Source organism: Massilia sp. KIM (genome assembly GCF_002007115.1).
Classification (GTDB): Bacteria; Pseudomonadota; Gammaproteobacteria; order Burkholderiales; family Burkholderiaceae_D; genus Telluria.
Genome location: NZ_MVAD01000002.1, coordinates 738404 through 796074, shown reverse-complemented (window position 1 = coordinate 796074; position 57671 = coordinate 738404). Strand labels below are relative to the sequence as shown.

44 protein-coding genes and 1 other RNA gene (2 of these 45 running past the window's edge) are annotated in these 57671 nt (G+C 67.0%); 12 read left to right on the top strand and 33 right to left on the bottom strand.

Annotated features, from left to right (window positions below; genetic code table 11):
* The 6 genes from B0920_RS18210 to B0920_RS18185 form a co-directional block, all read right to left on the bottom strand.
* Positions 1-836: the 5' portion of a hypothetical protein gene (locus B0920_RS18210; RefSeq protein ID WP_143745830.1), read on the bottom strand. Its footprint begins 328 nt before the window's first position; only the first 836 of its 1164 coding nucleotides appear in the window; the start codon lies at positions 834-836; its stop codon lies beyond the left edge, outside the window.
* Positions 837-919: 83 nt separating this feature from the next.
* Positions 920-1723: a sulfite exporter TauE/SafE family protein gene (locus B0920_RS18205; protein WP_078034061.1), complete on the bottom strand. Its 804-nt coding sequence runs from the start codon at positions 1721-1723 to the stop codon at positions 920-922.
* Positions 1724-2194 carry an EVE domain-containing protein gene (locus B0920_RS18200; protein WP_078034060.1) on the bottom strand — a complete coding sequence of 157 codons (471 nt, stop codon included), beginning with the start codon at positions 2192-2194 and terminating at the stop codon, positions 1724-1726.
* Between the two features lie 264 nt (positions 2195-2458).
* Positions 2459-2640, bottom strand: a non-coding RNA gene (gene ssrS / locus B0920_RS18195) — 6S RNA.
* 45 nt (positions 2641-2685) lie between these two features.
* Positions 2686-2997, bottom strand: a complete 312-nt coding sequence (locus B0920_RS18190; protein ID WP_078034059.1) for a cell division protein ZapA — start codon at positions 2995-2997, stop codon at positions 2686-2688.
* Positions 2994-3227, bottom strand: coding sequence for a hypothetical protein (locus B0920_RS18185; RefSeq protein WP_078034058.1), 234 nt, complete (start codon positions 3225-3227; stop codon positions 2994-2996). Before B0920_RS18185 ends, B0920_RS18190 begins: the two co-directional genes overlap by 4 nt.
* 344 nt (positions 3228-3571) lie before the next feature.
* Between B0920_RS18185 and groES the strand changes: the two genes are divergently transcribed.
* A complete protein-coding gene (gene groES, locus B0920_RS18180; protein ID WP_078034057.1) occupies positions 3572-3862 on the top strand; it encodes a co-chaperone GroES in 291 nt (96 codons plus the stop codon).
* A gap of 48 nt (positions 3863-3910) precedes the next feature.
* Complete coding sequence (groL, locus tag B0920_RS18175; RefSeq protein WP_078034056.1) at positions 3911-5557, top strand: chaperonin GroEL; 1647 nt, start codon at positions 3911-3913, stop codon at positions 5555-5557.
* Positions 5558-5657: 100 nt separating this feature from the next.
* Here groL and B0920_RS18170 read toward each other — a convergent pair whose 3' ends face one another.
* Positions 5658-6323 (bottom strand): glutathione S-transferase family protein, encoded by a 666-nt coding sequence (locus tag B0920_RS18170; RefSeq protein ID WP_078034468.1) that lies wholly within the window; start codon positions 6321-6323, stop codon positions 5658-5660.
* Positions 6324-6458: 135 nt separating this feature from the next.
* Between B0920_RS18170 and B0920_RS18165 the strand changes: the two genes are divergently transcribed.
* The 3 genes from B0920_RS18165 to B0920_RS18155 all read left to right on the top strand — a co-directional run bounded on the left by B0920_RS18165 (position 6459) and on the right by B0920_RS18155 (position 8352).
* Positions 6459-7355: a LysR family transcriptional regulator gene (locus B0920_RS18165; RefSeq protein ID WP_078034055.1), complete on the top strand. Its 897-nt coding sequence runs from the start codon at positions 6459-6461 to the stop codon at positions 7353-7355.
* Between the two features lie 96 nt (positions 7356-7451).
* Entirely contained in the window at positions 7452-7811 is a 360-nt protein-coding gene (locus B0920_RS18160) for a hypothetical protein (protein ID WP_078034054.1), read from the top strand.
* Between the two features lie 73 nt (positions 7812-7884).
* On the top strand, positions 7885-8352 hold the full coding sequence (locus tag B0920_RS18155; RefSeq protein WP_078034053.1) for a hypothetical protein: 468 nt from the start codon (positions 7885-7887) through the stop codon (positions 8350-8352).
* A 92-nt stretch (positions 8353-8444) separates the two neighbouring features.
* On the opposite strand, the gene B0920_RS18150 is transcribed toward B0920_RS18155, so the two are convergent.
* Positions 8445-10301, bottom strand: a complete 1857-nt coding sequence (locus tag B0920_RS18150) for a glucokinase (protein ID WP_078034467.1) — start codon at positions 10299-10301, stop codon at positions 8445-8447.
* Positions 10301-11938 (bottom strand): alpha-glucosidase family protein, encoded by a 1638-nt coding sequence (locus tag B0920_RS18145; RefSeq protein ID WP_078034052.1) that lies wholly within the window; start codon positions 11936-11938, stop codon positions 10301-10303. Before B0920_RS18145 ends, B0920_RS18150 begins: the two co-directional genes overlap by 1 nt.
* Positions 11939-12198: 260 nt before the next feature.
* On the opposite strand from B0920_RS18145, the gene B0920_RS18140 reads away from it, so the two are divergent.
* Together B0920_RS18140 and pulA are read left to right on the top strand one after the other, a co-directional pair.
* On the top strand, positions 12199-13782 hold the full coding sequence (locus B0920_RS18140; RefSeq protein ID WP_078034051.1) for an oligopeptide:H+ symporter: 1584 nt from the start codon (positions 12199-12201) through the stop codon (positions 13780-13782).
* Position 13783: 1 nt separating this feature from the next.
* A complete protein-coding gene (gene pulA, locus B0920_RS18135) occupies positions 13784-16513 on the top strand; it encodes a pullulanase-type alpha-1,6-glucosidase (protein WP_078034050.1) in 2730 nt (909 codons plus the stop codon).
* Positions 16514-16575: 62 nt separating this feature from the next.
* Here pulA and B0920_RS18130 read toward each other — a convergent pair whose 3' ends face one another.
* The 5 genes from B0920_RS18130 to B0920_RS18110 all read right to left on the bottom strand — a co-directional run bounded on the left by B0920_RS18130 (position 16576) and on the right by B0920_RS18110 (position 21533).
* Entirely contained in the window at positions 16576-16932 is a 357-nt protein-coding gene (locus B0920_RS18130) for a hypothetical protein (RefSeq protein ID WP_078034049.1), read from the bottom strand.
* 97 nt (positions 16933-17029) lie between these two features.
* Entirely contained in the window at positions 17030-18334 is a 1305-nt protein-coding gene (locus tag B0920_RS18125; protein ID WP_218669390.1) for a HAMP domain-containing sensor histidine kinase, read from the bottom strand.
* A 35-nt stretch (positions 18335-18369) separates the two neighbouring features.
* On the bottom strand, positions 18370-19044 hold the full coding sequence (locus tag B0920_RS18120) for a response regulator transcription factor (RefSeq protein WP_078034047.1): 675 nt from the start codon (positions 19042-19044) through the stop codon (positions 18370-18372).
* A 118-nt stretch (positions 19045-19162) separates the two neighbouring features.
* Positions 19163-19720 (bottom strand): antibiotic biosynthesis monooxygenase, encoded by a 558-nt coding sequence (locus B0920_RS18115; protein WP_078034046.1) that lies wholly within the window; start codon positions 19718-19720, stop codon positions 19163-19165.
* A gap of 100 nt (positions 19721-19820) precedes the next feature.
* Positions 19821-21533: a sigma-54-dependent Fis family transcriptional regulator gene (locus B0920_RS18110; RefSeq protein WP_078034045.1), complete on the bottom strand. Its 1713-nt coding sequence runs from the start codon at positions 21531-21533 to the stop codon at positions 19821-19823.
* Positions 21534-21850: 317 nt separating this feature from the next.
* Between B0920_RS18110 and B0920_RS18105 the strand changes: the two genes are divergently transcribed.
* Together B0920_RS18105 and B0920_RS18100 are read left to right on the top strand one after the other, a co-directional pair.
* Positions 21851-23314: an aldehyde dehydrogenase family protein gene (locus B0920_RS18105; protein ID WP_078034044.1), complete on the top strand. Its 1464-nt coding sequence runs from the start codon at positions 21851-21853 to the stop codon at positions 23312-23314.
* Positions 23315-23365: 51 nt separating this feature from the next.
* Complete coding sequence (locus B0920_RS18100; RefSeq protein ID WP_078034043.1) at positions 23366-23983, top strand: nuclear transport factor 2 family protein; 618 nt, start codon at positions 23366-23368, stop codon at positions 23981-23983.
* Positions 23984-24111: 128 nt separating this feature from the next.
* Here the strand turns inward: B0920_RS18100 and B0920_RS18095 are convergent, their stop codons facing one another.
* The 13 genes from B0920_RS18095 to B0920_RS18035 all read right to left on the bottom strand — a co-directional run bounded on the left by B0920_RS18095 (position 24112) and on the right by B0920_RS18035 (position 41367).
* Positions 24112-25908, bottom strand: a complete 1797-nt coding sequence (locus B0920_RS18095) for an amidohydrolase (RefSeq protein WP_229455738.1) — start codon at positions 25906-25908, stop codon at positions 24112-24114.
* An 87-nt stretch (positions 25909-25995) separates the two neighbouring features.
* The gene (locus tag B0920_RS18090; protein WP_078034042.1) at positions 25996-26898 is read right to left on the bottom strand and encodes a pirin family protein; all 903 of its coding nucleotides are present in this window, start codon (positions 26896-26898) and stop codon (positions 25996-25998) included.
* Positions 26899-26940: 42 nt separating this feature from the next.
* On the bottom strand, positions 26941-27423 hold the full coding sequence (locus B0920_RS18085) for a nuclear transport factor 2 family protein (protein WP_078034041.1): 483 nt from the start codon (positions 27421-27423) through the stop codon (positions 26941-26943).
* A 369-nt stretch (positions 27424-27792) separates the two neighbouring features.
* Positions 27793-28680: an AraC family transcriptional regulator gene (locus tag B0920_RS18080; RefSeq protein WP_078034465.1), complete on the bottom strand. Its 888-nt coding sequence runs from the start codon at positions 28678-28680 to the stop codon at positions 27793-27795.
* Between the two features lie 168 nt (positions 28681-28848).
* Positions 28849-30675 carry a GGDEF domain-containing phosphodiesterase gene (locus B0920_RS18075; RefSeq protein ID WP_143745829.1) on the bottom strand — a complete coding sequence of 609 codons (1827 nt, stop codon included), beginning with the start codon at positions 30673-30675 and terminating at the stop codon, positions 28849-28851.
* A 159-nt stretch (positions 30676-30834) separates the two neighbouring features.
* Complete coding sequence (locus tag B0920_RS18070; RefSeq protein ID WP_179119220.1) at positions 30835-31752, bottom strand: lipid-binding SYLF domain-containing protein; 918 nt, start codon at positions 31750-31752, stop codon at positions 30835-30837.
* Between the two features lie 76 nt (positions 31753-31828).
* Positions 31829-32131: a hypothetical protein gene (locus B0920_RS18065; RefSeq protein ID WP_078034038.1), complete on the bottom strand. Its 303-nt coding sequence runs from the start codon at positions 32129-32131 to the stop codon at positions 31829-31831.
* Between the two features lie 161 nt (positions 32132-32292).
* Positions 32293-33429, bottom strand: a complete 1137-nt coding sequence (locus tag B0920_RS18060; protein ID WP_179119219.1) for a glycerophosphodiester phosphodiesterase — start codon at positions 33427-33429, stop codon at positions 32293-32295.
* Between the two features lie 106 nt (positions 33430-33535).
* Positions 33536-35392 (bottom strand): glucokinase, encoded by a 1857-nt coding sequence (locus B0920_RS18055; protein WP_078034037.1) that lies wholly within the window; start codon positions 35390-35392, stop codon positions 33536-33538.
* A 77-nt stretch (positions 35393-35469) separates the two neighbouring features.
* Complete coding sequence (locus B0920_RS18050; RefSeq protein ID WP_078034036.1) at positions 35470-36495, bottom strand: alpha/beta fold hydrolase; 1026 nt, start codon at positions 36493-36495, stop codon at positions 35470-35472.
* An 83-nt stretch (positions 36496-36578) separates the two neighbouring features.
* Positions 36579-38267, bottom strand: coding sequence for an alpha-amylase family glycosyl hydrolase (locus B0920_RS18045; protein WP_078034035.1), 1689 nt, complete (start codon positions 38265-38267; stop codon positions 36579-36581).
* A 41-nt stretch (positions 38268-38308) separates the two neighbouring features.
* Complete coding sequence (locus tag B0920_RS18040; protein WP_078034034.1) at positions 38309-39940, bottom strand: alpha-D-glucose phosphate-specific phosphoglucomutase; 1632 nt, start codon at positions 39938-39940, stop codon at positions 38309-38311.
* Between the two features lie 89 nt (positions 39941-40029).
* Entirely contained in the window at positions 40030-41367 is a 1338-nt protein-coding gene (locus B0920_RS18035; protein ID WP_078034033.1) for an MFS transporter, read from the bottom strand.
* A gap of 275 nt (positions 41368-41642) precedes the next feature.
* Between B0920_RS18035 and B0920_RS18030 the strand changes: the two genes are divergently transcribed.
* Complete coding sequence (locus tag B0920_RS18030) at positions 41643-42497, top strand: alpha/beta hydrolase (protein ID WP_229455733.1); 855 nt, start codon at positions 41643-41645, stop codon at positions 42495-42497.
* 266 nt (positions 42498-42763) lie between these two features.
* Here the strand turns inward: B0920_RS18030 and B0920_RS18025 are convergent, their stop codons facing one another.
* The 4 genes from B0920_RS18025 to B0920_RS18010 all read right to left on the bottom strand — a co-directional run bounded on the left by B0920_RS18025 (position 42764) and on the right by B0920_RS18010 (position 50857).
* The gene (locus B0920_RS18025) at positions 42764-44563 is read right to left on the bottom strand and encodes a DEAD/DEAH box helicase (protein ID WP_078034031.1); all 1800 of its coding nucleotides are present in this window, start codon (positions 44561-44563) and stop codon (positions 42764-42766) included.
* 135 nt (positions 44564-44698) lie between these two features.
* Positions 44699-46303 (bottom strand): murein L,D-transpeptidase, encoded by a 1605-nt coding sequence (locus tag B0920_RS18020; RefSeq protein WP_143745828.1) that lies wholly within the window; start codon positions 46301-46303, stop codon positions 44699-44701.
* 203 nt (positions 46304-46506) lie between these two features.
* Positions 46507-48018, bottom strand: coding sequence for a tryptophan halogenase family protein (locus tag B0920_RS18015; protein ID WP_078034029.1), 1512 nt, complete (start codon positions 48016-48018; stop codon positions 46507-46509).
* Between the two features lie 88 nt (positions 48019-48106).
* Positions 48107-50857, bottom strand: coding sequence for a TonB-dependent receptor (locus B0920_RS18010; RefSeq protein ID WP_229455727.1), 2751 nt, complete (start codon positions 50855-50857; stop codon positions 48107-48109).
* A 604-nt stretch (positions 50858-51461) separates the two neighbouring features.
* On the opposite strand from B0920_RS18010, the gene B0920_RS18005 reads away from it, so the two are divergent.
* A complete protein-coding gene (locus B0920_RS18005; protein ID WP_078034463.1) occupies positions 51462-53303 on the top strand; it encodes a glycoside hydrolase family 13 protein in 1842 nt (613 codons plus the stop codon).
* Entirely contained in the window at positions 53300-56197 is a 2898-nt protein-coding gene (locus tag B0920_RS18000; RefSeq protein ID WP_078034027.1) for an esterase, read from the top strand. The genes B0920_RS18005 and B0920_RS18000 overlap by 4 nt, the downstream gene beginning before the upstream one ends.
* Positions 56198-56234: 37 nt before the next feature.
* Here the strand turns inward: B0920_RS18000 and B0920_RS17995 are convergent, their stop codons facing one another.
* Together B0920_RS17995 and B0920_RS17990 are read right to left on the bottom strand one after the other, a co-directional pair.
* Positions 56235-57227: a diacylglycerol kinase family protein gene (locus tag B0920_RS17995; protein WP_078034026.1), complete on the bottom strand. Its 993-nt coding sequence runs from the start codon at positions 57225-57227 to the stop codon at positions 56235-56237.
* Positions 57228-57311: 84 nt separating this feature from the next.
* Positions 57312-57671: the 3' portion of a GNAT family N-acetyltransferase gene (locus tag B0920_RS17990; protein WP_179119218.1), read on the bottom strand. The gene runs 153 nt beyond the window's last position; the window shows 360 of its 513 coding nt (coding positions 154-513); its start codon lies beyond the right edge, outside the window; the stop codon is at positions 57312-57314.

Below are 57671 nucleotides of genomic sequence, written 5' to 3'. Positions count from 1 at the left end.
TAGGCGCCGCCGAGCAGGTAGGCGCGCAGGTTGTCCCACAGGTGGAACTCGGCCGCGCCGCCCGGCGCGTCGATGAAGGCGGCCTTGAGCGCCACGTTCATCAGTCCCGCCAGCACCACCAGGGCGCCCACCGCCAGCCAGGCGCTGCGCCGGCTGTGATAGTGGCGCAGCAGCGGGTAGAGCGCCGGCAGCAGGAAGAAGAAGGTCTCCTTGTTGAGCGTGGCCACGAAGGCCAGCGCCGCCAGCGCCACCAGGCGTCCGCGCAGCGCCAGCAGGAAGGCAAGCGAAGCGCACAGCAGTTCGGTGGTGTCGTAGAAGTAGCCGCCCACCGTCTGCAGATAGGGAAAGGCGAGCGCGAAGGCGGTCGGCGCCAGCACCGCCGCCAGCGGCGAGACCTTCAGGTCGAGCAGGATCCGGCGCAGCGCGAACAGCATGCCCAGGAGGGACAGGAAGCTGAAGTAGTACACGACCGCGTAGCGCAGGCGCTCGCTGCCGGTCTCGCCCGGCGCGCTCTTGGCGAACACCTCGTCGGGCTTGAAGCGCTTGGCCAGCTTGTCCTTGAAGCGCTCGGGGGCCAGGTCGTCGAGGCGGCGCGCCAGCTCGGGCACCAGCTGGCGGTACACGAAGGGCTTGTGGGCGCTCATGTCGAGCATGGAGGCGACGCCGAAGCGCGGATCGCCGTCGCGCATGCCCCATTTGCCGGCGAAGCCGGAGAACGCGGCCGCGGCCACCATCCAGAAGAAGGCGAACAGCAGGAAGCTGGAGGCCAGGCGCGACATCGGAGCCTGGCGGGACGGCGTGCTGAGGGAAACGACGCGGGCGGGATCGGCTGGCATGGAAAGAGGCTCTGAAAACGGGCGGATTGTACCGCCCCCTTCCACGTTCGTCACCTGTACGGGGCGCCTGTTGCGACTGCGCCTCAGTTGACCGACTTCCAGAACATGTAGGCGGCCAGGCAGTACAGGATCACCGCGAACACCTTCTGCAGCTGGCGCACCGGCATCTTGTGCGCGGTGCGCGCGCCCAGCGGCGCCATGGTCACGCTGGCCAGCACGATGATCGCCAGCGCCGGCAGGTAGATGAAACCGAGCGCGTACTCCGGCAGGCCCGGCTCGCCCCAGCCGTAGTAGATGTTCGAGAGCGTGCCGGCGAGCGCGATCGGGAAGCCCAGCGCGGCGCTGGTGGCGACCGCGTTGTGGATCTTGACGTTACACCAGGTCATGAAGGGCACCGAGATGAAGCCGCCGCCCGCGCCCACCAGGCCTGACAGCACGCCGATGCCGGTGCCGGCGGCGAACATGCCGGGGGCGTTCGGCAGCTCGCGGCTGCCGGCCGGCTTTTTACCGATCAGCATCTGGGTGGCCGAGAAGGCCACGAACACGCCGAAGAAGAAGGCCAGCACGGCGGAATCCATCTGCTTGCCGATCCAGGGACCGATCCAGGAGCCGACCAGGATGCCGGGCGCCAGCAGCTTCACCACGGGCCACAGCACCGCGCCGTGCTTGTGATGGGCGCGCACCGAGGACAGGGAAGTGAAGAAGATGGTGGCAAGCGAGGTGGCGATCGCCATGTGCACCACCAGCCCGGGCGCGAAGCCCTGGGCCGTGAAGATCATGGTGATGAAGGGGACCAGCACCATGCCGCCGCCGATGCCCAGCAGTCCGGCCGCAAAGCCGCCGAAGGTGCCCATCGCGAGCAGGGCGAGTATCAGCCAGGGATCCATTCACGCCCCCTTGCCGCGCACCAGGGCGACGATGGCCTTCCATTCGGCGGCGCTCACCGGCGAGACCGACAGCCGGCTGCCCTTCTGCAGCAGGACCATGTTCTCGAGGGCCGGCACGCTGCGCAGTTCGGACAGCGGCACATAGCGTCCCTGCTCGGTGGCGCGCACGTCGACCGAGATCCAGCGCGGCTGTTCGCGGGTGGCCTTGGGGTCGTGGTAGTGGGAGGCGGGATCGAACTGGCTTTCGTCGGGATAGGGGCTGCTCGCCACCTCGGCCAGGCCGGCCACGCCGGGCACGGCGCAGCTCGAGTGGTAGAACAGGACGCCGTCGCCGACCGACATGGCGTCGCGCATGAAGTTGCGCGCCTGGTAGTTGCGCACGCCGAACCAGGCGACCGTTTTCCCGGGAGCGGCCAGCACGTCCTCAAAACTGACCTCGTCGGGTTCGGATTTCATCAACCAATAGCGCATCGCGCCTCCAACAAAAGCGCGCCCGGAATGCAAATGCTCTGCGTTGGCCGTGATCCGTCGTTCCGGCGCAGGCCTGGTCGGCCACGCCGGAACCCAAGTTTGCACGCGCTGCTGCGGGCCGTAAAAGGGCAGCGCGACATTGTAAACTTGGGTCCCCGCCTGCGCGGGGGCGACGGTTTTACGGCCGACCAGTGAGCCTGAAGCCCCCACCCGGCGCGCGCATAAAAAAAAGCGGCTGCGACCAATGCGCAACCGCCCCATGTATATAGCCCCGCCTGTGCCGTTTTTGCCGGCATCCTGAACCAAATAGGTTCAAGGCGGTCGCGGTCAGATCAATTTCGGGTTCGTCGGACTAGCGACGATCACGCCCATCGAACGTGTTCCACAACCTATGCGTGAGAATGGTTCAAGGAATATATGGCAAATCTCGAACACCGCAGGGTAGTGCGCAGTTTACTCTCTTACTCCGTCATGTCAAACGGTTTTGACTCTCAGGACAGATTTTCCTGAGGGGACAAAGCCTTGTCGAGCACCGTGTGCATGGCCTCGAGTTTCTGCTTGACTTCGAGGATAGACATGTCCGACAGCGGCCCCTGCGGGGACTTCACCGACAGGAACTCGGCCGCGACCGACAGCGCCGCCATGACCGCGATGCGGTCCGTGCCCTTCACCTTACCGGAGTCGCGCAGCGCGCACATCTTGCCGTCGAGGTAGCCGACGGCCTCGCGCAAGGTGCGTTCCTCGCCTTCGCGGCAAGCCAGGCGGTAGGGCTGGCCCATGATGGTGACGTCGAGCTGGATCATTGGGTGGCCTCGCTTTCGTCCGCCTCTTCCTCATTCGGTGGCGGCGGCAGTTGTTCGAGCAGGGCCTCGACGCGGCGCTGGGCTTCGATGAGTCTTTCCTTGAACGCGATGTTCTCCGCACTCAGCAGGGAATTGGCCTGGCGCAGCAGGTAGTTCTCGGCGCGCAGCGACTGGGTCAGCTGGGCGAGCCGGTCGATCTTGTCTGAGAGGTCTTGGAATTCGGAAATCATTCGACACTATAGGACTGAGATGGTTTTTCCGTCAACCGAATCGCACGCCCCCGGGGAGCGGCCATTCGTGCGGCATGGATGCAGGAGGGAGTGTACCCTGTCCGGCTTGTTTTGCTGACAAGACAGCATTTGAGGGGTACAGCCCTCCATTACATTGGACCAGATCAAAAAGTTCAGTTAATCATCCAACACACTGTCTTGAAATGGTAAATTATCGTCCCTATAATTAGCACTCGTTAGCGGAGAGTGCTAACAACTCTTTGCAGCCGACGCAGACCATCACACAAAAACGGATGCGGCGGCGCCCTTAGCTAGTCAAACCATTGAAATATAAGGAGTTTTGCATGAACCTTCGTCCTCTGCACGATCGCGTTATCGTGAAGCGTCTCGACCAGGAAACCAAAACTGCGTCCGGCCTGATCATCCCCGATGCAGCCGCCGAGAAGCCGGACCAGGGTGAGGTGCTCGCCGTCGGCAACGGCAAGGTGCAGGAGAATGGTCAAGTTCGCCCGCTGGAAGTGAAGGTCGGCGACCGCGTGCTGTTCGGCAAGTACTCCGGCCAGGCCGTCAAGGTCAACGGCGAAGAACTGCTGGTGATGCGCGAAGAAGACATCATGGCCGTCGTGGCGCAGTAATCCTCCCCCTCATAGTTACATTCACGAATTCATTCGGAGATACAGAACATGGCAGCTAAAGAAGTAGTGTTCGGCGACGTCGCACGCGCCAAGATGGTCGAAGGCGTCAACATCCTGGCCAACGCCGTCAAAGTCACCCTGGGCCCGAAAGGCCGCAACGTCGTGCTGGAGCGCTCGTTCGGCGCCCCGACCGTCACCAAGGACGGCGTCTCGGTCGCCAAAGAGATCGAGCTGAAAGACAAGCTCATGAACATGGGCGCGCAGATGGTCAAGGAAGTCGCTTCCAAGACCAGCGACAACGCCGGCGACGGCACCACCACCGCGACCGTGCTGGCCCAAGCCATCGTGCGCGAAGGCATGAAGTTCGTTGCCGCCGGCATGAACCCGATGGACCTGAAGCGCGGCATCGACAAGGCCGTCGCAGCCACCGTCGAAGAACTGAAGAAGATCGCCAAGCCGACCACCACCTCCAAGGAAATCGCCCAGGTTGGCGCGATCTCGGCCAACTCGGAAACCTCGATCGGCGAGCGCATCGCCGAAGCGATGGAAAAAGTCGGCAAGGAAGGCGTCATCACCGTCGAAGACGGCAAGTCGCTGAACGACGAACTGGACATCGTGGAAGGCATGCAGTTCGACCGCGGCTACCTGTCGCCCTACTTCATCAACAACCCGGACAAGCAGGTCGCCGTTCACGAGAACCCGTTCATCCTGCTGTGCGACAAGAAGATCTCCAACATCCGTGACCTGCTGCCGGTGCTGGAGCAAGTGGCTAAGGCCGGCCGTCCGCTGGTGATCGTCGCCGAAGACATCGAAGGCGAAGCCCTGGCGACCCTGGTGGTCAACAACATCCGTGGCATCCTGAAGACCGTCGCCGTCAAGGCTCCGGGCTTCGGCGACCGCCGCAAGGCCATGCTGGAAGACATCGCCATCCTGACCGGCGGCCAGGTGATCGCCGAAGAAGTCGGCCTGACCCTGGAAAAAGTCACCCTGGCCGAACTGGGCCAGGCCAAGCGCGTCGAAGTGGGCAAGGAAAACACCATCATCATCGACGGCGCAGGCCAGGCTGAAGCGATCGAAGGCCGCGTCAAGCAGATCCGCCTCCAGATCGAAGAAGCGACTTCGGACTACGACCGCGAGAAGCTGCAGGAGCGCGTTGCCAAGCTGGCAGGCGGTGTCGCCGTGATCCGCGTCGGCGCTGCGACCGAAGTCGAGATGAAAGAGAAGAAGGCACGCGTGGAAGACGCGCTGCACGCCACCCGCGCTGCCGTGGAAGAAGGCATCGTCCCGGGCGGCGGCGTGGCCCTGCTGCGCGCTCGCGCTTCGCTCAACGTCAAGGGCGACAACCCGGACCAGGAAGCAGGCATCAAGATCGTCCTGCGCGCCATGGAAGAGCCGCTGCGCATGATCGTCGCCAACGCCGGCGATGAGCCGTCGGTCGTGGTGGCTGCCGTGCTGGCAGGCTCGGGCAACTACGGCTACAACGCCGCCAACGGCACCTACGGCGACATGGTCGAGATGGGCGTGCTGGATCCGGCCAAGGTCACCCGCTCGGCGCTGCAGAACGCAGCCTCGATCGCCGGCCTGATGCTGACCACCGACTGCATGGTCTCGGAAGTCGTCGAAGACAAGCCGGCCGGCGGCATGGGCGGCATGGGCGGCATGGGTGGCATGGGCGGCATGGACGGCATGATGTAATTGCCGTCCGGCGCCGGCGGCGCGCCCCAGGCGCGCCGCATGCACCAGACAAGAAAGCCCGCAGGGTTCGCGCCCTGCGGGCTTTTTGTTTGTCCGCGCCTCAAGCGGGCAGACGCAGGCGCGCCGCCAGCACGCCCTGGCGCCGCTCGACGAAGTCGCGCAGGGCGGCCGGATAGTCGGGCCGCACCGCCTTGCGCACCGAGGGCCGCGCCGCCAGCGCGCGGCGCCAGGCCTGCAGCTTCGCCAGGCCCGCGAGCATGGAGGGCATGTCGGCCTGGTCGAACAGGTCGAGGTAGCGGAACACCGGGGCGAAGGCGGCGTCCACCAGCGAGAAGCCGGCGCCCGCGAAATAGGGGCCCTCGCCGAGCGCCTGCTCCAGCGACTCGAAGCGGGCGCGCAGTTGCAGGCGCGCGCTCTCGAACGCCCCCTCCTCCACCGCCGAGTACAGGGCGGCGATGCCGTTCAGGACGGCGGACGCGAACTCGACCCAGCCGCGGTGCCGGGCGCGGGCCAGCGGGTCGGCCGGGTGCAGCGCGGGCAGCACCGTATCCTCCAGGTACTCGCAGATGACGGCCGATTCGAACACCGGCTCGCCCTCGGCCAGCAGCAGCGGCGTCTTGCCGAGCGGCGAAAGCGCCAGGAACCAGGCCGGCTTGTTGGCCAGGTCGATGTCGGTGCGCTCGTAGGGGACCTGTTTTTCCTCGAGCGCGATCACGGCGCGCTGCACGTAGGGGCAAAGCGGGTGGCTGATCAGTTGCAGCCGCATGGCGTCTTGCTTCGGCGCGCGGCCGGGATGCGCGGCGTGGGGAACGTGGCCTTGGTCGGTCATGGGACACCCTGGTGACGTGAGTTGAGATGCGCCCACTCTACCTATGCAAGAATGCACGTAAAATAGGCAAGCATGAAAGCTCCCTATGCAAAACTGCAATCGAAGCTCGGTCTCCCGGACCTCGAGATCATCCTGGCCCTGCACCGCGGCCGCAACCTGGCCGGGGCGGCCGAGCGGCTCAAGGTCGACGCCTCGACCGTGTTCCGCTCGATCAAGCGCATCGAGAAGGACATCGGCGAGGTCCTGTTCGATCGCGGCCGCCACGGCTACGTGGCGACCGAACTGGGGCGCGAACTGGCCGGCCACGCCGAACGCATCGAAGCCCAGCTCGAGGAAGCGCGCGAACTCGCGTTCAACCAGGCCGCCGAGCCCTCGGGCACCCTGCGCCTGACCACCACCGACACCCTGCTGCACAGCGTGCTGATGCCGGTCCTGGCGCGCTTCGCGAGCGCCTATCCGAAGATCGACCTGGAGCTGGTCACCACCAACGCGGTCGCCAACCTGAGCCAACGCGACGCCGACATCGCGATCCGCGCCACCCGCCACCCGCCCGAGCACCTGGTCGGCATCCGCCTGGGCGCCCTGCGCGCCGCGGTCTACGCCGGCAAGGACTACCTGGCCGCGCAGCCGCCGGGCCGGCACTACAGCGAGATGGACTGGATCGCGCTCGACGACAGCCTGCCCGACCACCCCTCGCAGCGCTGGCGCCGCGAGCATTATCCGAAGCTTGCGCCGCGTTACAAGGTCAACAGCGTGCTGTCGCTGGCGGGCGCCATCGTGAACGGCTTCGGCGTGGGCGTGGCGCCGCTCGCCGTGCTGGCCGCGCATCCCCAGGCCGTGATCGTCGACGGCCCGCTGGCGGAGCTCGACACCGAGCTGTGGGTGCTGGCCCATCCCGACACGCGCTACCTGGGGCGCATGAAAGCCATGTTCGATTTCCTGCGCGCCGAGGTCCGGCTCCCCGCCTGAGGAAACATTTGCTTACATCTGTTTCGCGCTGTTGACTGCACAGCTCGCGGTTAAGGCCTACATTGGCGAAAAGACATTCCGTTGTTGGGGACGACCATGAAACGCATTGCACTGACTCTCTTGCCCGCCCTGCTGCTCGCCATCCAGGCGCCGGCCAGCGCCCACGGGCGCCATGGCCACGGCCACCACGGCCACCACGGTCACGGTTACAAGGAGACCTACTGGGACGGCCACTGCAAGGTCGAGCGCAAATACAAGCACGGCGGCTATAAGGAAAAGCGCAAGTGCCGCGCGCCCAGCTACGCCTATTACGACGACGGCTACCGCTATCGCGAACCGGTCTACTACGTCGAGCCGCGTCCGGTCTATGTCGAGCCGCGTCCCGTCTACGTGCAGCCGCGCCCCGTGTATGTCGAACCGGGCGTGTCGATCCACGGCACTTTCCACTTCCGCTGATCGTCCCCAGCTCATCTGTTGCTGCGCGAACAGGCATGGTTTAGTATGACCGCCTCACCCCACGAGGCTCACCATGTCGATTCGCGCTCTCCCTTCTTCCCCGCTGCGCCTGCTCACTGTGTCGCTGGTGTTCGCCTGCGCCCTGGCCGGCTGCAAGCGCGCCGAGCGCGAAGCGCCACCCCCGGCGGCCGCCGAGAAGCCGGCCGCGCAGGCGCCGCGCACCAAGGAGCAGGCCATGGAAAGCCTGCTCGCGCTGCCGGAACTGCGCAACTGGTCGCAGCAGATCGAAAAGCGTTCGGGCGGCGAAGCGCGCGGCGCGGTGATCGAGGACGATCCGGCGCCGCGCGAGATCAATGGCAAGCGCTATTACCAGCTGAGTTTCGTCGAGAACCGGGCCGAGGACGTGCGCCGGCGCGAAAGCTTCCTGGTGGCCCAGGACGGGAACGAGATCCTGGTCGAGGATCCGGTGAACAACGAGCTGCTCAGCCTCCAGGAATGGCGTCGGCGCATCAAGCGCGTCGAGCTGAAAAGCGCGGACTGATTCATCGCGCTGCGTCATCACTTGGATCCCCGCCTTCGCGGGGATGACGAGCCGAGGCGGCTGAACCGTTCTTCAGCGCTCGCAGTGCGGAATCAACTGTCGAGGTGAGAGATCAGGAGGCGGTGCGCCTCGTCCCCCTGCGCGTGCTGTCCATCCACCGAAATCCCCACCGCCATGATGTCGATGAGGAGCAGTTGCAGGATGCGCGAGATCATCGACAGGAAGCTGGTGCTGTCCTCGGCGTGATCCACCGCGAGACAGACGTTCGCCTTGCGCGCCAGCGGCGACTGGCTGTTGCTGATGGCGATCACGTCCGCCCCCGCCGCGCGCGCCGCGTCCACCGCGTCCAGCAGCTCGGTGAGGCTGCCCGAATTCGACACCGCGATCACCACGTCCCCCGGCCCCAGCAGCTCGGCGGCCAGCTTGAACAGGTGGGCGTCGCCATACAGGGCGGTCGGGATCCGGAAGCGGAAGAACTTGTGCTGCCCGTCCAGCGCCACCGCGCGTGAATTGCCCATCGCGTAGAACTCGACCCGCCGGGCCTTGCTCACCAGTTCGATCGCGCGATCCAGCGCGCGCACATCGAGCTGGTCGCGGAAGCGCAGGATGGCGGACACCGTGTTGTCGATCACCTTGGCCGACAGGTCGTGGGTGCTGTCGCTGATGCGCACCTGGCTGTGCCGCACTGGAATCGCGCCGGTCAGGCTGCTGGCGAACTTGAGCTTGAACTCGGCCAGGCCCTGGAAGCCCAGCGAGCGGCAAAAACGGATCACGGTCGGCTGGCTGACGTCGGCCAGGCGCGCGATGCCGGCGATCGGCTCGTTGAGCACCAGGCGCGGCTGCTCCAGCACCAGGGCCGCCACCCGCCCTTCGGCCGGCGACAGTTCGTGGCGCAGCTGCTGCACCCGCTCCATCAGGGTGTTGGCGCCGCTGCGCCCGCGCAGGTGCTCGGCCAGGATGGTCGCCACGCCGTGGAAGGCGGGATTCGGCGTGGTGATCACATAGGTCGGGATGTCCGCCAGGTAGGTCGAGAAGCGCCCCTTGGCCTCGAAGCGGGCGCGGAAGGGCGAGCGCAGGAACCATTCGCCCATGCGCGGCACGATGCCGCCGCCGATGAAGATGCCCCCGAAGGCCCCCAGGGTCACCGCCAGGTTGGCCGCCGCCCCGCCCAGCATGCCGCAGAAGCATTCCAGCACCTCCAGGCACAGCGGGTCGTCGGCTTCCAGCGCGCCGGCGATGATGGCGGCCGGGTCGCGCGGCGGCGCTTCCACGCCGTTGCGCCGGGCCAGGGCGCGGTAGATGATTTCCATGCCCGGCCCCGAGATCAGGCGCTCGTTCGAGACGTGCTGCCACTCGCGCCAGGCGTATTGCAGGATCGCGAACTCGCGCTCGTCGGCCGGCGCGAAATTCACGTGGCCACCCTCCGAGCCGAGGGTGACGAAACCGTCGGCGGTCGGAATCACGCCCGAGACGCCCAGGCCGGTGCCCGGACCGAGCACCCCGATCACCGCGTTCGGCGCCGGCTTGCCCTTCCCCACCTGCATCAGGTCGGCCTCGGCGAAGCCGGGAATCGCCATCGCCAGCGCGGTGAAGTCGTTGACGATCAGGAGGGTCTGCAAGCCCAGCTCGCGGCGCACAGCGTCGGTCGAGAACTCCCAGGCGCGGTTGGTCATGCGCACGTAGTCGCCGCTGATCGGGTTGGCGACCGCGAAGGCGGCGTGGTGCAGCTTCTGGTCGGCGTGGTCCTGCAGGTAGTGCCGCAAGAGCGGCACGATGCCCGCGAAGTCGTCGCAGCGCAGCACCCGCACGGCGCGGAACTGGCCGGGCGCGGTCTGGAGCGCGAAGCGCGCATGGGTCGCGCCGATGTCCGCCAGCAGGCGCGGTCCGTCGGCGAAGGCCGCCCGCGCGAACTTGTCCGTGGTGGCGTCCTGCGCCTGCTGGCTGTCCATCATGCCCCCGCCAGCGCGCCGAACCAGGCGCCGTAAGGCGGCAGCGTGAGCTTGCCGTTGGCCGCGTCGCCCGGCAGCCCGTGCGCGTCGAGCGGCGTCGCGCCGGCGCTCGCTGGCCAGTCGAAGCTGACCGGCGCGTTCGACAGGTTGAAGGCGGCCAGCACGCTGTCATGGCCTTCGAGGTCGCGGCGCAGGGCCAGCACCGGCTCGGGCGCGTCGAAGAAGGCGATCTCGCCGCGGGTCAGCTGGGGCATGCTGCGGCGCCAGGCGATGAAGCGGCGCTGGAAGTTCAGCATCGAGTCCGGATCGAGGTCCTGCTGCTGGACGCTTGCGGCCAGGTGGGGCTCGGCCACCGGCAGCCAGGGCGTGCCGGTGGTGAAGCCGGCGTTGGGCGCCTGGCTGGTCCAGGGCATCGGCGTGCGGCAGCCGTCGCGGCCCTTGAACTCGGGCCAGAAGGTGATGCCGTACGGGTCCTGCAGCAGTTCATAGGGGACGTCGGCCTCCGTCAGCGCCAGCTCGTCGCCCTGGTAGAGGCAGGGCGTGCCCTTGAGCGAGAGCTGCATCGCCAGCACCAGCTTGGCCAGCGCCGGCGTCGCATCAAGGCCGCCCCAGCGGGTCATGACGCGCACCGCGTCGTGGTTGCCGACCGACCAGGAAGCCCAGCCGTCCTTGACGCGCTCGTTGAAGTCCTCGACCTGCTTGCGGATGTGGGCCGCCGTGAACTGCGGAGTCAGGAGGTTGAAGCTGTAGGCCATGTGCAGCTTGTCGCCGCCCTCGGTGTATTCGGCCATCTGGGCCAGCGCGTCGTCCGAGCTGACTTCGCCGATCGAGACCGCGCCGAATTCGTTGAGCTGGGCGCGCACGCGCTGCAGGAAGGCGATGTTCTCCGGCTGGGTCTTGTCGTAGATGTGGGCCTGCATGCCGTAGGGGTTCACGTCGGTCACGGTCGAGGTGTCGCGCACCAGGGCCGGCGGATTGCTGCGCAGCTGGCGGTCGTGGAAGTGGAACACGCAGGCGTCCATGCGCACGCCGTCCACGCCGCGCTCGAGCCAGAAGCGCTGGGCGTCGAGGTGGGCCTGCTGGACTTCGGGGTTATGGAAGTTCAGCTGCGGCTGGCTCACCAGGAAGTTGTGCATGTAGTACTGCTTGCGGCGGGTGTCCCACTGCCAGGCCGAGCCGCCGAACACCGACAGCCAGTTGTTGGGCGGGTTGCCGTCCGGGAGCGGATCGGCCCACACGTACCAGTCGGCCTTGGGGTTGTCGCGGCTCGAGCGGCTCTCCACGAACCAGGGATGGGTGTCGGCGGTGTGCGACATCACCTGGTCGATCATGATCTTCAGGCCCAGGCTGTGGGCGCGCGCGACCAGGCGGTCGAAGTCGGCCAGGGTGCCGAACATCGGGTCGACGTCGCAGTAGTCGGCGATGTCGTAGCCGAAGTCCTTCATTGGCGACTTGAAGAAGGGGGACAGCCAGACGATGTCGACGCCCAGGCTGGCGATGTAGTCGAGTTTGTCGGTAATGCCGGGCAGGTCGCCCACGCCGTCGCCGTTCGTATCGAGGTAGCTGCGCGGGTAGACCTGATAGATGATGGCTTCGCGCCACCAGTTCGGATTGTCGGTCGTCGAGATCTGGGTCATGGCTGAGGTCCGATGGAAAATTCTAGCCAATATACAGGATGCAAGATAAGTTGACAATTCAAGCTGTTGAGCAGCGAATCGCATTTATTCGTTGTTTTTCAATGACTTGCAAATTTTATTTGCACGCACACAACAGCAACGTCGTAACTAAACTACGTGAATTTGTAATCGTTTAAGTATCGGCAAGATTTTTCTGTTGCAAAGTCAGCCAGCCTCGGCATAGGATCGCGTCTGTTTCGAATTATGGAAGACGCGAAGCCATGACTTCACCAGCCACCACCAGCGCCGGGCGCATGCCGCGGCAGATCCCCTACATCATCGCCAACGAGGGCTGCGAGCGCTTCAGCTTCTACGGGATGCGCAACATCCTGACGCCCTTCCTGATCTCCACCCTGCTGCTGTTCGTGGCCGAGGCCGAGCGTCCCAGCGAAGCCAAGCACGTCTTCCACACCTTCATGATGGGCGTGTACTTCTTCCCGCTGCTGGGCGGCTGGCTGGCCGACCGCTACTTCGGCAAGTACAACACTATCTTCTGGTTCAGCCTGATCTACTGCGCCGGCCACGCCTGCCTCGCCATCTTCGAGCACAGCGTCACCGGCTTCTACTTCGGCCTGTTCCTGATCGCCTTCGGCTCGGGCGGCATCAAGCCGCTGGTGGCCTCCTTCGTGGGCGACCAGTTCGACAAGACCAACAAGGACAAGGCCAAGGTGGTGTTCGACGCCTTCTACTGGATCATCAACTTCGGCTCCTTCTTCGCCTCGCTCCTGATGCCGCTGTTCCTGCGCGACTACGGTCCCTCGGTCGCCTTCGGCATCCCGGGCATCCTGATGTTCATCGCCACCATGGTGCTGTGGAGCGGCAAGAAGAAATACGTGCACGTGCCGCCGGCGCCGCCCAATCCGCATTCCTTCATGCGCGTGGTGCGCACCGCCCTGCTGACCCAGGCGCCCGGCCAGGGCCGCCCGGGCCTCACCGTCGCCCTGATCGGCGTGCTGGCCGCGATCGTCTCGCTGGGCATGTCGGTGAAGTGGGGCTTCGTGATCGGCGCCTGCACGGGCCTCGTCATCCTGCTGGCTTTCGGCGGCATCGGCGCCTCGATGCAGCTGGACCGCGCGCGCGGCGCGCATCCGGATGAAGCGGTCGACGGCGTGCGCGCCGTGATGCGCATCCTGATCGTGTTCGGCCTGGTGACGCCCTTCTGGTCGCTGTTCGACCAGAAGGCCTCGACCTGGATCGTGCAGGCCAACGCCATGAGCAATCAAGTGGAATTCCTGGGGACCACCTTCAACGTGATCCCGGCCCAGATGCAGGCGCTCAATCCGCTGCTGGTGATGATCCTCATCCCCTTCAACAACTTCGCCCTGTTCCCGCTGCTGCGCGCGATCGGCCTGGAGCCGACCCCGCTGCGCCGCATGACGGCCGGCATCGCCCTCTCGGCCGCGGCCTGGGTCGTGGTCGGCAACCTGCAGGTGCAGCTCGACGCCGGCGACCCGGTCTCGATCGCCTGGCAGATCCTGCCCTACGCCCTGCTGACCCTGGGCGAGGTGCTGGTCTCGGCCACCGGCCTGGAATTCGCCTACAGCCAGGCCCCGGCCTCGATGAAGGGCGTGATCATGGCCCTGTGGTACCTGGCGGTCACGGTCGGCAACCTGTGGGTGCTGATCGTGAACGCGGGCGTCAAGAACGAGGCCGTGATCGCCTACATCGAGAACTCGGGCGTGGGCGTGATGGCCTTCCAGATGTATTTCTTCGCCGCGTTCGCGCTGCTGGCCGCCGTGGTGTTCGGCTGGTATGCGACGCGCTACCGCATGGTCGACCACTACCGCGCCACCGCCGCCGCCTGACATGAACCAGCTCCGCCACTCGCTTTTCGCATCCCTTCTCGCCGCCCTCGTTCCGGCCGCGGCCCATGCCGCGGTGCCGCTCGAGGCCTGCGACGACCCTGGCTTCCAGCAGGTCCTGCACGCCTCCGCCGCCAGCCTGGACACACGCGCCGTCTGGCTGAACCGCCAGCTGATCCGCTGGCCCGGCGCGGCCGGCGAAGGCAGCTTCAAGCTCTATCACTCGCCGAGCGCCGCCATCGTCGCCAGGCCCGGCGCCAAGGTCGAGGGAGCCGCGGGCGCGCTCCAGCTCGAGGTGTCGAACACGCCGGTGCCGCAGGCGGCCGCCACCCGCTTCAAGTGGGTGGCCAGCGGCCCGGTGCTGTCGGTGCGCGCCGCCGACCTCGCGAAACTGGCGCAGCTGCACCGTGAGCAGCTGGTGCTGGTGCAGGAAGCCCCTGACGGCAGCGTGCGCGCCGCCACCCGCATCCAGGCCGCCGGCGCCCTCGACGACCTGTACGCGGCGGCCGACAGGATCGCCGACCTGGGCGCCACCCCGAGCGGCGAGAAGACCGGCTTCAGGCTGTGGGCGCCGACCGCGCGGCAAGTCGCGGTCTGCACCTACGACAGCGCCACCGGCAAGGCGAGCGCCGTGCACGACATGAAGCTGGATTCCGCCACCGGCGCCTGGAGCGCCGCCGTGGCGCGCGACCTCTCCGGCGGCTACTACCGCTACGCGGTCGACGTCGTGGTCGACGGCATGGGCGTGGTGCGCAACCTCGTCACCGATCCCTATTCGGTCAGCCTGAGCACGGACTCGAAGCGCAGCTACATCGCCGACCTCGACGCCCCCGCCCTCAAGCCCAGGGGCTGGGACCGTACCCGCGCGCCCAACACCGTGAAGGCCCAGACCGACATGGTGATCTACGAACTGCACGTGCGCGACTTCTCGATCAACGACCCGAGCGTGCCGGCCGCCAAGCGCGGCAAGTACACCGCCTTCGGCGAAACCGGCTCGAACGGGATGAAGCACCTGGCCGCGCTGGCCAAGGCCGGCCTGACCGACATCCACCTGCTGCCGGTCTACGACCTGGGCAGCGTGCCGGAGCAGAACTGCGCCCTGCCCCAGCCCTCCGGCGCGCCCGACGGCGAGAGCCAGCAGGCCCTGGTAGGCAAGACGAAGGAAAGCGACTGCTTCAACTGGGGCTACGACCCCTATCACTACAACGCGCCGGAAGGCAGCTATTCCAGCGATCCGTCGGACGGCGCGCGCCGCGTGCTCGAGTTCCGCCAGATGGTGATGGACCTGCACCGCGCCGGCCTGCGGGTGGGCACGGACGTGGTCTACAACCACACCTTCATCGCCGGCCAGAACGAGAAGTCGGTGCTGGACCGCGTGGTGCCCGGCTACTACCACCGCCTCAACCCCAGCGGCGGTATCGAGCGCTCCACCTGCTGCGACAACACGGCCACCGAAAACATGATGATGGCCAAGCTGATGATCGATTCGGCGGTCCTCTGGACCCGCCACTACAAGATCGATTCCTTCCGCTTCGACCTGATGGGCCACCAGCCGCGCGCCGCCATGGAAGTCCTGCAGCGGCGCGTGAACAAGGCCGCCGGCCGCCACGTGCAGCTGATCGGCGAAGGCTGGAACTTCGGCGAGGTCGCGGACGGCGCGCGCTTCGTGCAGGCCTCCCAGCTCTCGCTGAACGGCTCCGGCATCGGCACCTTCAGCGACCGTGCGCGCGACGCCGTGCGCGGCGGCTCGGCGGGCGACTCGGGCGAGGCGCTGATCCGCCAGCAGGGCTACATCAACGGCCTGTTCTACGACCCGAACGCGCTGGGCGGCAAGCACCAGAAGGCCGACCTGCTGCGCGCGGCCGACCTGATCCGCGTCGGCCTGGCGGGTTCGGTCCGCCCCTACCCGCTGCGCAGCTTCGACGACCGCGTGCGTCCGCTGGCGGAGATCGCGTATGGCGGCCAACCGGCGGGCTACGCCAGCCAGCCCGGTGAGGTGGTGAACTACGTCGAGAACCACGACAACCAGACCCTGTTCGACATCAACGTGCTCAAGCTCCCGGTCGACACCCCGGCTGCCGAGCGCGCGCGCGTGCAGGTGCTGGGCATGGCGATCAACGCCTTCAGCCAGGGCGTGGCCTATTACCACGCCGGCATCGACACCCTGCGCTCGAAGTCCCTGGACCGCAACAGCTTCAATTCGGGCGACTGGTTCAACCGCATCGACTGGAGCTACCAGGACAACTACTTCGGCACCGGCCTGCCGCCGCACGAGGACAATGGCAAGGACTGGCCACTGCTCAAGCCTTATCTCGCCAACGCGGCGATCAAGCCCGCCCCGGCCGACATCGCCTTCGCGCGCGACGCCTTCCGCGACCTGCTGGCGATCCGCGCCAGCTCGACCCTGCTGCGCCTGCGCAGCACGGAGGACATCGTGCAGCGCCTACGCTTCTTCAACACCGGCGCGCAGCAGGAGCCGACCGTGCTGGCGGCCTGGGTCGACGGCAAGGGCTATCCAGGCGCGCGCTTTGGCGCCCTGGTTTATCTGGTGAACGTGGACAAGGTGACGCACACGGTGAGCGAGGCCGCGCTGCGCGGCAAGCGCCTGCGCCTCCATCCGGTGCACACCAAGGCGGGCGCCGCCGACGCGCGCGCCAGGGAGGCGCGCTTCGACGGCGCCACGGGCGGCTTCAGGGTGCCGCCGCGTACCGCCGTGGTGTTCGTGGCGGACTAAGTGGGTAGCGCAGGATCGTCAGCCCGGCGGCCAGCCGGTGCGGGCGATCATGCGCGCACCCTTCAATCGCAGCGGCGCGGACGCAGGCCCGCCTCGCGGTCCTTCTTCGCATCGCGGTCGCACTGCACCTTGCGGCTCATTTCCTGGCTGTCGCGCGCGATCTGCGTGGTGAGGGCGGTCTGCTCGAGCGAATTGCGCTGCTTGTTGTCGCGCCGGGTCTGCTGCGTCAGCATGCACTCGGTGTAAGCCGCCGTGCCGGGGCGGGCGCCGAAGTCGGCGCAGGTCGCGCCGTCCTGATAGAGGTTCGCCTGTCGCCTCTGTTCGGGCGAGGCGCAGGCGCCGAGGACGGCGCCGAACGCGGCGACCAATCCGAGCGCCATGGCGGGACGCCGGAATCCGTTGAGGTAAGCACGACTCATTGTAGTTTCTCCTGTTGACTGTTGACTGTTTCCGACCTCTCGGTCGCGGGCGAAGACATCGCCCTGGATGACAGTAGAACAGCCCAGGATTGCAGCATCATGGGGTGCGCGGGGTTGCGGGCCGGATCCCGGGAAACTCCACCCGCGCGATGGTGCCGCCGTCGGGCGCGCCAAGCATCGAGACGTGGCCGCCGTGCCGCTCGACCACCTGCTGCACCAGGTGCAGCCCCAGGCCGCTGCCCGTCGAGCGCGGCCGCAGGCGATGGAAGGCTTCGAACACCCGTTCCCGTTCATCCGGCGGAATGCCCGGACCATCGTCCTCGACCTCGAAACAGCTGCCCTGGACCCGGATGACCACGTGACGGCCACCGTGCTCGATCGCGTTCTGCACCAGGTTCGTCACCACCCGCTCGATCGCCCCGGGGTCGCCTCGGATCGGCCGCGCATGCTCCACCACCACCTCGATCGAGCGATCTGCGGCGATCACGAGCGGCGCGAGGTCGCCGGCGGTGCGCCTGACCAGGGCGGCGAGGTCGATCTCCTGGTCGCAGGACGCCGTGTCGAGACGCTGCAGGTCGAGCATCTGCTCGGTCAGGTTGGCAAGACGCTCGATGTCGGCGCCGAGCTTGCGCGTCGAGGCTTCCTGGGCCGCATCGACCTTCACACGCAGGATCGCGATGGGGGTGCGCAGTTCGTGGGCGGCCGATGCGATGAAGCGGCGCTGCCTTTCGTAGCTTTCGTCGAGACGGCCCAGGCCATCGTTGACCGCCCGTACCAGCGGCACGATCTCCACCGGAACCTCGTCTTCGCTCAGGCGCGTGCCGCGGCTTCCTGCCCCGATGCGCTGCGCTTCGTTCGCGATGCGCGCCACCCCGGCCAGCGAGCGCCTGACGATCCAGGGCGTGGCCAGCAGGGACACCAGTCCCATCAGCAGAAAGATGGGGACGGCGGCCAGGCTCGACGCCAGGAGCACGGTGAAGCTCAGCCTGGTCAGCTTGCCGTGGGCCAGGATGGTCAGCGGGCCTGCCGGCGATGCTTCACGGCACAGGACCGCGGTCAGGGAGTAAGGCGCGATCCGGTCGCGCACATGGCCGTAGGAGAGGTTCGACATGGCGCTCGCGAAGCCTGCGTATTGCGCAGGAACCGGACCGACACTGATGCGCCGGCCGGCATCGTCCTGGGCCATGAACCACAAACTGGGGGTCTCGGCGCGCAATGCGGCCAGTTCCGGTGTCTCCCGCAGCACGAGGCTGCCGCCGGCACCGCGCGCGATGGCGCGGGCGATGACCGGGGTGATGCCTTCATCCGTGTACGGCCCGCCGCTGTCGATGCGGGTCACCAGCGCGAGCACGCTGAGAAAACAGATGAACAGGATGGCGAACTGCAGCAGCAGGGGCTGCACGGTCAGCGGCCACTTCAGCGAGGGCGGCCTGCGGCTCACGGCTGCGCCCGCAACAAATAGCCCACCCCCTTGATGGCGTGGATCTCGACGCCCGCCTCGACGGCCGCGAGCTTGCGGCGCAAACGCGAGATATGGGAGTCGAGGGTGTTCGACTGGATCGCATCGTCGAAACCGTAGACGCCCTGCTCCAGCGTCTCGCGCAGGACCGTGCGCCCGCGCCGCCGGATCAGGGTCGCCAGGACCCGAAGCTCGCGCCGGGAAAGCGTCAGCGGCACTCCGTTCACGCTCGCTTCGTCGTTGTCGAGATCGAAGACCAGGCTGCCGACCTGGATATGGTCGAGGCCCAGTTGCGCGGGACGACGCCGCACCGCGCGGATGCGCGCGAACAGCTCCTCGAGGGCGAAAGGCTTGCTCAGGTAGTCGTCCGCGCCCTCGTCCAGGCCGGCCACGCGGTCGGCCACGTCGCCGCGCGCGCTCAGCACGATGATATGAACGCCGGGAAGCGCGGCGCGCATGGCCGGCACCAGGGACAAGCCATCGCCATCGGGCAAGCTGCGGTCGAGCAGCGCCAGGTCATAGCTGTTGCCGCGCAGCGCCTCCCGCGCCAGCGCAAGCCGGTCGGCGCAATCCACGACATATTTCTCGCGCTCGAGCGCGCCGCGCACGGCGGCCGCGAACTCGGCCTCATCTTCGACAAGCAGAATCTTCATCTGTGTTCTTCTCTCTCTTCGCGCCTGCGGGCACGGGAGGCAAGTCTACGCGCTCCGGATTGCGGCAAGATGGCGGTCCCCGGGCAGGCAGGCCACCTTACCCGGCGCCGCCGGCCGTCTAACGCAAGAGCCAGGGGCCGGCCACGCGGGTCAGGAAAGGCATCAGCAGATAGACCATCAGGCCCGAGATCGTCAGTGCCGACACGCCGGAGGCGAGCAGCTCGTGCGCCGACGGCGCGAGATGGTGCACCAGTTCGCGTATCTGTCCCGGGACGATCACGGTCAAGGGAAACACCGCGACGACGGACAGGACCCACTGCTTCCAGCGTGGCGGCGCCCGGCGCCCCATGGCGGGCATGAACCAGAATTCGGCCTCGCGATGGATCTGGAAGCGGTCCGCTTTCGCGAGCCAGGGCTGGGCGATCCTGAGCAGCTCCTGGCGCACGGGCGAATGCAGCCAGGCAAGCGCATGGTCCTCGTCGATGAAACGCAGGATCACCACATACCTGGAGCCGGATTCCACCGGTCGGATGACATCGGTGCCCAGATGCCCGGCGAACTGGCGATGCGCCGCCGTGGCCTGGAGCATCCAGTCTTCGTAATCGGTCCGGTGCTCGGGGCGCACATCGTGCACGATGACGCTTACGGCGATCTCGTTCTGCTGCGCTTCAATCATGGCTGTCCCCACAATGCGGTGCCGAGGGAGACCGGTCCACTCGGCTCAAGGATGACAAAGCCCGATGCGAGCCTGTCATCGATCGACGCGCCGGGCAAGACTAGCCCCGCGCATCGTCCCCTACGGCGTCCTCGCCCGCGTCCGCAGCCTCGATCTCGCAGCGCTTCAGGCGGTAACTGAGCTGGGGCCGGGTAATCCCCAGCATGCGCGCGGCAGCGGACAGGTTACCCTTGCAGCGCGCGACCGCCTCGCGCAAGACCAGGTTTTCCAGGTCGCCCAGGCGCATTCCGCTGGCAAGGATCTGCTCGCACAGCGCGCCCTCGCCTTCCTGCCCGTGCTCGGCGAGGGCGCCCGTCCTGTCGATGGCGACCCGCTCCAGCTCGGGAACGGCGAAATTCGGGAACAGGTCGCGCGATCCGATCCAGTCCCCCGACGCCGCCAGGATCACGCCGCGTTCGATCATGTTCCCCAGCTCGCGCACGTTGCCGGGCCAGTCATAGGCGAGCAAGGCCTGCATCGCCTGGTCGGTGACCCCGGCGACGCGCTTCTCGTGCAGGGCGCAGAACTTCTCGATCATCGCCGAGACCAGGGATGGGATATCACCGCGGCGCTCGCGCAGCGGAGGGATCAGGATCGGATAGACGCTGATGCGATAGTACAGGTCCGGGCGGAAGCGTCCTTCCTTCACGGCCTCCGGCAGGTCGACGTTGGTGGCGGCGATGATGCGCACGTCGACCTTGCGCGCGCGGTCGTCGCCCAGCCTTTCGATCTCGCCTTCCTGCAGCGCGCGCAGCAGCTTGGCCTGGGAGGCCAGCGGCAACTCTCCGAGCTCGTCGAGGAACAGGGTGCCGCCGTCGGCGCGTTCGAACTTGCCGGCGCGCGAACTCGCCGCCCCGGTATAGGCGCCCTTCTCGACGCCGAACAGTTCCGCCTCGATCAGGTCGTGCGGAAGCGCGGCGCAGTTGATCGTCACGAAGGGCTTGTCCGCGCGCCGGCTCTGGCGGTGGATCGCGCGCGCGAAGCGTTCCTTGCCGACGCCGGTCTCGCCGCACAGCAGCACGCTGACGCTGGTTTCGGCGGCCTTTTCGACCAGCCGATAGGCCTGCCTGAAACTGGGCGACTCCCCGACCATGCCCTCCAGTCCACGGTCGGTCTTCAGGCTGCTGCGCAAGACTTCGACCTGGGACGACAATTCGAGCAACTGGGACACGATCGACTCGGGTTCGAAGTAGGACAGATGGTCCTCGGCGTCCGGCCATTCCTCCGCCGGCCTGCCGACGATCCTGCACTCGTCGTCGGAACAGCCGACGCATTTCGTTTCCTTGAACAGGATGAAGCGGCCCATGAAGGCCGATGTATAGCCGGAGGCATAGCCGATCAGGCTCCAGCACACGGCATCCTCCTGCGGGCCGAAGGCGTTGACATGGGCTTCGGCTTCCCACGAATTACGCCAGATAAATTCCCCTTGGAACTCGCCCTTGGCGATGTCCATGTGACCGTGTACCGGTATCACCTGCACGCCGCCTTCCAGCATGTGCATTTGCGGGCCGGTGGCGAAGGCTTCCTCGACCGACAGATTGCCCCGGATCTTGCGGGCCAGCTCGGCGTCGCGCTTGCCCGAGGCAAAACCCATGCGCGTGAACACGCGGCGGGTGAATTCCCTGCCCACCGAATTGATCATCTCCTCGCGCAAACCGCCCAGCGAGGCCGCATGCAGCAGGAGCATGCGGCTTTCCGAAAGCCAGATGGAGCCGTCGTCCGGCGAAAAACGGATGAGCCTTCGTAAATCCAGGTCTTCAGGGAATTTGATCATATGGTCTCCTCATGCAGTGTAGCTGATGGGGATCTGGCCGCGGACAGCAATTTTTTCTCCACTTTCAATGTAAGCATTTCATCAAATCGCCGCTTGGACGGAACGATCGCCTCGCCATTTGGTGAAGCGGTGGCGAGCGCCGCTTGTTTGTTGCAGCGCACCAGTTTCCTCGCTGTTCTCCCTATCTTCGCAGGAGAACATTGCCGCTGCATTGCAAGAGTCTCGACCTCATCCGTGCACTGGCACGGCGCTTGCAAATACATGCTTGAAGCCTCCGCACAACCGGCGGCAAGCCAGCGAACCTTTATGGAGACATCATGAGAGACCCTGCACATGAACTGCCCTTCGCGCGCCACTGGATCGACGGCGCCTGGCGCGACTCGAGCGAGCACGCCGACAGCGTCGACCCCGCGACCGGGGAAAAGATCGGGCGTTACGCCTTCGGCGCCGAATACGAGGCGCGCGATGCGGTGGCCGCCGCGACGCGCGCTTTCCAGTCCGGCCAGTGGCGCCAGGACCGGGCCTTGCGGGTGCGCGTCCTGCAAGCCATGGCCGACCAGTTCGAGGCCCATGCCGGCGAACTGGCGGCGCTGCTGAGCCTGGAGAACGGCAAGATCGCGGCCGAGGCGGCGTTCGAAGTGTCGCTCGCCGCACCCGGCTTGCGCTACTGCGCCGCCCTGGTCGCGACCGAGCATGGACGGGCCTCCGAATGGGCCCCGGGGCGCCTGTCGATGGTGCTGCGCGAGCCCATGGGCGTGGCCGGCATCAGCGTGCCCTGGAATTCGCCGGTCGCCCTGATGGTGCGCTCGCTCGCGCCGGCCCTGGCCGCCGGTTGCACGACGGTCGTCCAGATGCCGGGCCAGACGGCCCAGGTCAATGCCCTGGTCAGCAAGATCATCAGCAACACGCCGGGGCTCCCCCTGGGCGTGGTCAATATCGTTACCGGCAGCAAGGAAGTCATCGCCTACCTGGTGGCCTCGCCCGAGGTGCCGACGATCAGCTTCACGGGCAGCACGGCGACCGGACGCGCCATCTCCCAGGCTGGCGCCGCGCGGCTCAAGCGTTTCGGCCTGGAGCTGGGCGGCAAGACGCCCTTCCTGGTCTTCGACGATGCCGACCTCGACGCCGCCTTGCCGCGCATCGAGAAGGCCTTGACGACCTTCGCGGGGCAGTTCTGCATGACCGGCAGCCGCCTGCTGGTCCAGCGCGGCGCCGCCGATGCGCTGCGGGAAAGACTGAAACGACGGCTGCCCGAAGTCAAGGTCGGACCGGCGTCCGACCCGGCCAGCGAAATGGGCCCGCTGATCGACAAGGCAAACGTCGCGCGCGTCGACCGGATCGTGGAAGACGCGCTCGCCGCCGGCGCCATCAGCGTGGTGCGCGGCGGCCCGGTGCGCGAAGGCGCGCTCGCACGGGGCGCTTTCTACCGTCCCACCCTGCTCGAAGTGAGCGACTCCAGGATGGCCATCGTGCAGGAAGAAACCTTCGGCCCGGTGCTCACCATGCAGGTGTTCGATACGGAGGCGGAAGCGATCGCGTTGGCCAACGACAGCGAATACGGCCTGGCCGCCAGCATCTGGTCGCGTGACGTCGACCGGCCGCTGCGCGTCGCGCGCGCCATCGAAGCGGGAACGATCTGGATCAACGACTGGGCCGTCATGCGCGACGAGTTCGAGGAAGGCGGCTACAAGCAGAGCGGACAGGGTCGCCTGCGCGGATTCGCGCAACTCGAGGATTTCTTGGAACACAAGCACATCGTCATGCAGCCCGGCACGGCCTGATGCCGATGCCGATGCCACCCGACTATTCACCCACCACCGAAAGGAAAAAACATGAAAACCATCACTACCTTCGCCAGCGCGCGTCGCGCAGGCGCGGCGTCCCTGGTGTCGCTGGCAGGCGCCCTCGTCGGCGCAGGCACCCTGCTCATCCACGTGCCGGCTGCGGCGCAGCAGCCATCCAGCGCCGCCTCCCGGGAGCCGATCAGCATCGTCAAGGAGTTCCTCGAGAACACTTCTCCGGAAAAGGTCGGCCCGGCGGCCAAGCGCCTGGTCGCGCCCGACGCCACCTATGTGTCGCTCAACTTCAGTAATCCCGAATTGAAGAAGATCGAACCGTGGGCCGGCACCTCGAAAGGACCAGAAGGATTCAGCAGCACCTTCGCGCGTGTCGCCACCTACTGGAAGATCGAGGATTTCACGGTGTCGGAGATGTTCGGCAGCGGCGAGAACGTCGCCGTGTTCGGCAAGTTCACCTACCGCTCGGTGGCGGTCGGCACCTCCTTCACCTCGCCCTTCTCCATCCTCGCCAAGGTCAAGGACGGCAAGATCGTGTATTTCCAGTTCCTGGAGGACACCTACGCATCGGCCGCATCGTTCCGGCAAAGCGGCAGCTGGACGGTGAAGACCGATCCGAAGGCGCCGGCCTTCAAGGTCGGCAAGACCGACTAGACCGTCGGACGGCGTCGGCAGGACTGGAGGCCATGTGCTCCCGATCCTGCCGGGCCGCGCCCTCATCGCCTCGGCCGGCTTCGATGCCGGCGGGCGATGGCGCCCGCCCTCCTTCGCTGCCTGCGGATTCAAGGCTGAGCGTGGTAGCCACCGAAGTACCTGATCGGCGACCAGGCGGGCAGCACCTCGGGCAAGGCCGGCGACAAGCTGCGGTACTCCTTCGCACCGAACACCACCCTGCCATCCATGACCGTCAGGTCCGAGGCGACGGCCTTGATCTGGTCCTCGGGGATCGCAAAGTAATCCCTGTCCAGCAAGACGAAGTCCGCCAGATAGCCAGGTGCGATCATGCCCAGTTCGTTTTCCGCATTCGTGAACCATGCGGCGCTGCGCGTGAACATCTGCAGCGCTTCCGCCCGCGTTAATCGATTTTCCCTGGCCAGCACCTCGGTGCCGGCGGCCGATTTCCCGGACACCATCCAGCTGATGCCGACCCAGGGATTGAAGGTCGCGGCGCGGAAGGCATCCGTGCTCATGGCCACGTTGACGCCGCTGTCGACGAGCTGGCGCAAGCGCGGTGTCATCAATGCCTTCTCCCGTCCATGGGTCTTGATGAAACCATCGCCGTGCAAGGCCATCTTGGGGTCCAGGGCGATGCCGCCACCGAGCGCCTTCACCCTCGCGATATTTGCCGGACTGATGGTTTCGGCGTGTTCTATGCTCCAGCGCAGACCGTTCAGCGGTGTCGTCCGGTTCAGTTCCTCCAATGCGTCGAGGAAGGGAGAGATGTTCTCGTCGTAGCTGATATGCAGGCGGAAAGGAATCCGGCGCTCGACCAGCTTGCGCACATCGCGCTCGACCAGCGTGCGCATCTTGTCGGGCTCTATGATGACGGCGGGACGGTCGAAGTTCTCGTGATCGTGCACCTCCAGCTGCAGGACTTCGCCAGTGCCGCGATAAACATGGCCATGCGCCAATGCCGGGTGCAGGTTCTCGCCAGGGCTGATCGGCGCGGTCCTGGTGATGGTGTTGATCTGCGCATCGACCATGTTCATCGGCGTGCCGTCGCCAAACTGCATGTCGACGAAGGGCATGCGCAAGTTCAGCCGATTGTCGCGCGCAAGCTTCGCGACATTGGCCTGCAGCTTAGGATATCCGCGGTTGCCGGCGTCGATTGCCGTCGTGACGCCGAAGCGGTTCATGTTGTGCACGACCTGGATCAGCGAGCTCAGTTCCTCGTCGGCGGACAGCTGGGGCACCATGGTTTCCATGGCGACGAAGGTGAAGGTGAAGCCGTGGACGACGCCCGTGTAATTCCCCTTCCGGTCTTTCTCGAATTCCGTGCCTGGGAGCGCGGGGAATTTGTCGGTGCCCACGCCGAAAGCTTTCATCGCGCTGTCGTTCATGAACGCGCGGTTATAGGCGTATTGCACGATGAAGGGACGGTTGGGCACGGCCTTGCGCAGCTCTTCCATGGTCGGGAAGCGCTTCTCGGCGAACTGGTAGGGCGACCATCCTCCGATGACCTTGACCCAGTGTCCTTCGGGCGTGCGCCTGGCTTGCTCGCTCAGCATCTCCAGGGCGCGGCGCAGCGTCGGCACGCCATCCCAGCGTAGCGTGTAGTTGAAGCCGCTTTCGTTGAGCACATGGGTATGGGTGTCGATCAGCCCTGGAATCAGTCGGCGACGACCCGAGTCGATGACCCGGGTGGCTGGCCCTTTCAGGCCAAGGATGTCCGCATCGGCGCCAACGGAATAGATGCGCCCGTTCTTGACGGCGAGGGCCGAGGCTTCGGGTTGGGCAGGATTGCCGGTGAAAATCCTGGCGTTATGGACTATCAGGTCCGCGCCAGGCGCCTGTGCTTGGGCGGAGCTCATGCTGCACGCCGCCAGAACCGCGATCAATAGTCTCTGAATCATGATCATCCTCTTCTCATTCCTGAACAAATCGTTCCGCTCCCCTCGCCGGCCTGCCGGTCGAGCGGGAGCGGTGCTGACTGGCGTGCGTTGCGCTCAGCCTTTGAATACCGGGACACTTCCATCGCCCTGACGCCGGTCACCGGCGGCATCGAGCAGGGCGCGCAGACCTTCGATGTTCGCCTCGCCTTGGGCGAGCGCCGTGGCGGAGGTATGCACCGAATACCTGCCGAGATGGAGTTCATGGGGATGCGGCGCCGCGCTGCCGATGACCAGCACCGCATCGCCATCCGGACCCGCCTGCACCACGATCGGGGCGTCGGACTGGTCGAAGAGCAGCATTTCTCCCGCCGCTGCCCTCGTTGGTCCTTGCAATTCGCCGCTCGCCACCGCCAGCCAGGCCAGGGTCTGCCGCTCCGGCGGCACGAAGGTCCAGCGGCTGCCTGCGCGAAGTCTGAGGAGCAGGTAGGTGATGCCCTCGGGAGAGCGCGCCGGACTCTGCAGTCCGCCATAATTTCCCAGGATCAGGTGGGCAGGCCCGATGGCGGGAACCCTGTCGGCTTCCACGTATTGGCTGTCGACGGGTGCGAGTTCGAGCTCCGGCCCCAAGGCAATCCAGAGCTGGAAGCCTTTCACCCGCGCTGAGTCACCGGCCGACATTTCCTTGCCATGCCAGACACCGCCGCCGGCGCGCATCCATTCGAATCCACCGAAGGCGATGCTGCCGCTGCCGTTGGCGGAATCCTCGAAGCGCATGTCGCCTTCGGCCAGCACCGTGACCGTCGCGATACCGGAGTGAGGATGGATCGCAAAAGTCGTGCGAGGATCGTGGGGATCCAGGTCGAACAGGTCGAGGAATACGAAGGGTTTGAGATAGTTTCCCAGATCACCGGGACTCATCAGGCGGGTGACCGGCCCCTGGCTTGCGCCACGTGTACGGTGGAACACCCTGCGCGGGGCAATCGCCTCCGGAACCTGCACTGCTTCGCTCAGCTTCATGGCTTTATCCTTTCGTGAAAGACTTGCTGCATCAGCCTTCGGTTAAAACATCGTGCCGTCCAGCGCGGCGATGAGGGCACACGGATTCCAGTACTCGCGGTAACGAACGATCAAGCCGTTCTCGAAGGTGGCGAAGGTGGCATGGCTCATCTCGTAGGGATTGCCGTTGCCGATCACCTGCCCCGCTACGCTCCATTCGGCGATCGCGATGCGCGGGTCGGCGGTGGCATGGATCCGCATCGCGCGCACCGTATGCAGATCCAGGGGCCTGGTGAATTCCTTCATGTAGTCATAGATCACCCTGCGGCCAACCGTTCTCCTCGATGCCGCATCGGGCGCGAAAGGAAACTCGACCACGACGTTCGCGTCGCAAAGCGCGGCCCAGGCTTCGATGTCCTTGGCCAGCAGGACATCGAGGCTATGCCGCAGCAATTGAGCCGCAGTCAAGAATTCGCCAGCGCCTTGTGCGTCAGCGGAGGAAGCGGCACCGGCGCCGATGTCGCCGGCGCGACGTTCTTGTGGCATTGCTACCTCCGCTGTCCGTGGCTTGCCTTCCTGCCTCTTGGAGGACGAGGGTGTGTCAGGACCTGTCCGCCTTCCATCTCACGACCGTGTCCGCGGGCCGCATCGTTTCATCGGCGATGTCTCGCATTCTAGGGAGGAGGCTGGGCGCATGCGTTGCATGCCTTGCTTCGCCGATGCCGATCTTGCGCTTGGATGAAGCAGGAGTCGGCGTTGCGACAGCGAAGCGTGAGTCATCGGCCAGGAGGTCGCTCACCGGGCCAGCCCCGCACAGGACAAGGGCGAGGCGATACGCTCATCGGGCGCGGGGGTGCCGGCGCATCGGACGAGCCAACTCGGGAAGATGGCGCCATCGGCGGCGCCCCCGGCGGATCAGGTGTGCATGCGCACGACCCGCCGGTAATCCGTGGGACTGCGCCGATAGTGCTTGAGGAAAATCCGCGCCAGGACCTGGCTGGAGGAATAACCAAGCTCGTTGGCGATCTCGGTCATCGACAGCTCGGTCGATTGGAGAAGTTCGGCCGCCCTTTCCATTCTCAGTTGGGTGAGGTAGACCCGCGGAGGCATACCGACGCTTTGCTTGAACATGCGCGCAAAATGGAAAACGGACAGGCCGGCTTCCGCCGCCAGCTCGTCCAGGCCGAGGTCTTCGGACATGCGCGTGCGCATGAGCTCGATGCAACGCCGCCTGACGGAAGGAGCAAGCCCCCCATTGACCGGGGCGAGCCGGGCGCCGCTCAGCCTGCACAGTTCGGCGAGAATCTCGCAGCCCGCTGCGCGCGCCAGCAGGCGCGAGGGCGCGCCCTCTTCTTCGGACAGGGACCACAGGTTCTGCAGCGCAATACTGATGAGTGGCGATAGAAAGAAGCCGCGTTGAAACAGCAGGCGCTCGATCGAGAACCGGCCCTCCGTCGCCTCGTCGAGGACGCCCTGCCATTGCGTGAAGGAGAAGGACAGGCCGCGTAGCCGGTGACTCCCATCGACCATGACCGTGTGCGCGTAGTTGGGTGCGGGCATGTAGAAAGCGCCGGGCTCGCTCATCACGTTGAAATACCCGAGTCCGGCATTGCCGCTCACCCTGCTTCCGCCGGTCTGGTCCTGGAACATCACCAGCTCGGGCAAGGAGGGATGGGACACCTCGCCACTGGGCCGCGCCAGGTCGAGCATATCGAGCACGCCGCCAGGGGATTTCCTTTCGCGGACGTAAGGCGCCTCATGGCCATCGCGAAACCAGCGCGAAAAATTGTAGGTATCGAGCATGTCACCCCTTATGAAACGGCCGTCCGCCGCCGGGACGCGCAGCACCGCCCGAGACGCTCCGGGTCAACAATAGTATAAGGCGCTGGGGGCGTGAGCGTGGGCAGCGGCAGGCCTTCGCCATGCTCATCCATGCTGACCGAGGTTCAGATCCGGGACAGGCGCGGCGCTTCAGGAAAAGCGCAGCAGTGCGCGCAACTCCGCCAGTCCGCGCGTGGCGCGCCCGTCCGCCGCGATGCGCCCCAGCAGCAGCGACACCTCCTCATGCGCCAGCGCCTTGCAGAAATACCAGCCCTGCACCTTGCGCACGCCGCGCGCCTCCAGCCAGCGCAGGTCCTGCTCTTCCTCCAGCCCTTCGCACAGGAGTTCCGCTCCGAAGATCTCGGCGATTCCCTGGATCAGCGTGAACAGCCCGGCCACGCGCGGATTGCTGGCCACGCCGTGCACGAACTGGCGGTCGACCTTCAGGCGGTCGAAGTGGAAGCTGTTGAGCGCATCGAGGTTCGACAGGCCGGTGCCGAAGTCGTCGACCGCGATCCTCACCCCGAGCGCGCGCAGCGCATGGATCGGCTCGTGCAGCGGCTTGTACGACTCCGCCAGCGCGCTTTCGGTGATCTCGAATTCCAGTAATTGCCCGGGCACGCCGGTATCCGCCAGGACCTGGGCCACCCGGTCGGCAAAGGCGGGGTTGCGCAGCGAGGTGCGCGAAAAATTCAGCGCCACCGGCGGCGGCTCCAGGCCGGCTACGCGCCAGGCGCGCAGGTCCTCGCACACCGCGCGCATCACGTGCATGTCGAGCTGGAAGATCTCGCCGCGCGCCTCGGCCTGCGGCACGAACTGGGCGGGGCCGAGCAGGCCGAGTTCGGGGTGCTCCCAGCGCACCAGGGCTTCCATCCCGATCACGCCGCCGCTGTCCAGGTCGACCTGGGGCTGGTAATGCGCCACCAGCGCGCCGACGCCGGCATCCTTCCTGAGCGCTCCCTGCAACTGGTAGCGCAGGCGCGAGCGGATGAATTCCATCCGGTCGAACAGGCGCACCGCGCCCGGTTCGCCCGGCCCGGCGGCGGCGACGAATCCGGCCGCCTCCAGCACCTGCTCAAGGTCCAGGTCGGGCGTCACGGGTTCGCGGCGAATGCCGATGTGCACCGTCGTCCGGTGGCTGCCGGACATGGTGGTCACGATGTGCTCGACCGCGGCGCGCAGGCCAGCGTAATCGACCGAGTCCTCACCGTCTTCCAGCAGCGCGATCGCGAACTGCCCCGGCCCGACGTGGCCGAGCAAGCCTCGTTCGCCCGCCCGATCCTCCAGGCAGGCGGCGACCGCACGCAGGATGGCCTCGCCCAGGCCACGGCCCAGTTGTCCATCGAGGGCGCAGAAGCCCGCCAGCTCGACGCAGGCGACGACCAGCCGCGGCTGCGCGGATTGCTCCACGATCGCCTGCAACTGGCGCAGGAAGGCTTCCCGGTTCAGCAGGCCGCTGGCCGGATCGCAGTAGCGCAGCTGGAGCATCTCGGCGGTGAGGCCCGCCAGGGCGCGCAGGCGGGCGATCTGGGCGTCGCTCAGCCGGCGCGGACGCACGCTCATGGTCCACAGGGTGGCGCGCAGGCTGCCGTTGCAGGTCGCCAGCGACATGGCCGCGTAATGGGCGTAGCCGGGCTTTCCGGCCACCAGCGGGTTGCTGGCGAAACGCTCGTCCTTGCGCGCGTCCTCGACCTCGAACCAGGTCAGGTCGTTATCCACCACCCAGCTGCAGAAGGTGCCGGCGCGCGGCAGCAGCGTCTCGGCGATGCCCAGGCGCGAGGGCAACCACAGGCGCGAACGGTGGACGATGCTGATGCCGCCGATGTCGCCGCCGCCCACCTCGACCGCCAGCGCGGTGATGGCGTCGAGCCGGCTGTCATGCGGATCGAGCGAGATCGCTTCCGGCCCATCCGCCGTCTTCCCGGCGCCGGCGGCGCCGCTTTCCGCGGCGCTCGGCGCACGCAAGCCTGGTTCCACTCAGTTCTCCCTTGCTGGACATTAGCGGGGCGTTCTAGGCCGCCGCCGGCGGGCCGGATCAATTGCCTGTATTTACTGCGCAATGAAATCCTAGCACTATAAATGTTTGACAAGGAAGTAAAAATTACCCAGATTGCGTGAACCAGTGGCCGGCGCGCCTCAGCGGCCCGAGGGCGCCAGGTCGCTGTCGCCGCTGCGCGTCTTGCCGTCGCTGCGCCCGCCCACGCCGGCCGCGCCCTTGGCGGTGTCGCTCGAAGCCAGCGCCGTGCGCAGCGCCGCCGCGTGCGGATTGGGCACGCGGCCGGCCAGCACCTCGGCCGGGGTCACCGCGCGCTTGTAGTAGGCGGCGGTTTCGGAGTCGTCGAAATTGATGTTGGTGGCGTTCACGGCGGCGCCGGCGAACAGGCCCTCGGTGTCGGTCCAGACGGTGATGTTGCCCAGGCCGGCCGAGCCTTCGCCCTTCTTCGACCAGTCGACCAGGGTGAGGCCGGCGTCGGCGTTGAGCGCCACCTTGTTCCCGCGCGCGAAACTGTCGAGCGCCTTCTGGTCGTTGAGCACGAAGACCATGCCGCCGCCCTCGGCGCCCAGTTGCGCGCCGGCGCTCACGCTGCCCATGTTGTAGAAGGCCGGGGTGCCCCAGCCGTCGGCGCGGCGCACCAGCAGCACGCCGGCGCCGCCGCGCACGCCGAGGCCGACCGCCACGTTGACCGCGTCCGGCACCACGAACACGCCCTTGGAACGGGCCAGCAGGGCCGCCAGTTCGGGCTTGCCGCTCATCTGCTGCAGCACCGCGATGGCGCGGTTCAGGTGCCCGGTGGCCTCGGCCAGGTAGTCGCTCTCGTTCACCCCGGTCTTGCTCGCGGTGTTGGAGCCGGACAGGTTGGCCTGGTTCGAGCGGTTCTGGGGCGTGTTGGCGGCGTGGCTCTGCTTCTGGACCTGGCTCTGGTCGCGGTTCTGGCCGGGAATCGGATGCTGGCTCGGCGGCTGGGTCTGGGCCGGCACGGCGCCGCTGCCGGCGGCCAGCGCCACGGCGGCCAGTGCGCAGCGCGCAGCCCGGGATAGTCGGATGGGGTTCATGGCGGATCCTCGCATGATGAATGGTTCCCCCTAGACTAGCCCGAAGCGCGCACGGGCGGCGCAAGCGTGGCCGGCGCTAGAGCAGTCGCGCGATCTCCACCGAGCCCTGTTCGTCGAAGATCGGACACTCCTCGGCGCGCCGCACCGCTTCATTGAAATCGAGCGCCGCGATGATCGCGTAGCCCGACAGCGCGGAACTGTTGAGCTTGGGGCCGAGCAGGCGGCTCGGCACCTCGACGCTGCTGCGCGCCAGGCCGCCACGGTCGACCAGGGCCGCGCCCAGCGCGCCGTACCACGCGTCCCAGCGCGCGGGGTCGTGTTGCGGGCCTTCCGACTCGTCGACGGTCGCGCCCCGGAAGACGATCAGGTATCGTTCCATGCCGGTTCCCCTTGTAGAGTTGCGCGCGGCGAGGCGCCGCGGCCATGGCGAGACCCTAGCAGATGCGCCGCCGGGACGACGCACCGCTGGGCCATGGCGCCGATGCCTCTTGGCATCGTCGCATCCGCCCGTGCTGGACGGGCCTGGGGCGCGCCAGACGCTTACTTCCTGGTGAACGCGTTGACGGCGGCGCGGCCGCTGGCCGGGTCGTCGGTGAAGAAGCCGTCGATGCCGGCGTTCAGGTAGGCCGTGATCTCGGCCACCGCGTTGCCGCGCTGGCTGAGCGAGGTCACCGGCGCTGCGCGCAGGCTCACCGGCAGGAAGGGGTTTTCCGGGCGCAGGGTCCAGGTGTGCACCTTCAGGCCTGCCGCGCGGGCGTTGGCCACGAACTGGGTCGGCGCGCCCAGTTCGTTCGCGCTCGTGCGCGGGATGATGATTTCCTTGTAGGGCGAGACCACGTCGGCGTAGGCGGCGATCTCCTTCAGGCCAGCCGGGGTGATCAGGTCGGCATAGGTGCGGCCGTTCCTGGCGGCGACGAAGTCGTAGGGCGCGTTGGTAGGGCTGTCGAGCAGCTGCACCAAGCGCATGTCGGTCATGCCGCGCAATTCCTTGAGGTTGGCCGTTTCAAAGGACTGGATGTAGACCGCCGCGTTCTTGCCCTTGTAGCCGTTGGCGACCAGGGTGTCGACCAGGCGCTTTTCCAGCGGCAGGCCGATGTTCTTGAAATAGGTCGGGTGCTTGGTTTCCGGGTACAGGCCGATGGTCTTGTTGCGCGCTTCGCTCTCGCGCCGGACGAGGTCGATCACTTCCTGCAGGGTCGGGATCTCAAACTGGTCGTTGAAGCTGACGTTGGCCGGGCGGTTGTTGGGAATGCGCTCGCGGGCGCGCAGGGTCTTCAGTTCGGCCAGGGTGAAGTCCTCGGTGAACCAGCCGGTGACGGCCACGCCGTCGATGGTCTTGGTGGTCTTGCGCGAGGCGAATTGCGACAGCGTGGACACGTTGGTGGTGCCCGAGATCTCGTTTTCGTGGCGCGCCACCAGCACGCCGTCCTTGGTCGCCACCAGGTCCGGCTCGACGATGTCGGCGCCGTCCTCGATCGCCTTCTGGTAGGCGGCGAGCGTGTGCTCGGGACGCACGGCGGAGGCGCCGCGGTGGCCGGTCACAGTCGGCACCGGCGGCCAGGCGGCGCCGGGATTTAACAAATCGCGGCCATCGTCGTCACCGCCGCAGCCGGCGATGAAAACGGCTGCCACGAGAGGAACCAGGCGCAGGAAGGACGGGAAAACGGTTTGCTGCACAATGCACTCCACAGAGTTGATCGAGCAGCAAATTTAACGATTCGATATGACGCTCTGATGACGCCTGGACGGCGCGCGCCGGCGTTCCTTGCGCGCGCCGCGGTCCTCAGATGTCGAGGTGCGAGATCAAGAGCCTGCGCTGCTCGATGTCGCCCTGCCCTGCTTCCCCTTGCGCGCCGAGCGAGATGCCGACCGAGAGGATATCGATCAGGAGCAGCTGCAGGATGCGCGAGATCATCGACAGGAAGCTGGTGCTGTCCTCGGTATGGTCAACCGCCAGGCAGACGTTGGCCTTCTTGGCGAGCTGCGACTTGCTGCTGGTGATGGCGATGACCTCGGCGCCACTGGCGCGCGCGGTGTCCACGGCCTCCAGCAGCTCCGGCAACTGGCCGGCCGTGGAGATCGCGATCACCACGTCGCCCGGCCCGAGCAGGCCGGCGGCCAGGTTGAGCAGGTGCGAGTCGCCGTACAGCGCGGCCGGAATGCGGAAGCGGAAGAACTTGTGCTGGCCGTCCAGCGCCACCGCGCGCGAATTGCCCATGGCGTAGAACTCGACCCGGCGCGCGCGGCGCAGGATCTCGATCGCGCGGTCGATCGCATGCACGTCGAGCTGGTCGCGGAACTTCAGGATCGCCGACACCGTGTTGTCGATCACCTTGGCCGACAGGTCGTGGGTGCTGTCGGTGACCCGCACCTGGCTGTGGCGAACGGGGATGGTGCCGGTCAGGCTGCCCGCGAACTTGAGCTTGAACTCGGCCAGGCCCTGGAAGCCGAGCGAACGGCAGAAGCGGATCACGGTCGGCTGGCTGACGTCGGCCAGGCGCGCGATCTCGGCGATCGGCTCGGACAGCACCTTGCGCGGGTGCTCGATGACCAGGGCGGCGACGCGCTGCTCGGCCGGCGAGAGCTCGTGGCGCAGCTGCTGCACGCGGTCCATCAGGGTGTTGGCGCCGCTGCGGCCGCGCAGGTGCTCGGACAGGATCGCCGACACGCCGTGCAGGGCCGGGTTGGGCGTCATGATGACGTAGGTCGGGATCTGCGCCAGGTATTGCGAGAAGCGCCCCTTGGCCTCGAAGCGCGCGCGGAAAGGCGAGCTGGCGAACCACTCGGCGATGCGCGGCACGATGCCGCCGCCGATGAAGATGCCGCCGAAGGCGCCCAGGGTCACCGCCAGGTTGGCCGCGGCCCCGCCCAGCATGCCGCAGAAGCATTCGAGCACTTCGAGGCAGAGCGGGTCCTTGTCCTCCAGCGCCGCGCTGGCGATGGCGGCGGCGTCGCGCGGCGGGGCGGCGACCCCGTTGCGCTCCGCCAGGGCGCGGTAGATGATCTCCATGCCGGGGCCGGAGATCAGGCGCTCGTTCGAGACGTGCTGCCACTCGCGCCAGGCGTATTGCAGGATCGCGAACTCGCGCTCGTCGGCCGGCGCGAAATTCACGTGGCCGCCCTCCGAGCCGAGGGTGACGAAGCCGTCCACGGTCGGGATCACGCCCGACACGCCCAGGCCGGTGCCGGGGCCGAGCAGGCCGGCCACCGCATGCGCCTGCGGCGCGCCGCCGCCGACCTGCATCAGGTCCTTGGGCTGGAAGCCCGGCAGCGCCATCGCCAGCGCGGTGAAGTCGTTGACGATCAGGAGGGTCGACAGCTTGAAGTGGCGGCGCACCTCGTCGGTCGAGAACTCCCAGTCGCGGTTGGTCATGCGGATGTAGTCGCCGCTGATCGGGTTGGCCAGGGCGAAGGCGGCATGGGTGATGCGCACGCCGCCGGTCTGGGCCAGGTAGGCGTCGAGCAGCGGCACGATGCCCGCATAGTCGTCGCAATGCAGCACGGCCACCTTGCTCAGGACGCCGGGAGCGGTTTCCAGGCCGAAGCGCGCGTGGGTGGCGCCGATGTCGGCCAGCAGGCGCGGGCCGTCGGCGAAGGCGGCGCGCGTGGGTTTGTGTTCGGTGTCGGGATCAACGGTCATCGCGCTAGGATACCATTGATCGAAATGCAAAAAAACCGTTCGTCCTGAGAGGGGCGGCGCATGCCGCCGCCGGCCGCTCAGCGCAGCAGGCCCTTGAGCAGCGCCTGGTGGAAGGCTTCCGGGTCCTGCATCTGCGGCGCATGCCCCAGCTCGGGGAAGCTCACCAGGGTCGAGCCCGGAATCGCCTTCGCCGTGCGCCTGGCCAGCTCGGGATAATTGCCCAGCTTCGGACGGATCGCCTCGGGTGCCGCATCCTTCCCGATCGCGGTCGTGTCCTTCAGCCCGATCAGGAGCAGGGTCGGCATCGCGATCTGCGGGAACTCGTACACCACCGGCTGGGTATAGATCATGTCGTACAGCAGCGCCGAGTTCCAGGCGACGATCTGCTTGCCCGGCCCGCGGTACATCCCGGCCAGCATCTGCACCCAGGGCTCGTACTCGGGCTTCCACTGGTTGACGTAATAGGTCGCCTTCTCGTAGTCGCGGATGCGCTCGGCCGTGGTCTGCAGCTCGCGCTGATACCACTTGTCCACGCCCAGCGAAGGCACGCCCAGCGCCTTCCAGTCTTCCAGCCCGATCGGATTGACCAGCACCAGCTGCTCGGTCTGCTGCGGGAACATCAGGCCGTAGCGCACCGCCAGCATGCCGCCGGTCGAGTGGCCCATGACGATGGCCTTCTTGATGCCGATGGATTCCAGGAGGGCGCGCGTGTTGTCGGCCAGTTGCTGGAAGCTGTACTGGTAGTGCGCCGGCTTGGTCGACTTGCAGAAGCCGATCTGGTCCGGGGCCACCACCCGGTAGCCGGCCTGAGACAGCGCCTTGATGGTCCCGGCCCAGGTCGCGCCGCAGAAGTTCTTGCCGTGCAGGAGGACGACCGCGCGGCCGTTGGGCTTGGCCGGCTTGACGTCCAGGTAGGTCATTTGCAGGTCCTGGCCCTGGGAGCGGAAGCGGTACTGCTGCGTGGGTTCCGGATAGGCGAAGCCCTCTAGTTCGGGGCCGTAGACGGGTTCCTCCTGCGCCTGGGCGGGCAGCAGGAGGGAAGCGAAGGCGGCGCCGAGAACGGCGCTCCGCATGAAGGACAGTGCGCGGGTCGATGCAGGCATGGCGGTCGGGGCAAGGTGGACGGGGGAAGGTGAAGAATACGGCCAGTCTAGCCGAATTCGCCGCCCTGCCCCGCCACGCCTGTTCAGTCCTGGGCGATCAGCGCCACCGGGCTGCGGCTGTCGAACTGCACCTTGCCGCCCTTGACCACGGCGGTCTTGCCCGAGTACCAGTCGCGCACGGTCTGGCCGTCGTTGAACACGCCGCTCACGGGAATCGCCACCGCCTTGTCGCCCGGCAGGTCGAGCGCCACCACCACGCGGTCGCTCACGCCGTCCTTCTGCCAGGTGCGCTTGAAGGTGTAGGGGCTGTGGTGGATCATCTGGTGCACGCCCGCGCCCACCGCCGGGTGGGCGGCGCGGAAGCGGCCCAGGCGCGCCCAGTGGTCCTGCACCTCGGCCACGCGCGCCGTGCCGCGCTGGGCGTTGGCGGCCAGCTCGTCCCAGTTCATGAAGGAGCGCAGGGTGGCGTCGCCGACCGCGCCCTCGATCTTGAGCAGGCGCGCGCTCTCGTCGCCGTAGTAGATCTGGGCCGCGCCCGGGGCCAGGAGCAGCTTGTTGGCCGACTCGTAGGGGCGCTCGCGCAGCGCGTCGAAGGGGCTGCCGTCGTCGTGCGAGCTGAGGTAGTTCAGCACCGAATACCCCTTCATGTCGCCGTGCAGGATCTTCGAATAGCTGGAGAACAGCTTTTCGTAGCCCTCGGTGGCGTCGCTCTTCATGCTGAAGTTGATCATGCTGTCGAAGCCGTTGACCAGGTAGTCGGCCGTGTCGCCGCCGCCCAGGTCGAACTTGTGGCCGTGGCGGATCGAGTAGTTGTAGACCTCGGACACCATCCAGAACGGCTGGTCGCCCAGGCGCTTGGACGGATTGGCCTTCTTCCAGTCCTCGAAGGCCAGGCTGGCTTCCTTCTTGAGTTCCTTCCACACGCTGGCTTCCGTGTGCTTGACGGTGTCGGCGCGGAAGCCGTCGAAGCCGTACTTGCGCACCCAGTCGGCGTGCCACTTGACCAGGTAGAAGCGCGGCGCGCGCGGGTAGCCGGTGCGCTTGAAGAACTCGTCCAGTTCCTTCACCTCGCGCTCGTAGCGTCCTTCCTTCTTCCACTTGGCCACCAGCTGGGGCGGCAGCTCGACCGGGGCGTTGCTATGGGTGAGGATATCCGGCAGGTTGTCGACCAGGGTGCAGTCCTGGGTCGTCTTGGCATCCTTGAAGGTGCACTTGGGACCGGTGCGCACCCAGGACGCGGGCCACACCGGGTCCTGCTCGGTCACCGGGCCGATGTGGTTCATCACCACGTCCAGCACCACGCGGATGCCGTTGGCGTGCGCGGTGTCGACCAAGGTGCGCACGTCGTCCTCGGTGCCGAGGGCCGCGTCCACGGCCGTGAAGTCCTTGGCCCAGTAGCCGTGGAAGCCGTAGCTCTTGCCGGTGCCTTCGTCGGTCGAGCCGTGGATCTGCTCGACCGGGGGCGTGATCCAGATCGCGTTCACGCCCAGCTTCTGGAAGTAGCCCTCGCGGATCTTGGCCGTGATGCCGGCCAGGTCGCCGCCCATGAAACCGCGCAGCTTGGCCGCGTCCTGCTTGCGCCCGTAGGCGCCGTCGTTGCCCGGATTGCCGTTGTTGAAGCGGTCCGTCAGCAGGAAGTAGACGGTCGCGTTCTCCCAGACGAAGGGCTTGCCCGCCGCCTGGGGGGCGGCAGGGGCCTGGGCGGCGGCGAGCGGCGCGTGGACGGCGCCGAAGGCGAGCAGCATGGAGGCGGCAAGAGCGGGAAGTTTCATGCGGGTTCCTGTGGTTGGTGGTGGTTCAAGCGGGTGAGCGGTCAGGTGACGACCGTTGGCCTGTCGCGTCCGGTGCGCTCGCGCAGGCCGGAGATGTCGTCGGCGACCGCGGCCAGCGAGGCCAGCGCCTCCTGGGTGTCGAGATCGTGGCGCGCGGGATCGGGTTCGTAGCGTTCCAGGTAGAGGCGGATGGTGGCGCCTTCGGTGCCGGTGCCCGACAGGCGGAACACGATGCGCGAGCCGTCGCGCATGATGATGCGGATGCCCTGGCGGGTGGAGACCGAGCCGTCGACCGGGTCGTTGTATTCGAAGTCGTCGGCCTCGGCCACCTGGTGGCCGTCGAGGGTCCGGCCGGCCAGCTCGGGCAGGCGCTCGCGCAGGGCCGTCATCATGCCGTCGGCGGCGGCGGCGTCGACCGCCTCGTAGTCGTGGCGCGAATAGTAGTTGCGGCCGAAGCGCGCCCAGTGCTCGCCCACGATCTGCGCTACCGGCTTGCGCGTCGCCGCCAGCAGGTTCAGCCAGAACAGCACCGCCCACAGGCCGTCCTTCTCGCGGATGTGGTGCGAGCCGGTGCCGTAGCTCTCCTCGCCGCACAGGGTGACCAGGTTGGCGTCCATCAGGTTGCCGAAGTACTTCCAGCCGGTCGGGGTCTCGAAGCAGGAGATGCCGAGGGCCTCGGCCACGCGGTCGGCGGCGGTGGAGGTGGGCATGGAGCGCGCGATGCCCTTGATGCCGCCGGCGTAGCCCGGGGCCAGGGTGGCGTTGGCCGCGATGATGGCCAGCGAGTCCGAGGGCGTGACCGCGATGCCGCGTCCGACGATCATGTTGCGGTCGCCGTCGCCGTCCGAGGCGGCGCCGAAGTCCGGCGCGCCGGGGCCGTTCATCAGCGCGATCAGCTCGGCCGCGTTGACCGGGTTGGGATCGGGGTGGTGGCCGCCGAAATCCTCGCGCGGCTCGCCGTTGATGACGGTGCCGGCAGGCGCGCCCAGCATATCTTCGATGATGGTCTTCGCATACGGGCCGGAGACGGCGTGCATGGCGTCGAAGCGCATCGTGAAGCCGCCCGCGAACAGGGCGCGGATGGCCTCGAAGTCGAACAGGCGCCCCATCAGCGCGGCGTAGTCGGCCACCGGGTCGATCACCTCGACCACGGTGTTCTCGATACGGCTGGTCCCGAGCACGTCGATGTCGAGCGCGGGCGCGTCGCTGATGCGGTAGGACGTGAGCGCCTGGGTGTGGGCGAAGATCGCCTCGGTGATCTTCTCGGGCGCCGGGCCGCCGTTCTCGATGTTGTACTTGATGCCGAAGTCGCCGTCCGGGCCGCCGGGGTTGTGGCTGGCCGAGAGCAGGATGCCGCCGTGGGCGGCGTGCTTGCGGATGACGCAGCTGGCGGCGGGCGTCGACAGGATGCCGCCGCGCCCCACCAGCACGCGCTCGACGCCGTGGGCGGCCGCCATGCGCAGGATGGTCTGGACCGCTTCGCGGTTGAAGTAGCGGCCGTCGCCGCCGACCACCAGGGTGCGGCCGGCGCCCCCGCCGATGGTCAGGAAGATTGCTTCAACAAAATTCTCGAGGTAACCGGGCTGCTGGAACTCGGTGACTTTCTTGCGCAGGCCCGAGGTGCCGGGGCGCTGCCCGGCGAACGGCCTGGTCGCGACGGTCTGGATGCTCATGCTTCGCTCCTGTGATTGAAACGTGGTGCAACATGGAGGTGTTGCCAAAACGTTAAAATACGACAGTCGCAAAAATGGTGGCGCGGGGTTTAGGCTTTCGCCTTCACCGGCCCCGCCTTGTCGGTCACGAACAGGGTCAGCACCGCCGCGATCACCATGCAGGCGCCGCCCAGCATCAGGGTCTTGACCGTGTGGCCGGCGAAGAAATGCTTGGTGATGAAGCCCAGCAGCAGGCCGCTGACGATCTGCGGGATCACGACGAAGAAGTTGAACAGGCCCATGAAATAGCCCATGCGCTTGGCCGGCAGCGAACCGGCCAGGATGGCGTAGGGCATGGTCAGGATCGAGGCCCAGGCCAGGCCGACGCCGATCATCGGGATCATCAGGGCCTGCTTGTCGTGGATCAGGAAGATGCTGCCCAGGCTCAGGCCGCCGATCGCCAGGCAGACGGCGTGCACGATCTTGCGGCTGGTGGCGCGGGCGAACACCGGCAGGATGAAGGCGGCCAGGGCCGAAACGCCGCTGTAGACGGCGAACATGATGCCGACGTAGGAGCCGGCGTCCTGGTAGGCGGTCGACTGGGCGTCGGTGGTGCCGTAGACGTTGTCGGCGATGGCGCTGCCAGTGTAGATCCACATCGAGAACAGCGCGATCCAGGTGAAGAACTGCACGAAGGCCAGTTGCACCATGGTGGGTGGCATCTTGGCGAAGCCGCCGAAGATCTCGGCCACGGCCTTGCCCAGGCCGCGCGACTGCTGGCGTTCCTTGCGGAAGCTGTCGAGGTCGGGCGGCGGCAGTTCGTCGGCGGTGAGCACGGTCCAGGTCACGGCCAGGAAGAACACCGCGCCGCCGGCGTAGAAGGAATAGCGCACGGTGTCGGGGATGCTGCCGTTCACGGTGGCGTTGGAGACGCCCATGGCTTCGAAGATGGTCGGCAGGAGCGAGGCGATCACCGCACCGCAGCCGATGAAGAAGGTCTGCATCGCGTAGCCGGCGGTCTGCTGCGAGGTGTCGAGCTTGTCGCCGACGAAGGCGCGGAAGGGCTCCATCGAGATGTTGATCGCGGCGTCCATCAGCCACAGCACGGCCACCGCCATCCACAGGGCGGCGGAGTTCGGCATCAGGAACAGGGCGATCGCGGCCAGCACCGCGCCGATGAAGAAGAAGGGACGGCGCCGCCCCCACTTCGCGTGCCAGGTGTTGTCGCTCAGGTAGCCGATGATGGGCTGCACCAGCAGGCCGGTGACCGGGGCGGCCAGCCAGAATAGGGCCAGGTCGTCGGGGTTGGCGCCCAGCGTGGAAAAGATGCGGCTGGTGTTGGCGTTCTGCAGGGCGAAGCCGAACTGGATGCCGAAGAAGCCGAAGCTCATGTTCCACAGCTGCCAGAACGACAGGCGTGGCTTGAGCACGCCGGTTTGCATATCCATGTATGTCCCCAATCTGGCCCGGAGCGGTGCGCCGGGCTCTCTTTGTGCGGTGCGAAGTGCTTAAGTTGAAGGCGGGGCTGTCCGAGCCAGGGCCTGGGCAGCGTATCTGTAGCAAAATAACATGGTGGTTTCAGAGTGTCAATCGAAGAGCTGTCATAGTAGAATCGACGCCACACAACGGGCTGATGGCTTCGCTTGTGTAGTCAAACAACATAAACGACATGACTCAGGAGACACAAATGCGCCCACTTCCCTCCCCTATCAGGCGGCTAGCGTTGCTGACCCTGGTATGCGCGACTACAGCCGCGCCCCTGCAAGCGGCCGACAAGCCCGAGCCGCCCAAGGCCTCGACCGCCCTGCCCGGCGTGAGCCTGCTCGGCGAGCTCGAGATGCCTGCCCTGCAGCGCAAGCGGCAGATCCGCGTCTATCTGCCGCCGGGTTATGCGAACTCGGGCAAGCGCTATCCGGTGCTCTACATGCACGACGGCCAGAACCTGTTCGACGAGGCCACGGCCTATGCCGGCGAATGGAAGGTGGACGAGACGCTCGACGCCCTGGCCAGGGAAGGCAAGCTGGAACTGATCGTGGTCGGTATCGACAACGGCCAGGAGAAGCGCATGACCGAGCTGAATGCCTGGGACAACGCGCGCATCGGGAAGGGAGAAGGCCGGCAGTACACCGACTTCATCGTCAAGGTGCTCAAGCCTTACGTCGACGGCAAGTACCGCACCCTGCCCGGGCGCGAGCACACCGCGATCATGGGCAGCTCGATGGGCGGACTGGCCTCGCACTACGCGCTGGTGCAGTATCCGGAGGTGTTCAGCAAGGCGGGCGTGTTCTCGCCGGCCTACTGGACGGCGGAACCGGTGTACAAGTTCGTCACGGCCAAGCCGACGCCCAAGGATGCGCGCCTGTACTTCCTGATGGGGGAGAAGGAAGGGCCGGAGATGGTGTCCGGTGTGAAGAAGATGGCGAAGGTCGTGGGCGGGACCGGGCATCCGGCGGCCAACAGCGTGCTCAGGATCGTGCCGGGCGCGGAGCACAACGAGAAGTTCTGGGCCGGCGAGCTGCGCGAGGCGCTGCTGTGGATGTATGCGCCGGAAGCGAACAAGGTGGCGAGCAGCAAGTAGCAAGTAGAACGCAGCCTACCCTAGACCTGCGTCCTCAGCACGTCGTTCCCGCGAAGGCGGGAACCCAAGTTTGCTCGCGTCACCGCTCACGCTTGATGCTGGCGGTGCGCTACGGACTTGGGTTCCCGCCTCCGCGGGAACGACGTTGGTTGAGGGCGGAGTGGGTTGGCGTTTGCGGTGTATTCGACGCCGCAGGCAGCATGTATTCGGCGCCGCAGGCGCGACGCGTTTGACGCCGCCGAAGCGGCGCACCAAACCCCGCCGCCTCACTCCCCTTTCGGCGCCGCGCCCTTACGGTGCGGTTTCTTGGCGGCCGGCTTCTCGGCCAGGCGCCGTTCCAGGCCCTTCTTCGCGAAGCTCTTCTTCGGCGCTTCCGCCGGCGCTTCCTCGCCGTCGCGGGTGATCTGCAGCTGGCGGCCCGCCACCCACACGCCCTTCAGGTGCTGCACCAGTTCAGGCGTCATGTCGTCCGGCAGGTCGAGCGTCGAATAGTCGTCGTAGATCTCGATGCGGCCGATCAGCTTGGACGGAATGCCGGCCTCGTTGGCGATCGCGCCGACGATGTTGCCCGGCTTGGCGCCGTGCACGTAGCCGACTTCGATGCGGTAGGTCGCCATGCCCGGCTCCGGCTCGCGCGCCACGCGCTCCTTCTTGAAGCCCGGCTCGCGCAGCGGACGCGCCGGACGCTCTTCCCACTCCTGACGGGGCGCGGCTTCGGCGCGTTCAGGACGCGGCTCGCGATCGGGCTTCTGCAGCAGCAGCGGCTCGTCGCCGCGCGCCAGCTTGGCCAGCGCGGCGGCAACGTCCACCGCCGGCACGTTGTCCTCGCGCTCGATGTCCTCGATCAGCGAACGGAACACGTCCAGCCCGCCCTCGGCCAGGGTGGTGCGGATCTGGTCCTTGAAGCGCGCGATGCGCACCTCGTTCACCTGCTTCACGGTCGGCAGGGTCAGCGGCGCCACCGGCTGGCGGGTGGCGCGCTCGATCGCCTTGAGCAGGCCGCGCTCGCGCGGGGTGATGAACAGGATCGCCTCGCCGCTGCGGCCGGCGCGGCCGGTGCGGCCGATGCGGTGGGTGTAGCTCTCGGGGTCCGAGGGCACGTCGTAGTTGATCACGTGGCTGATGCGGTCCACGTCCAGCCCGCGCGCCGCCACGTCGGTCGCCACCAGGATGTCGATCTTGCCGTTCTTGAGCTGCTCGATGGTGCGCTCGCGCTGTTGCTGGGCCATGTCGCCGTTGATGGCGGTGGCAGCGAAGCCGCGCGCCTGCAGCTTGGACGCCAGTTCCTCGGTGCCCAGCTTGGTGCGCGAGAAGATGATCATGCCGTCGAAAGGCTCGGCTTCCAGGATGCGGGTCAGCGCGTCGAGCTTGTGCATGCCCGCCACCAGCCAGTAGCGCTGGGTGATGTTCTCGGCCGTGCCGGTCTTGGCCGCCACCGTCACCTCGGCCGGATCGCGCAGGTAGGTCTTGGCGATGCGCTTGATCTGCGGCGGCATGGTGGCCGAGAACAGCGTGGTCTGGCGCGTTTCCGGGGTCTGCTGCAGGATGTGCTCGACGTCGTCGATGAAGCCCATGCGCAGCATCTCGTCGGCTTCGTCCAGCACCAGGGTCTTCAGTTCGGCCAGGTCGAGCGAACCCTTCTCGATGTGGTCGATCACGCGGCCCGGGGTGCCCACCACTACGTGCACGCCGCGGCGCAGCGCCGACAGTTGTGGGCCGTAGCTCTGGCCGCCATAGATCGGCAGCACATGGAAGCCCTTGATGTGGGACGCGTAGCTCTGGAAGGCCTCGGCCACCTGGATCGCCAGCTCGCGCGTGGGCGCCAGCACCAGCGCCTGGGGCGTGGCCTGCTTGATGTCGATGCGCGAGAGGATGGGCAGCGCGAAGGCCGCGGTCTTGCCGGTGCCGGTCTGGGCCTGCCCGAGCACGTCGCGGTTGGCCAGCAGCAGCGGGATCGTGGCGGCCTGGATCGGCGACGGCGTCTCGTAGCCGACCTCCTTCAGCGCCTTCAGCACAGGCGCCGAAATATTGAGGTCGGAAAACGTCGGGAGGGGGGTGTCGGACATGGATGACTTTCTAAACTGGTACTAAAGCGACAGTTTACTCGCTCGGGCCAGCGGTGCGGGGAGAATTTAGCCATCCACGCATGGTGATTCCGCAATGAAATGCCCTGTCACCCCCAAAAACGACAGTTTTTCTGCCTAGCGGGCGCGCGCGGTCCCGTTCAGGCGCCCGGACTGGGCGCCGGCGTGGGGCGCCAGCGCCTGTTCCAATCCGGGATCGCGGTTGTAGATGTCAGGGGCGAAGCGCACCCCGCCCTCGAGGTCGACCACGGCGGTGGCGTAGAAGATCACGACCGGGATCGGCGCCTTGAGGTCGACGCGGCGCATCGGCCCCGGCAGCAGGGCTTCCTGGACGCTGTCGGCATCCCAGCGCGGGTCGGCGGCCAGCACGAACTGGGCCAGGGCGGCCGGGTTCTCGACCCGGATGCAGCCGTGGCTCAGGTCGCGCCGCGAGCGCTGGAACAGTTCGCGCGCCGGAGTCGAGTGCAGGTAGATGTCCATCGGGTTGGGCAGCGCGAACTTGACCGCGCCGAGCGCGTTCTTGGGGCCGGGGCGCTGGCGCAGGCGCGCCTTGCCGGCGCGCAGGGCTTCCATTGCGTCAGTCCCGGCCGGCGCGCCGACGATCTCCATGTCGTTGCGCTCCAGGTAGCCCGGGTCGTGGGCTATCTTGGGCAGGATTTCCTTGAGCGTGATGCTGCGCGGGACGTTCCAGTAGGGGTTGAACTCGACGTAGCGCAGCTGGCCGATGAAGAGCGGGGTCGGGGTCTTGACCGCGGTGCCGACCACCACCCGCATCTCGAGCGGCGTGGCGTTGCGGTCGGCGCCGAAGGCCCACAGGCGGTAGGACGGGAGGTTGACCGCGACCAGCGGGCCGGTCGGGAAGTCGGGCAGCCAGCGCAGGCGCTCCAGGCTCAGTTCGAGCTGGCGCACGCGGCGCGCCAGCGGCACGTCGAGCGCGGCCAGGGTCGCGCTGCCGATGATGCCGTCGTCCTGCAGGCCGTGGCGGGCCTGGAAGCGGCGCAGGCCTTCGGCCAGGCGTTCGTCGTAGATGCCCTCGCTGTAGGGCGCGCCGGGCGCGAGGTCGCCCAGCAGCACCAGGCGCTCGTGCAGGGCGCGCGCGCCGGCATAGGCTTCGCCGGGCGTCAGCTTGGCGCCCGGCGGGCGCGGCAGGGCCGGCAGCGGCTGGCGCGCCAGTTCGCGGTAGTGGGCCAGCGCCTTGCGCACCCGTTCGTAGAGCTGGATCGGCGGCTGGGCCGCGTGCAAGGCGGCGTCCAGGGTGTTCGATGCGAGCGCGGCGCGCAGGCGCTCAACCGGGTCGAACTGGCGCAGGCGCGGGTCGGGCTGGCGGGTATGGTATTCGGAGCGCACGCGGCCCACGCGCAGGTCGGCCAGGAAGTGCAGCATGGCGGCGCTCAGGGCCACGTCCAGGCGCGCGGCCTCGGCGGAGCCGGCGTGCAAGAGACGCGCCAGTTCGGTCGTGCCGTACTCGTGCGGGTCGAGGCCGTGTTCCGGGGCGCGTTCGAGCAGGGCCAGGGCGGCGGCGGCGCTGCGCGGGGTCCAGGCGGGGGTGTAGTTGCGTGGGGCGTAGAAGCGGTCGAGCCAGCCGCGTTCGTCGTAGGGGCCGGTGGCGCGCCAGTGGGTGTTGGCGGCCTGGGCGGCGAGTTCGCGGATGGTTTGCGCGCCGGCGGCGGGCGAGAGCAGCGTCAAGGCCAGGGACAGGCAGAGCAACAGGCGACTTACCAAGGTTTTCCCCTTCTGACAAAAACGCGGCACCCGGCTGTCGACCATATCAGCCGTCCTCAAAACGTCGTCCCCGCGCAGGCGGGGACCCAAGTTATTATGCGCCACCACAGCGCTTAACTTGGGTCCCCGCCTACGCGGGGACGACGGAATGCTGGCATGGCCGCATAGGCCAACGGGGTCAGCATGGCCACACAGGCCCGATCTTACATCTTCCTTGCCGCGCAGTGCTTCGCAATGTATTCGTCATGCGAAGGCATCACGCCCACGCACTTGGCGATCACGCCCCGCACCCCGTCCAGATACTCGGCGATGTCCTCTTCCGACTGCGTGTCCACCAGCGGGTGATAGCCCTCGACCGGCATGTTCTGCCCTTCGAACACCTGCACCCAGCCGACCTCCGAGAACAGCTCGTTGTCGACCCGCACCACGCGGCCGTGGGTACGGTACATGTCCATCTTCTGGCGCAGGGTGTCCGGAATCGCCATGTTGGCGCACTCCAGCCAGTAGGGCGAATCGGTGCGCTGGTTGAGGTGGTAGTGCAGGATGATGAAGTCGCGGATGCGCTCGTAGTCGAAGCGCGTCTGGCGGTTGAACTCGTCGCGGTCGACCGCGCTCCAGCCGCGGTCCGGGAAGAAGTCGATCAGGCGCTGGATGGTCGACTGGATCAGGTGGATGCTGGTCGACTCCAGCGGCTCGAGGAAGCCGCTCGACAGGCCGACCGCGACCACGTTGCGGTTCCAGGCCAGCTTGCGCATCCCGGTCTGGAACTGGATCAGGCGCGGCTCGGCCAGGGCCTTGCCGTCCAGGTTGGCCAGCAGGGTGGCGGCGGCTTCGTCGTCGCTGATGAAGCGGCTGCAGTAGACGTGGCCGTTGCCGGTGCGGTGCTGCAGCGGGATGCGCCACTGCCAGCCCGAGCGGTGCGCCGTGGCGCGGGTATAGGGCGTGATGCCGGGCGCCGATTCGCTGGGCACGGCCAGCGCGCGGTCGGCCGGCAGCCAGTGGGTCCAGTCCTCGTAGCCGGTCTCCAGGGCCTGCTCGATCAGCAGGCCGCGGAAGCCCGAGCAGTCGATGAAGAGCTCCCCTTCCACCCGCGCGCCGTTCTCCAGCTCGACCGCGTCGACGTGGCCGTCCGGCTCGCGCCGGGTCACGCGCGTGATCTTGCCTTCGATGCGGGTCACGCCGCGCGCCTCGGACAGCTTGCGCAGGTACTTGGCGTACAGGCTGGCGTCGAAGTGGTAGGCGTAGGTGATGTCGCCCAGCGGCGAATTCGGCACGTCGAAGCGCGGCGGCATGAAGCGGTTGGCCCTGGCGGCCATGCGCGTGATCGAGTATTCCTCGAGCGGCGCGGCCTTGCCGGCCAGGCGCATCTTCTGCCAGTACTGCTCGAAGCGCACCGTGGCCAGGTCCTGGCCCAGGCGCCCGAAGCCGTGCATGTAGCGTTCGCCCAGCCGGCCCCAGTTCACGAACTCGATGCCGAGCTTGAAGCTGCCCATGGTCTCGCGCATGAATTCGTTCTCGTCGATCCCGACCACGCGGTTGAAGCGCTGGATCATGGGAATGGTGGCCTCGCCCACGCCGACGATCCCGATCTCGTCGGATTCGACCAGCCGGATGTTGTAGCGGCCATTGAGTACGGTCGAGAGCGCGGCCGCGGTCATCCAGCCGGCGGTGCCGCCGCCGACGATGACGATGTCCTTGATTGCCTGGTTATGCATGTTGATGTCTTGTCCAAATGGGGGCCCGGAAGAAAAACAACCCCTGAGGCGCGAGCCGTCAGGGGTTGCATTGTAGTCCTAACCGGGATCAGAACTTGTAGCTGGCGCCGAACTGGTAGGTACGGCCGTACTCGATGCGGCGGGTCACCGAGTCCGAGCTTTCGGTGAACTCCTGGTAAGGCGCGTTGTTCCAGTTCTGTGCCTGGGCGAACAGCGACAGGCCCTTCAGGTAACCCTTCTGGAACTCGTACGAGACCTGGAAGTCGACGATGGTCTCACCCTTGATGAAGGTCAGCTGCTGGTTGTCCTGGAAGTCGGACACCTGGCCCAGGAAGTCCGAACGCTTGCGCGCTGCGGCGGCGATCTGGAAGCCGTTCTTCTCGTAGTACAGGCGCAGGTTGCTGACCTTGCGCGACAGGCCCGGCAGCGGGATCGTGGTTGCCGGCGACTGCACGTTGGCGAAGCCGAAGGCCGGCAGCGTGATCTTCGAACGGGTGTCCGAGTGGTTGGCCAGGATACCGAAGCCGTCCAGGTAAGGCGTGACCAGGTCGAGCGGGATGTTCAGGGCCAGCTCGTAGCCGCGCAGGCTGCCGCCGTCGCCATTGACCGGCTGGGTCAGCAGGCCCTGGGTCGAGCCGGCGAACTGGCCGGTGGTCGGCAGCGGGGTCGTCGCGGTGATGTACGGCGCGAAGTCGAAGGCGCGCGGCACGCGCAGGATGTAGGTGTCGAGCTTCTTGTAGAAGCCGGCCACGCTGACATAACCCTTCTTGCCGAAGTACTTCTCATACGACAGGTCGAAGGACTTGGCCTTGAAGGGCTTGAGCTCCGGATTGCCGCCCGAACCGTTCAGGATCGGATTGGCGACGCTGTTGTTGACCGAGAAGTCGCGGCTGCCGCGCAGGTCGTCCAGGTTGGCGCGCGACAGGACCTTGGCCACGCCGACGCGCAGCAGCTGGTCGTTCTTCAGGTCGAAGGACAGGTTCAGGCTCGGCAGGACATCCCAGTAGTCGGTGCTGCCTTCGGTGCGTTCCGACGGGCAGGTTGCAGCGGTGTTGCCGGTGCAGTTGCCACGCGAAACGGTGTAGCCGCCGCCGGTCTGGTCGCTGTGGACGAACTGCGAACCGAAGTTACCGCGGTAGTCGATGCCGAACAGGTTACCGTCCAGTTCGCCCATGGCGTAGAGGGTGTGGACCTTTTCCTTGACGTCCCAGAACTTGGCCAGGATGTCGGCGTCGACCTTCTCGGCCAGGTCGTAGACGCTGCCCAGCGAGCCCAGCGGGTTCCAGGAAACCACCTGCAGGCCGGTGGTGCCGGCGGTCGCGGTGGCGCTGCCCGGCACGGGAACGGCGCCGAACGGGTCGCCGCCCTTGATCACGAGACGGCCTTCCTCGCCGGTGCGCGACTTTTCACGCTCGGTGAAGTTGTAGCCGAACTGCACGCCCGACACATGGCCCCAGTCCAGCGAACGCTTGGCGTTCAGGCGGATGGCCTTCAGTTCGTCTTCGACATAGGGCTGGGCCAGGTAGCCAGCCTGGGGCGAGGTCACGCCACCCGACCAGCCGTTGACGTCGGTCAGGCGCGCCACGCCGCGATCGGCGTAGTTCAGGCCGGTCTTGTACACGACGTCGGTGAAGTTACCGCCGTTGAAGCCGGTCCAGGAAATGGTGTCCAGGGAGGTGGCATTGCCCGGCAGGCCGGCGGTGGTTTCGTAGCGCGAGCTGAGCTTGGTCGCCTTGGACCAGGTCAGGTCGGCGGTGGTGCTCCAGTCGCCGAGCTTGAGCTCGTTCTTCCAGCCGACGGTCTTGAGGTCGTCGTCCGAGGCTTCGATGTGGTTACGCACCACGCCCTTGTAGTTGGTCAGGGTGCCGCTGGTGGCGACGCCGTTCTGCACCACGACGTTCTGCAGCACGCCGGCCGGGTCGTACTGGCCCGAGGTGTTGCCGCCGATCGCGCCTTCCAGGCCGGTCTTCTTCAGGCCGCGCTCGCCGGCCGAGTAGAACAGGTCGACGGTCGAACGGAAGTTCTTGTTCGGACGGAACTGCAGGCTGGCGAAGGCGCCGTCACGCTTTTCCGATGCGACTTCGGTGTCGGCGGTGAAGCCGCCCGGCACCAGCACGTTCTGGCCGTTGTACGGCAGGCGCTCGGTGTAGCCGCCCCAGGCGTCGAACTTGCGCTGCTCGCCGCCGGTTTCGTCGTACTTGGTCAGGCCCAGGGCGATACCGATGGTGCGGTCCGCGAACTGGTCGATGTAGGAGAAGGTGTAGCGCTTGCCATCGCCCTCTTCGCCCTTGCTGCGCACGCCGATGCGGCTCTTCTTGTAGCTGGCGGCCAGCACGCGCTTGCTGAAGTCCAGCGGCTGCACGGTCTTGAGGTCGATGGTCGCTGCCAGGCCCTGGCCGATGACGCTCGCGTCCGGGGTTTTATAGATGACCACGCCACCCATCAGTTCGGCCGGGAACAGGTCGAACTCGGGGCTGCGGGCGTTGCCGGTGGAAGCCATTTCACGGCCGTTGAGCAGGGTGCCGTTGAAGCTCGGCGACAGGCCGCGCACGGACACGTCGGAAGCACGGCCGTTGCCGCGCGAGCGCTGGGCGGTCACACCCGGCAGGCGGGCGATCGACTCGGCCACGGTGGTGTCCGGCAGCTTGCCGATGTCTTCGGCCGAGATGGCTTCGACGATGGAGCTGGAATTGCGCTTGACCGAGATCGCGGCTTCGATACCCGAACGGATACCGGTCACGGTCACGGTGGAAATCGGCGACGTCGAGGCGCCGGTGCCGCCCTCACCGCCCGAGGTAGCTTGCGCGTGCACCTGACCCGCGAACGCGGACATCATCATGACAGCGCAGCCTGCGGCGACTGGGCTCAGCTGGAATGCGAGACGGGCCGGCTTGGCGGCACGCTTGGTTGCGAAAATCTTCATTGTCCCCTCACTGATCAGACCAATAATTGTTGTTTCCGGAAACTACACGCGACTCTGAGACACGGCAACGTCCGGCGAACGCTTACTTCAGTTCTAAGTACGATATTGTATTAAAACTAGATGCACTGTCAACGCGAGTTGCTTGTCGCTACGATAATGGCATGTTTTTCACAGATTCGCCGTATTTCAGGGGCATCCCCGTTGTATTTGGGCTACAGCGAGCCGTACAGACGTCTGTAGTACGACTACAAACGCACTTTTTCGTTGCATTTTGACACCGTTTTGCACCGCCTTGGTGCGCCTGAAGCCGCCAGTCGGCATTGGAAAGGTCGTCACTTGTCTAGACTTTAGCGCTAACATGTACTTTGACTAGATGAACCGGTTTGGAAACGCCAGGATTTCTCGTGTATTCTCCTTACAACACAACAACCACAGGCGCTCTTCTCCGCAGCGGCATGTCCTCCTGGTCTGTAGTCTGACTACGGACAGGCATGCGGGCGGCATGGACGCCCCAATGATCATGAGACACGTCCTCGCCAGCCTCCTCCTCGGCGCTTCCTTCGCCGCCCACGCCCAGACTTCCGCCATCGCCCATATGGAACCGCCGTTCTGGTGGGCCGGCATGCAGCACAAGGAATTGCAGCTGATGGTCCATGGCGAGCGTATCGCCGAGCTCGAGCCCAGCCTGTCCTACCCCGGCGTGCGCATCGCCTCGGTGACCCGGGTGCCGAACAAGAACTACCTGTTCATCGACCTGGTCGTGGGTGCGGACGCCCGCCCCGGCAGCTTCGAGATCCGCTTCGCCGGCGCCGGCGGCCGCAGCGCGAGCTACAACTACCGCCTGCTGGCGCGCGAACCGGGTTCGGCCAATCGCGCCGGCTTCTCCAGCAAGGACGCGATCTACCAGATCATGCCGGACCGCTTCGCCAACGGCGACCCGTCCAACGACAGCACGCCCGACATGCTGGAAAAGGGCGACCGCAAGAACGGCGGCGGGCGCCACGGCGGCGACATCGCCGGCATCATCGGAAAGCTCGACTACATCGCCGGCCTCGGCTTCACCCAGCTCTGGCCCACACCCCTGGTCGAGAACAACATGCCGAGCTACTCCTACCACGGCTACGCGGCCACCGACCATTACCGGATCGACCCGCGCTACGGCAGCAACGAAGACTTCGTGCGCCTGTCGCGCGAAGCGAAGCAGCGCGGCATCGGCATCATCCAGGACGTTGTGCTGTCCCACATCGGCAGCCACCACTGGTGGATGAAGGACCTGCCGACGCCTGACTGGGTCAACTACGGCAAGTTCGTGCCCACCCAGCACCACCGCACCGCGGTCCAGGATCCCTACGCCTCGCAGGAAGACAGCGACAACTTCACCCGCGGCTGGTTCGTGCAGAGCATGCCGGACCTGAACCAGTCCAACCCGCTGGTGGCGAATTACCTCATCCAGAACAACATCTGGTGGATCGAGTACGCCGGCCTGTCGGGCCTGCGCATCGACACCTTCGGCTATTCCGACGGCGCCTTCCTGAGCCAGTACACCAAGCGCCTGATGCAGGAATACCCGAAGCTCAACCTGGTGGGCGAGGAATGGAGCACCAAGGTGCCGGTGGTGGCGCGCTGGCAGCGCGGCAAGCAGAACTTCGACGGCTACACCGCCTCCACCCCGAGCCTGATGGACTTCCCGCTGTCGGAAGCGATGCGCAACGCCCTGGCCGACAAGGAAGGCCGCAACGTCTTCAACGAAGTCTACGAGACGCTCTCGCTCGACTATCTCTACCCGGAGCCGGGCAACCTGGTCCTGTTCGCCGACAACCACGACATGTCGCGCATCTACAGCGTGGTGGGCGAAGACCTCGACAAGTACAAGATGGACCTGGTGTTCATCATGACCATGCCGCGCATTCCGCAGTTCTACGTGGGCGACGAGATCCTGATGACCAGCGCCACCAAGGAGCGCAACGACATCAGCTACCGCAGCGACTTCCCCGGCGGCTGGGCCGGCGACAGGATCGACGCCTTCGCCGGCAAGGGCCTCACCGCGCGCCAGCGCGAGGCCCAGGAGTTCGTGCGCAAGCTGGTCAACTGGCGCAAGGGCCAGCCCGTCATCCACCACGGCAAGCTGATGCACTACGGCCCGCGCGACAACACCTACGTCTACTTCCGCTACGACGGCAGCAAGAAAGTGCTGGTCGCCTTCAACAACAATCCGAAGGAGATGGTGCTGGACGTCGATCGCTTCCGCGAGATGCTGTCCGGCGTCGCCTCGGGCAAGGACGTCCTGAGCGGCAAGACCTTCGACCTGCGCAGCGAACTGCGCCTGCCGGCCAAGGCCAGCCTGGTCCTGGAGCTGCAATGAAGCGGGCCGCGATTTCCCTGGCGGTCCTGCTGGCCTGCGCCGGCGCCTCCGCCCAGGACGGGGCACCGCGTGAACTGTTTATCCGCGGCGCCTTCAACGGCTGGGGCACCGACAACGCCCTGGTCCACCAGGGCAAGGGCGTCTACCAGGCCGACATCCTGGTCAGCCCCGGCAACCACGCCTTCAAGGTCGGCAGCCGCGACTGGAGCGCCGAGTGGGTGGTCGATCCCGCCAAGAGCGTGACCGTCGCCCCGGGCACGGCCTACACGCTGGAGACCGAGGCGGGCGCCGAGGACTACCTGTTCGTGCGCAGCACCGGCACCTACCGCTTCACCGTCGACACCAGCGATCCGAAGGCGCCCAGGCTGCGCGTCGTGCGCCTCGAGGACGCCCAGGCCGGCAAGGCGCCGGACCCGCACGCGGGCCGCGAGGCCGTGGCCGCCCTCACCTGGCCGACCTGGGACGGCAAGCAGGAGACCGCGCGCTTCTCCACCCCGGACCCGAAGGCGGAGCTGCGCCGCTACGCCCACTCGACCACCATGAGCCTGCGCGACCCTGGTCCGCAGTTCAGCGAATACAGCGAGCAGCCCGGCCTGCCGCGCGTGCGCAGCGGCAACCTGGCCTTCGACGCCCTGTTCGCCCTGGCCGGCGCCGAGATGCGCCTGGATTCGGTCAGCCAGATCAAGGACGGCAACTACAACGGCGGCCAGCCGGTGCCCTGCGAATGCTTCGAGACCGGCGAGAAGTGGCATTACGTGTGGACCCGCGACCTGTCCTATGCGGCCGACCTGGGCCTGGCCCTGCTCGACCCGCAGCGGGTGCGCAACTCGCTGCTGTTCAAGCTCTCCGGCTGGCGCGAAGGCGTGGGCAAGGCGCCGCAGGTGGCCGGCAGCGCCGACGGCCTGCAGATCGTGCAGGACACCGGCAGCGGCGGCAGCTGGCCGGTCAGCACCGACCGCATCACCTGGGCGTTCGCGGCCGAGGAAGTGCTGCGCACACTGCCCGCCGCCGAGCGCCCGGCCTTCGCCCGGCAGGCCTTCAAGGCCCTGGTGAATACCGTCGAGAACGACCGCATCGCCGCCTTCGACCCGGTTGCCGGCCTGTACACCGGCGAGCAATCCTTCCTCGACTGGCGCGACCAGACCTACGCGTCCTGGATTCCGTCCGACCTCGCCTCCATGGCCAGCAGCAAGGCGCTGTCGACCAACGTCGGCCACTACCAGGCCCTGCGCCTGACCGCGCGCCTGGCGCGCGACAGCGGCGACAGCGCGCGCGCCCGGCGCTACGAGGACTGGGCCGCCCAGCTCAAGCGCGCCATCAACAGCCAGCTGTGGCTGGACGACGCCGGCATGTATTCGAGCCTCACCGCCGCCCACTTCGATGGCGCGCCGATGCACAAGTTCGACTGGCTCGGCCAGTCGCTCGCCATCCTCACCGGCGTGGCCGACCCCGAGCGCGCGCGCAGCATCCTGACGCGCTACCCGCACGGCCCGATGGGCGCGCCGGTGATCTGGCCCCAGCAGCAGGGCATGCCGGTCTACCACAACCGCGCCCTGTGGCCCTTCGTCACCGCCTACGGCCTGCGCGCGGCGGCCAAGGCCGGCAACGCGCCGGCCGCCGACGCCGCCTACGACTCCCTGATGCGCGGCGCCGCGCTCAACATGTCGAACATGGAGAACCTCGAGTGGCTGTCCGGACAGCCGCTGCTGCTGGACGAGAAGAACCCGAACCTGATCGGACCGGTCATCAACTCCAAACGCCAGCTGTGGTCCGTGGGCGCCTACCTGGGCATGGTGGTCGAAGGCGTGTTCGGCGTCGCCGCCAGCGACGACGGCATTACCCTGCGTCCCTTCGTGACGGCCAAGCTGCGCCGCGAGATGTTCGGCGCTGCGCCGGAGATCGCCTTGCACGAACTGCGCCTGCACGGCCGCCGCATCGACCTGCCCCTACGGCTGCCCGATGCGACCAAGGAAGACGGCCACTATGCGGTCGAACGAATCCTGGTGAACGGCAAGCCGGCCGGCGACAGCGTCCGCCTGGCCGAGCTGGCGGACAACAACCAGATCGAGATCGTGCTGGGCAAGCTGGTGCCGGCCCAGGCGGCGCTGCGCCGCGTGAGCGCCGACCCCTATGTGGAATCGAGCGCCACCTTCGGCCCGCGCGACCCGGCCATCACCGTGCTCAAGTACGAGAGCGGGCGCGCCAGCCTGCAGTTCGACGGCGGCGGCGCGGGCGAAGTGCGCTACACCGTCTACCGCGACGGCAAGCCAGTGGCGCGCGATCTCGCGGCAGGCAACTGGCTCGACACGGCCTCCAGCCCGACCGCCTGCTACGCGGTCGAGGCCCGCTTCGCCGACTCCGGCAACCGCAGCCATCACAGCATCCCGCGCTGCGTGGATGCCGGCATCGCGATCGCCGTGACCGACAAGCGGGTGAGCGCGAACCTCAAGCCCAGCGCACCGAGCGCGCGCTTCGCCGAGCCCCACCTGGCCGGCTGGGGCAAGCCGGACGACCGCTTCGCCGTCGACGCCATCCGCGTGACCCAGCCGGGCAACTACCAGGTGCAGGTCCGCTACCACAACAGCGCCAACCAGGTGAACCTGGGCATCAGCGGCGGCGTGAAGTGGATGACGGTGAAGGATGCCCGCGGCAAGCTGGTGGCCCAGGGCGTGGTGCAGTTGCCGCACGCCCCGCTGGCCAAGACCAATACGCCGACGGTCTATTCGACGCCGCTCGCCGCCCGCCTGGCGGCCGGCAGCTACCGCGTCGAGCTGAGCGACTTCTACAACATGAGCTACCTGGAGAGCAACCGCAGCTTCAGCGCGGCGGGTGGGGTGGAAGGACCGTCGAACCGCTTCGACATCTACGGCCTGCGCCTGCTCAGGGTGCGCTGATGGTCGGCGCGGCAAAGCCCTTTTGCCGCGCCGACGCCTAGGACGCGGCGGCCTGCCGCGCCTGGGTGTCGGGACGGGCCGCGCTGCGCGCCGGTCCCGGCACCAGCAGCGCCAGCTGGCCTTCCAGCACGCGGAATTCGATCGGCATCGCCATCTTGCTGACTTCGCCGTCGGCCGCCACCTTGAGTCGCTTGCGGCCATACAGGCGCGGGGTGCGCACCGTCATGCGCTTGAAGGCGAAGGCGATCACGTCGTCGCCGCTGTTCAGGTGGCCCAGGGCCCCGCGTACCAGCAGGCCCAGCAGCCCGAGCTTGCCCATGGGCTTGGGCGCCAGCGCCACCAGTTCCCCCTCCTCGACCGCCATGGTCAGCCCATCCATCCCCACCTGCTCCAGTTGCAGCCGGTTATTGCCGATGAACAGGGTCGTGGTACGGATGCGTTTCACTTCGCCGTCGAGCTCGAGTTCGATGCGCAGGTGGCGGTGCGGGCGCAAGGCGATCTTGATCGCGGAAAAGAAAGCCACCAGCCGGCTGCGGCCGTACTGGCGCTTGTCGTGCTCGCGCTCCTCCAGCAGGGCCGGATAGAGGCCGACACTGGCATTGACCAGGAAGATCTTGTTGTTGAGCATGCCGATCTGCACCGGCCGGACCCGGGCGCGCAGCAGCGCGTACACGGCCTCGGCCAGGTCTTCGGGAATGCCGTGGGTGCGGCCGAAATAATTGAAGGTGCCCTGGGGCAGCACGCCGAAGGTGCAGCCGGCCAGCACCGCCTCGTGGGCCACGGTATTGATGGTGCCGTCGCCGCCGGCCGCCACCAGGATGCCGCCGCTGTCCTTGGCGCGCGCGGCCATGGCGCGCGCGATCTCCTGCAGCCGGGACGGGTCCTGGACCACCTCCAGGTGGCAGGCGCGTCCGGCGCCGCGCAGCACGTCCTCGATCGTCGACTTGCGCAGTTCGGTCTCGTCATGGCCGGAACCGGCGTTCAGGACGATGTAGAAGGGCGCATCGGGTGCGGGGGCGGCGTTCGGCATGGGGTGGCGTGGGCTGGGGAGGTCGTCGGTAATGCCGTCATCCTAACACCGCCGCCGCCAGGCGGCGGTGCGCTGTTCAACGCTTCACGCCGCCAGCTCGAGCAGGTAGAGGTTGACCGGCGAGGTCTCCGGCGCCAGGACCTTGCTGCGCTCGAAGCGCATGCCCAGTTTCAGCAGCAGGGCGATGGAGGCGGCGTTGTCCGGCGCGGTGATCGCGGCCAGGCGCGGGATGCCGAGCGAGCGCGCCTGCCCCACCACCGCGCGGGCCGCTTCCAGCGCATAGCCGTGTCCACGGTAATCGGGCAGAAAGGCGTAGCCGATATCGACGTCCTCCAGGGTCTCGCGCTTGATCAGGCCGCTGAAACCGAGAGGGGCGCCATCTTCCAGGCGTTCGACCAGGTAGAGCGAATGGCCGCGCTCGGCCTGCATCGCCAGCGGGCCGTC

Coding starts and splice junctions, on each gene's coding strand:
- B0920_RS18205 (WP_078034061.1), bottom strand. CDS start 1,723: ATGGATCCCTGGCTGATACTCGCCCTGCTCGCGATGGGCACCTTCGGC.
- B0920_RS18200 (WP_078034060.1), bottom strand. CDS start 2,194: ATGCGCTATTGGTTGATGAAATCCGAACCCGACGAGGTCAGTTTTGAG.
- B0920_RS18190 (WP_078034059.1), bottom strand. CDS start 2,997: ATGATCCAGCTCGACGTCACCATCATGGGCCAGCCCTACCGCCTGGCT.
- B0920_RS18185 (WP_078034058.1), bottom strand. CDS start 3,227: ATGATTTCCGAATTCCAAGACCTCTCAGACAAGATCGACCGGCTCGCC.
- groES (WP_078034057.1), top strand. CDS start 3,572: ATGAACCTTCGTCCTCTGCACGATCGCGTTATCGTGAAGCGTCTCGAC.
- groL (WP_078034056.1), top strand. CDS start 3,911: ATGGCAGCTAAAGAAGTAGTGTTCGGCGACGTCGCACGCGCCAAGATG.
- B0920_RS18170 (WP_078034468.1), bottom strand. CDS start 6,323: ATGCGGCTGCAACTGATCAGCCACCCGCTTTGCCCCTACGTGCAGCGC.
- B0920_RS18165 (WP_078034055.1), top strand. CDS start 6,459: ATGAAAGCTCCCTATGCAAAACTGCAATCGAAGCTCGGTCTCCCGGAC.
- B0920_RS18160 (WP_078034054.1), top strand. CDS start 7,452: ATGAAACGCATTGCACTGACTCTCTTGCCCGCCCTGCTGCTCGCCATC.
- B0920_RS18155 (WP_078034053.1), top strand. CDS start 7,885: ATGTCGATTCGCGCTCTCCCTTCTTCCCCGCTGCGCCTGCTCACTGTG.
- B0920_RS18150 (WP_078034467.1), bottom strand. CDS start 10,301: ATGGACAGCCAGCAGGCGCAGGACGCCACCACGGACAAGTTCGCGCGG.
- B0920_RS18145 (WP_078034052.1), bottom strand. CDS start 11,938: ATGACCCAGATCTCGACGACCGACAATCCGAACTGGTGGCGCGAAGCC.
- B0920_RS18140 (WP_078034051.1), top strand. CDS start 12,199: ATGACTTCACCAGCCACCACCAGCGCCGGGCGCATGCCGCGGCAGATC.
- pulA (WP_078034050.1), top strand. CDS start 13,784: ATGAACCAGCTCCGCCACTCGCTTTTCGCATCCCTTCTCGCCGCCCTC.
- B0920_RS18130 (WP_078034049.1), bottom strand. CDS start 16,932: ATGAGTCGTGCTTACCTCAACGGATTCCGGCGTCCCGCCATGGCGCTC.
- B0920_RS18120 (WP_078034047.1), bottom strand. CDS start 19,044: ATGAAGATTCTGCTTGTCGAAGATGAGGCCGAGTTCGCGGCCGCCGTG.
- B0920_RS18115 (WP_078034046.1), bottom strand. CDS start 19,720: ATGATTGAAGCGCAGCAGAACGAGATCGCCGTAAGCGTCATCGTGCAC.
- B0920_RS18110 (WP_078034045.1), bottom strand. CDS start 21,533: ATGATCAAATTCCCTGAAGACCTGGATTTACGAAGGCTCATCCGTTTT.
- B0920_RS18105 (WP_078034044.1), top strand. CDS start 21,851: ATGAGAGACCCTGCACATGAACTGCCCTTCGCGCGCCACTGGATCGAC.
- B0920_RS18100 (WP_078034043.1), top strand. CDS start 23,366: ATGAAAACCATCACTACCTTCGCCAGCGCGCGTCGCGCAGGCGCGGCG.
- B0920_RS18095 (WP_229455738.1), bottom strand. CDS start 25,908: ATGATCATGATTCAGAGACTATTGATCGCGGTTCTGGCGGCGTGCAGC.
- B0920_RS18090 (WP_078034042.1), bottom strand. CDS start 26,898: ATGAAGCTGAGCGAAGCAGTGCAGGTTCCGGAGGCGATTGCCCCGCGC.
- B0920_RS18085 (WP_078034041.1), bottom strand. CDS start 27,423: ATGCCACAAGAACGTCGCGCCGGCGACATCGGCGCCGGTGCCGCTTCC.
- B0920_RS18080 (WP_078034465.1), bottom strand. CDS start 28,680: ATGCTCGATACCTACAATTTTTCGCGCTGGTTTCGCGATGGCCATGAG.
- B0920_RS18070 (WP_179119220.1), bottom strand. CDS start 31,752: ATGAACCCCATCCGACTATCCCGGGCTGCGCGCTGCGCACTGGCCGCC.
- B0920_RS18065 (WP_078034038.1), bottom strand. CDS start 32,131: ATGGAACGATACCTGATCGTCTTCCGGGGCGCGACCGTCGACGAGTCG.
- B0920_RS18055 (WP_078034037.1), bottom strand. CDS start 35,392: ATGACCGTTGATCCCGACACCGAACACAAACCCACGCGCGCCGCCTTC.
- B0920_RS18050 (WP_078034036.1), bottom strand. CDS start 36,495: ATGCCTGCATCGACCCGCGCACTGTCCTTCATGCGGAGCGCCGTTCTC.
- B0920_RS18045 (WP_078034035.1), bottom strand. CDS start 38,267: ATGAAACTTCCCGCTCTTGCCGCCTCCATGCTGCTCGCCTTCGGCGCC.
- B0920_RS18040 (WP_078034034.1), bottom strand. CDS start 39,940: ATGAGCATCCAGACCGTCGCGACCAGGCCGTTCGCCGGGCAGCGCCCC.
- B0920_RS18035 (WP_078034033.1), bottom strand. CDS start 41,367: ATGGATATGCAAACCGGCGTGCTCAAGCCACGCCTGTCGTTCTGGCAG.
- B0920_RS18025 (WP_078034031.1), bottom strand. CDS start 44,563: ATGTCCGACACCCCCCTCCCGACGTTTTCCGACCTCAATATTTCGGCG.
- B0920_RS18015 (WP_078034029.1), bottom strand. CDS start 48,018: ATGCATAACCAGGCAATCAAGGACATCGTCATCGTCGGCGGCGGCACC.
- B0920_RS18010 (WP_229455727.1), bottom strand. CDS start 50,857: ATGATGATGTCCGCGTTCGCGGGTCAGGTGCACGCGCAAGCTACCTCG.
- B0920_RS18005 (WP_078034463.1), top strand. CDS start 51,462: ATGAGACACGTCCTCGCCAGCCTCCTCCTCGGCGCTTCCTTCGCCGCC.
- B0920_RS18000 (WP_078034027.1), top strand. CDS start 53,300: ATGAAGCGGGCCGCGATTTCCCTGGCGGTCCTGCTGGCCTGCGCCGGC.
- B0920_RS17995 (WP_078034026.1), bottom strand. CDS start 57,227: ATGCCGAACGCCGCCCCCGCACCCGATGCGCCCTTCTACATCGTCCTG.